Origin of the sequence: Photorhabdus australis DSM 17609, from assembly GCF_000711895.1 — a bacterium.
In the GTDB taxonomy this organism is placed as follows: Bacteria; Pseudomonadota; Gammaproteobacteria; order Enterobacterales; family Enterobacteriaceae; genus Photorhabdus; species Photorhabdus australis.
Genome location: NZ_JONO01000043.1, coordinates 1273 through 45454, shown reverse-complemented (window position 1 = coordinate 45454; position 44182 = coordinate 1273). Strand labels below are relative to the sequence as shown.

Below are 44182 nucleotides of genomic sequence, written 5' to 3'. Positions count from 1 at the left end.
TCTCGGGAAAGCAAACTGTCAGACCCCCCATTATCCGATTTCAGTTTACCTTGATTGAGGTAATCACTGATATGGCGGTCAACGGTGGTCTGATGGAGTCGCAATGCCTGGGCGATCATCACAGAACTCCACCCTTCAGAAGCCAGAAGGATGGCTTTTATTCTGTCTCGTACTTGACCATCGCGAGTGGTGTCGTGAAGACGTTCAAGTTTGATTTTTTGTTCTGATGTAATAAATATTTTCATAGCGAGGATAATGATCTCCATTTCGGATAAAATCAAGCATCTTCAATGATTACGGGTATATACCCAATAGATTTCAAGTTGCAATGCGGCGACAAGAGAACGCATCCCCAGGAGCATAGATAACTATGTGACTGGGGTAAGTGAACGCAGCCAACAAAACAGCAGCTTGAAAGATGAAGGGTATAGAGGTGATTTTTACAATAATACCATTATAAAAATATCGGGCAACGATTTTTTATTCTGCTATAATATCAGCTCTAGATTTATCACTAATGAAACTAAAATTTTATGTCATATTGCAGGAAAATATGATTAAAGTACCTGTAATACCTGTAAGAAACTATAAATCAATTCAGCTATTAAATTAATAATACTTCGCAAAAACAATGAATTTGGTCTTTACATTCTACAAGAACATCTTCAATATACATGGAACATTTTTTCAAACCATCCATTTAATTACTAAGTATTCTTTTCTATAGCCTCTTTAATTCATCCTCATTGATAATCTGTGCTTAATTACTATTAAACAATAAAAGTATCGATAATTTATTTGTTATCAATATTTCCTCATAATTAAAATCAGGAGATTATTATGGGTATCCAAGATTGGCATCCGGCAGATATTATTGCAGCCCTGCGCAAACAAGGAACAAATCTTTCAGCGGTTTCCCGCAAAGCAGGCCTGGCGTCATCTACACTGAGTAATGCATTACATCGCCCATGGCCAAAGGGAGAAGCCTTGATCGCTATCGAATTGGGTCTACATCCATCCGATATTTGGCCATCACGCTATAAGCCCGGTAAAGAAAATAAGTTTCTGATAAAAGGCATAGAATGCTGGTAGCATATTAATGTCTTATTTCAATGCAATACCACCATGGTATATAAAGAGATTATTATGTAGATATGACGTAAATGAAAAAGCCCCGGGAAATTACCCAGGGCTTAGGAATTTTGGCGGTGCGGACGGGACTCGAACCCGCGACCCCCGGCGTGACAGGCCGGTATTCTAACCGACTGAACTACCGCACCGCGCAGCGTTCTGGTTAAGAACGTGGTGAATATTACGAACCCAAATTCATTCCGTCAATATTTTTTATAACAAAGCGACGTGTTTGATCAACTTTTCACCCTAAAAGGTAATTTATCTGCGATTTTATTTTAACTCTGTCCAGAATTTGTACGCCACAAACAACTTCCACCTTTCTTTTCAACTAAATCCAGTCTGGATTCATGAGCCGCGAGTTCTTCATCTGTTGCGTAAATCACCTTTAACGCAGTTTGCGGACGAGTAATACGCTGTACGCCAGAAACATTAGCACGGCCAGACACATCACCTTCCATCGAAAATGCAAGAGCCGTCTGCCCGCCTGTCATTATTAGATAGACATCAGCCAATATCTCAGCATCAAGTAATGCCCCGTGCAGGGTTCTTTTAGAGTTGTCTATATCATAGCGATCACACAACGCATCGAGGTTGTTTCTTTTCCCCGGGAATAACTCTCTCGCGAGTTGTAAACTATCAGTAACTTTGCAGAAGTCAGCAGTTGGCGGAATATCACGGTTCAGTTTCCCAAACTCATAATCCATAAAGCCGATATCAAAGGAGGCGTTATGGATGATCAATTCAGCACCGCGAATAAATTCAATAAATTCATCTGCAATATCAGCAAACAGCGGCTTATCTTGCAAGAATTCATCACTTATTCCATGAACTTCAAACGCTTCAGGATCGACCAATCTGTCAGGTTTAACATAGATATGAAAATGGCGGCCAGTCAAACGACGGTTAATAACCTCTACAGCCCCAATTTCAATAATTTTGTGTCCTTCATAGTGAACACCTAATTTATTCATACCAGTGGTTTCGGTATCAAGGACAACTTGTCGTGTAATTGCAGTGCTCATAATGCCTTTTTATGTCAAACTTAAGGTTTTGGATGAATAAGAAGAGTCTACCAGAGATGAACAAGCAGGTAGAAATTTTCACCGACGGATCTTGTCTCGGAAATCCGGGGCCAGGTGGATACGGTGTTTTACTACGTTATCAACAACACGAAAGAACCCTCAGCCAGGGCTTTCATCGTACAACCAACAACAGGATGGAGCTGATGGCTGCCATTATTGGTCTGGAAACACTGACCCGACCCTGCAAAATTGTGTTAACCACGGACAGCCAATATGTACGTCAAGGTATCACAAAATGGATTCATAACTGGAAAAAGCGTGGCTGGCGTAAAACAGATAAATCCCCAGTCAGCAATATAGATTTGTGGCTGCGCCTTGACCAGGCAATTACCCGCCATGAAATTGACTGGCAATGGGTCAAAGGCCATGCCGGGCATCGTGAAAATGAACGTTGTGATGAATTAGCTCGCACTGCGGCAAACTCACCAACAGAAACCGACACTGGATATATCGAAAATACAGATTAACTGCGCTTTCGATAACATTTTGTTGCGCCAACCGCACTATTCAATTTGGGCTTTAGCAATGTGACTTTTATCTGGTTCAGAGTTAATGGCAACGTCCGTTTACGGGCAATAATCAGACTCACACAACCAAATACAGGCAAGTACCGATTAAAAAAGCCAGTTTCATTCCGCCAGGGTAATACCTGAAAATTTCCGCGATACAGTACTTCGTAATTCAGCAGACTTAACCAATCAAGTTGGCGCATCAGGGAAAACATATGGCTACAATAGGGCTGATAGCGCCATAATCCGGGCACTAATTTCCCTAAACCAAGCAGACTCAATGAATTGAAGCCACTAATGATCAACCAACCATCATCAATCATCACTCGATCAACTTCTCGTAACAGGCGATGAGGATCATCACTGTAGGCCAGCATATGGCTAAGCAAACAAGCATCAACAGATTTTTCTTCAAATGGCAGATGGTAAGGATCGGTAATCACCTGCATATTCTTCCCTTCCTTACCAACATTAATCTGATTAAAGATTGGACACTCTTTGCTATCAATTTCGGCACTCAAGTTACCTATTTTCAACAGATGGAAACCAAATATTTTCTGCCACCAGGGTTGTAATTTGCGTTCCAAAGCGGCACGGTAATACTCACCCCAAGGTAAATCAGCCCAAGAAGCCGGGGGACTCATATTCTGTATTGTATGTGCAGATTTCATGGCTTCTTTTTCCTTAATAAACTACTGTTAATAAGAGGCATACAATGAAGCTTATCAGCATTCCTGCCCTTGCAGATAATTACATTTGGTTACTCTGTGATGACAATAGACACTCTGTAATCGTCGATCCTGCGGAATCACAACCCGTTCTTGATACCTTAAAATCACACGACTGGATACCCGATGCAATTCTACTTACCCATCACCATCACGATCATGTTGGTGGCGTTCCAGGCATTCTTGAGCAGTTCCCTGAACTACCAGTATATGGCCCGGCGGAGACACAGACCAAAGGTGCTACAATGATAGTACGTGGTGGTAATAGCATCAATTTCGGTAATTTTTCTTTCCAGGTTATCGATGTTCCAGGGCATACTCTGGGACATATTGCTTTTTATCAAGCACCTTACCTCTTTTGTGGGGATACATTATTTTCCGGTGGCTGCGGACGTCTTTTTGAAGGAACAGCTGAGCAAATGTATACATCTATAGGAAAAATAGCTGAGCTACCTGATGACACACTCATCTGTTGCGCTCATGAATATACCGTTTCTAATATGAAGTTTGCTCACGCGATTTTGCCCAATCAAGCTATCAGCGAATATCAGCAAAAAGTAACCCAAATGAGGGAAAATAATCAACCAACAGTACCAACTACATTACAAATCGAAAAAAAAATCAATATTTTCCTAAAATGTGATGATATTGATTTACAAAGAAATATTGGCATTAAACCCAACTCCCAACCACTTTCTGCCATTTTCCGTCAACTCAGAATGAATAAAGACCAATTCTGATTTCGGTGGTTGCTATATCAAGCTAAGGTAAGTATTATTGCTCGTCTTTTAAGCAACCATAAAAACTAATCATGAAGACAAAAGCGATTCTGTTCGCATCTGTCTTGCTGGTTGGCTGTCAATCCGGGCCAGATTGGTCTACGGCAGCCGGACAACGGGCGCAGAATTCGTCTTCAACGAGTCTGAAAACAGGCAAGAAAGCAGCAACTGATGCTACCGGTCAGTTCGCTGCCCGCTGGAAGGATGGTGATCCTGTCAGTCAACAAGAACTGTGGGGATACATCCGTGATGAGTTGAAGATGAAGTTCCCTGATAATTACAGGGTTCGTGAACAACGAAATTACTACTTAAAACACAAGAGCTATCTCCACGATGTAACTTTACGGGCTGAACCGTATATGTACTGGATAGTCGGGCAGATCAAACAACGCGATATGCCGATGGAACTGGTGCTAGTACCCATAGTGGAGAGTGCTTTTAACCCGCATGCTACCTCACGCGCTAAAGCAGCAGGTCTGTGGCAGATCGTCCCGGATACTGGTCGCAACTACGGTCTGACTCAAGACAAATGGTACGATGCACGCCGAGATGTTGCCGCCTCAACAACCGCCGCATTGGACTTGTTGCAACGCCTAAATAAAATGTTCAATGGCGATTGGCTATTGACTATCGCTGCTTACAACAGCGGCGAAGGCCGTGTGATACGTGCAATGAAAGGAAATGCAGCAAAAGGCAAGCCGACAAATTTCTGGTCATTATCACTGCCAAGGGAAACTGCGATCTATGTGCCTAAGGTTCTGGCGCTTAGTGATGTTATCCGCAACAGCGATAAATATGGCGTTACGTTGCCAAAATCCAATCATCAACGCGCGCTTGCCCAAGTTGATGTTGGACAGCAAATCACACTGTCTCAAGCCGCAGAAATGGCAGGCATGTCCCTGACTTCTATTAAGGCATACAACCCCGGATATAAGCGAGGAGTAACATCGCCTAATGGCCCGCATTACATCATGCTGCCGAAGGCAAAAGTTGATCAATTTAAAAACTCACTGGCAGATGGAACCGTTTTAAACAATATTCGTCAGGCAGTTGCGAAAAACAACCTCCGCCTGAATAAACAAAGCCAATATAAAGTTCGTTCAGGTGATACCTTATCCGTAATTGCAAAACGGTTTAATATTTCCATCCGTGAATTGCAGCGGATGAATAACCTAAAGACTGCCAAGTTATTAAAAATCGGGCAGACATTGAGGGTAAATAACGACAACGCTATTATTTATCGCGTTCGTCAAGGCGATTCAGTGGCCAGTATTGCTAAACGTCACGGTATCAAGATCAAAGACTTAATAAGCTGGAACGATGACATAAAAATTACAGATGTAAAACCTGGAATTGAATTAACGCTTTATGTCGATGAATTTTCTGATGAAGCTTAAGATATTTTCCCAGGAAGATGGTTTAAAGGATGACAATAATAGATGGCCCTCTTTTGGGGCCATTGCCTTTATACCCGTTATCTTTCAAGTTGCTTCTTTGTTGGCTGCACTCACTATTATGATTCTACATTAGATAGAGTTATCACCCGATCTGCACAAGCAATGGTTGATGGACGATGTGCAATAATTATCCGAGTTATCGATAAAGCTGAAATCGCAGCATTAATAGAAGCTTCATTATCAATATCTAAGTGACTAGTTGCTTCATCCATGAATAAAATATTCGGGCGACGATAAAGAGCTCTGGCAATCAATAAACGCTGTTTCTGACCACCGGACAAACTCCCACCTAACTCACTTAACATTGTTTCATACTTCATAGGTAATTTAAGAATATCTTGATGGATATTGCTCAATATGGCACATTTCTCAACCCATATTTCATCTCTATTATCATCAAAACCAGAAATATTTTCAGAAATGCTACCAGCAAAAAGTTTATCTTCCTGTAAAACACAAGCAATATGTTTACGGTAATTATTTAGCCCAATATCCATGATATTGATATTATTAAAAAGAATCTCACCGTGAGCAGGTTCTATTAACCCTGCCATTAATTTCATCAATGTAGTTTTACCGATACCAGAAGGACCAACAATAGCAACACTCTCACCAGGTTCGAAGCAAAGATTGAGATTATTAATAATTGGCTCACCATATTCATCATATCGAAAAGTTAAGTTCCTGACCTCCAAAGATGATGCCTTTTCTGGTGCAACAATACGACGTGATTGTTTTTGCCCTTCTGTTTTAGATAAAGCAATATCGGAAATACGCTCGTTATGTAACGACAACATTCTGAATTGCAGAACAATGTTAATTAGATTAGCTGTCCTATCCGCAAACAATCCCCGATACGCATTAAATGCCACAAACATTCCTACCGTCATACTCTCATTAATCACTTGATTCGTTGCCAATCCAAGCACAGTAATTTGTTCTAAAGTGACGATTAACGCATTGACTTCAGCGAAAATCATATCAAATTTATTAAGACGAATTTGAGAGTTACTTGCTTCTATATTGAGATTTAACCATTGTTGTGAACGATGTTTGATAAGACCTAATACTTTCAATGTAGTAATCCCATACAATGTCTCCATTAAATGAGAATTTGACCGAGCATTTTTTACAATTTGTTCATGGGAAGCCTGTTGATAATATTCATAAGTCATTACCCTAAGTAATGTATAAATAAGTGTAAATCCCACCACAACCCATAATAACCAGCCACCATATAGTAACATCATTATAAAAACACCCGTTACCATGATGCTATCAATAACTCCTCTTACTAAGGTATCAGTAAACGTATCACGAATAACATCTAATGAATTAAAACGCGATTGAATATCTCCAAGTTTTCGTTTTTCAAAATAGACTAAAGGCAACCCCATTAAGTGATTAAATAAGCCATTTTTCCACTGTATTTCAATCAAAGCCCCCATAACAATAGAAAGCCAAGATCGAATTAAACTGGCAAAAGTCCTAAATAGTGTAAAAACAACAAGCCCAAGACAAATAAGAACCAATAGATCTTTATCCTTTGATAAAATCACATGGTCCATGACCAACTGTGTTCCAATAGGTAAAAGTATATTAACCAGCTCTACAATGATAGATAAGCTAATTAACTTTACCAAAAATGCCTTAATTCCTTGAACATTATTAAACAATTCTATAAGTTTTATCGGGTTTCGTATAGTTTTAACCTTAATTTTAAACTCATTATTAGGCCATAATTCAAGTGCCACTCCAGTAAAATGAGAGGCAACCTCTTTTAACCCGATAACTCTACGACCAAATTCTGGATCATGAATAATAAATCGTCCAAATCGAATACGGACTAATACTACAAAATGATTCATATCCCAATTTAAGATACAAGGCAATTTTAGATTATGTAATTCATCTAGCTCTAAACTTAGCGCTCGTGACTGCATTCCTAAATTACTAACTACTTCACCCAAACCTGAAATATTTCTCTCCATATTAGAAGAGCCAAAACGCTGCCGCAAAGAAGACAGCTCTATTTTAATACCAAAAGCATGCCCCACCATCGCAATACATGTTAAACCACTCTCTGAGTCTTCATTCTGAATGAATTGAGGAACCTTTTGTTTGAAGCCTAAATCTAATTTTTTGTAGATATCTTTTAACATATCTATTTCCCTATGTCCTGTTCCATAAGACTTGATTTAATGCCATAGAAAGGTGTAAACATCCATTGATACAAATAGCGTCTTTCCAAAAATACCGTAGTTTGCGCACGCATGTTGCTACTAATTTCCATAGAACTGCCTTGATAGATAAAACGATTTTCATCAAGTGTTGCAGTGACTTTATAATATGATTGATTAGTCATCGTATTTGATATAATAGGAGAATTACTGTAGCTTTTTAGTTCCTGATATGAAGCGGCCACATTAGAAATTGAAATAATATGTCCACCAAACTGGCCGAATTTTTCATAAGGAAAGGCATCATAGCGTATATTAACTCGATCCCCAATTTTAACATAGGGAATACTGTTATTTGGTAACCAGAATACTAAATAATAAAGTCGATCTTTTCCTGGACTAAGTTGTGCTAAGCTATCACCTATGTTAATCATTTGTCCCGGCGTCACACTTAAGGATTCCACCAATCCATCATAAGGGGCCGTGACTAACATAGCTTCATTCAGATCAATATTAGCTAGTTTTATTTCCAATTCTGAGCGTTGATATTGATATTCAGATATTCTGTTATCAAATTCAACAGATGTGGTAATCATATCACTCTTTAATTTTTCTACCTGAAGTTGCGCTTGTATTTTTTGGCTATAAACATTTTGATATATACCTTGTTGCTGATAGAAAAGAGATTTCTGATTTGCTAATTGATCTTTATTAATAAGCCCTTTATGCAGATATTTTGTGTAGGAATTGGAATATTTTTCCATGGTAACCAACCCTTCCTGGGCATCTCTAAGCAAATTTTCTACCGTAGAAATCACCCTTAGATATTCATCAATTTGCAGTTGAATATTTTTAAGTGTTTGGTTTTTGTCTTCCTCTATTTTGGCAATAATTTTCTCAGTCAACATAATTTGACGATTTATCGATGAACGAGATTTTATGCTAACATTGCCAGAATCACTAACTTTACTGGAATCAATTTTATAAAGTTTTGTTCCCCTGGATACAAAATCACCTGGCTTAACATATTGCTCTGTAACTATTCCCTGTGTTGTAGAAAATAAAGCTATCGTTTTAGGGGAAGTAATCACCTCTCCTATCACATTAATGCGCCTAGTATAACTACCGAAAAATATCAAAAAAATTATGGATAACGCGATAACGGTAGAGAAGAAAAATACTAATGGAGCAGGAATGACAGAAATAATGTGGGCTTTACCAAGCCATGAGCTTTTATGATTTCTAACGGAATTATTACAAGGAGTAATATTGTTTTTCATATAGTTAATCCATGTTAATCGGTTAGTCGTCAGTAATAGTCAAGATCCTCTGATGTTCAGCATAGTGCAATTAACCATATAAATATTATGCGTATTATAACTACACCTTTTCACAAAAAAATCAATCGTTTTTGGAATTGGTTTGATATAACTGGGGCCAATTAAGAAGTAGAGATGAAAATACGTTAAAGGCTAAACTATTTTATACGTTTCATAATTTCCCTGAATTCAGTAAATTTTTGTGAAGCAAGGCACATTTTAAAAAATAACCATTGCATTCACAAAAAAAGCGCGTATTTATAATAACCATAATATTTATAAGGTTTATCTGGGTTTAGTACTAGATATTTTAGACCTACAGTTTATATTTATATATACCCAATAGATTTCAAATTGCAGCGCGGCGGCAAGTGAACGCATCCCCAGAAGCATAGATAACTATGTGACTGGGGTAAGTGAAAGCAGCCAACAAAGCAGCAACTTGAAGGATGAAGGGTATAAATATGCCCGAATGACTCCAGCAGTACGTCAAGAAATATAACATGGTCGAACGAGCATAAATGAACTGATAATATTCAGTACGGCATCAACCCGAAAACCATCGAAAAGTGGAAAGAATATCCATTTACCCATGATGCACCGATGGGGCCATAACAATGTATATGTAGCCTGAGGGACAGATCATGAATTTTATCAATGTAATAAAGCCGACACATGTTTGTAATTTATCTTGTACTTATTGCTACAATGAAGATATCCGAAAGCCAATTATGACAGAAGAGACACTGTCCAGAGTTATCTTCGAAACTTTTTCTTACACAAATCATTTAGGATGTTTTTCCGGTGTTGAATTTATATGGCATGGTGGTGAACCATTAATACCAGGCATAAAATTCTACGAAAACGTTTTACGGTTACAAGAAAAATATTCAAATGGAATTTCATATATCAATTCCATACAAACGAACGGAACACTTCTAACGAATAAATGGGTTAATTTTCTCTCAAATAATGACTTTCTTGTCAGTCTTTCTATTGACGGCCCCAAAGAACTACATGACGCAAACAGAATAGACAAAAAAGGAAATGGCAGTTTTGATCGTGTGATGTCTGGCATAAGAAAATTAAACCAGGCAAACCAGAGATTTGGCAGTGTACTTGTGATTAATAAACAAAACAAAGCACATGTTGAAAATATATATGATTTTATGGTATCAGAAAAAATAGCATTCAATGTTATACCAATGACAAAGTCCGGTAGTGCTGTATGCTCTTATGAAGATTTAGGTTTAGAAGCAGACGAATATTATGAGCCCTGGATTAAGTTATACGATTTATGGTTTGATGCTGAAGATGATAGATATACTTATATCTCTGATTTCGTCAGGAAAACACAAGCTATAATGGCAGGGAGGGCAGCTGACTGCATTGGTATGTCACAATGTGGTAATGCAAACTGTTCCACAGATCCCCTTGGTGATATTTACCCTTGTGCCAGCTTATCAGGTCATCCAAATCTGATATATGGCAATATCAATAAAAGCTCACTTTTAGAAATAATGAACTCTAGCGTTGCTAAAGAATACAGGACAAGAAAACCAACTAAATACTGTAACGCATGCAAATGGCAACATGTTTGCCATGGCGGATGTCAAGCAAGATCATATAAATTCTTTTCGGGTAATTATCATGAAAGAGATTATTATTGCCCTAGTTTGTATAAAATATATGAACATATTGAGAAGAAACTTGCCACTAAAGGTATAAAGGCAAGAGCGCCCTATCCTAATCACATGGATGACGGATTAGGTGGGACACCAGCTTATATAAAGTCATATATAAGCAATAAGCACCATCCTATAGAAATAACTTTATTGTAAATAGGAGAATATAAATGAAAAAGCTTAGCAAACCTAGCCAAAATAAAACCTGGAACAAAGCGCTTATAGATTGTGTCGGAAAGAAATCAAATTCACTACAAGGAAAACCTATTCGTTCTAATAAAGTTGAAAAACTTGTGCAATCAGCAACTATTCCTTCATGGAATAGCAACGTACACTCATATAGATTTTAATTCCTGGTAATACAACAAGAGCCTATTAAATACAATAGGCTCTTTATGACTTTGTCTAAAGATAACCACTTCAGAGATATATAATCATCCCAATTAAATATACCCAATAGATTTCAAATTGCAGGGCGGCGGCAAGTGAACGCAGCCAACAAAGCAGCAACTTGAAAGATGAAGGGTATAAACATGATTTATGCTCATTATTTCTGGCATCAAATAGAGGGAGGCATTACCGGAAAAATACTCTAAATTAACTGTGCCTGAGAATTCAAACAACAAGTCTTAGGAAAAATTCTGATAATACCTCAGGCACTTTATTCTTAAACAAATTTTAGATCACAGTACAGTATCTGTTACGCATTGGATAAAAGGTTTTACCTCTTCACTTCTTTTCTTATCTAAAGGCTTTTTTGTTTCATCGGAAACATCAAACTTTCCTTTAAATTTTCCATCTGCATTAGCTGTTTTCTTATCTGACTTTCCAACAATACTAATTGTGTACAAATGCCCTTTGGGCAGCAAATCAGTACATTTACTCAAGGCACCTTTTTCTTTCGCATGAATTTCATTATTCACATCATTTACTGATGTTTCTGCAAAAGAAAACGGAATGTAAGCCAAACCAAGCAATAAAGCATATGATAAAAGTTTCATCTCTTTTCCTTACTTACTAAATTAATATAACAATTAACAGTACTAACTCACACTAACCAACTAATCTTTCTTAAACTCCAGTATATCTCCAGGTTGACACTCCAAATATTGACATATAGCATTTAAAGTAGAGAATCTAATTCCCTTAATCTTTCCTGTCTTTAATAAAGACAGATTCTGTTCGGTAATTCCTATTAATAATGCGAGATCTTTAGATTTAACCTTCCTCTTTGCCATCATTACATCTAAAGTAATATGAATTGACACAGTGTACCCCTATATAATACTCTGATTTTCAGCGTATATATCACAGGCTTGATAAAGAATACGAGAAATTATGGCCAGGCAAGCTGACATAAAAAAAGCGACAAAATGGCCGGTGGTTAGACTAAACGATATAAAATGACTTCCCGCTGACGCATTCATTGTTAGCCATAACGTTAACAAAGGCTCACATAGAATATCTAAAATACTCCAGGCAATCACTCCCCAGGCAGCAAATCCTAAATGCTTTGCTGTTTTCCGTGAAAAATAATCCCCCTGACCATAACGCCTAAATAGTTGGTGTAACGCCCACAAGCTAAATATTAATGATGACAACGGGATACTTGTTATGAAAATTCCACCGGTAAGCTGCCACCAATTGAAAGAATACATATCAAAGTTAGGTAATATTCTCCCAGTGAGAGAATATCCAAGCCCATACTTCTCCAGGATCAATTCTGGTTTCAGCCAACTAAAGGTGTTAATGATAATAGCTACCGTGATGACTAGCAGAGAAAATTTAGACATTATTAAGCTAAGGCTAGTCATTCGATCCAGTTTTGAAGAATTTGTCATACTTACTCCCATCATCAAACATGATCACACTATAGCCTAAAATTACCCTAAAACAATACTTTATTATCGCAAAACGATAATAATTTCACACCTGGGATTAGGAGAATCAAGTAACAGATTGTTTTTTAAGCACCTTTGGGAAAATAAAAATGGACAGATAAAGTAGGCGAACAATTTTTTCCTGCAGGCAAAAGATGCTTCCCCGGGCATGTGGATTCATTATCTGGAATAAACGCTTGTTAGGATAAATACTAAATACATCCGCTATCAAAATATCAATTCACTAAATAATTCAGATTGTCAGTATTACTGTCTATTATGACAACAAGATGCAGATGAAAATCATTATCATAAATAAAAAACGATGAGTTAAATATGTAGTTACACCAGGTAAAAACAATTTCGTCAGCAGATAGCAATTAGATAAATCTTTTATTAAAAAAGAGAATAATTTGTAATAGAATGAAAAAAATGAATTATTTCTTCAACACAGAATAATTATGAAAAAAAACTTCAAATTGAAGAATATTAAATCAATTATCATTCTAATCATAACCATTCTATAAGCTCTCTACTGTAAGAGATAATTATATTAATCTCTTACAACGTTTGAACTAAAAACCTGAGTCTGAATTTATATATCTATAAAATAACCATTATTAAACAAGAAATTAAATAAAACAGATCGTTTATTATCTTCCTTAACATCGATAATTACAGTAAAACCAATTCCAATTCTGGAAAAATTTCATCTATGAATTATGATATTTATCAAAACATAACAGAATGATTTATATGATTTTTTAATAAAAATATATTTCTATTAAAAAAATATATTATTTTTTTATTGCAGCCATTTGCTTTTTAATTCTTTCTATGTCATATATTAATTACACAGATAAGAGACATTAATTATGTAAATGTGATGTAATTTTCACTTATAGCTATGATAAATAATTATATATTATCTCTTTTCTAAAAAACGACCAATATCGAGTGAGGATAAGTTTACTTTTGGAATCCACAATGGGCCAAAGGGGGTGATTAATATTCTATAAATATGAAAAAATAGCATTTTGACACCAGTAAATTCACGCCTCAATTTTCAAAATAAGAAGATTGAAGAAATTATTTACGAATTTCATCTAAATTAATCGTCTTTTTACTACATTATCGCAGGACCATAATCATGACAACACCATCAACAATGCGATCTACCATTAAACTACCACCAATGCCATCAGAAATAATTGCTGCAAAAACTTATAAATCAGCAAACATAGTACGCTCCCGTTTAGAAGGAGACAACCTTGTTTTTATTGATGACGATGGCTTTAACCAGGCTATTCGACATGGTTTTTTCCTCCTGGAAGTTCCACCATATATAGATTTTGAATATGGTGATCGATTTGCATACCACTTCTTTGAACCCGCTACAGAGGGAGAACTTCGTCCCTATACGGGCTTCAAATCATGTACTTTTTCCAACGGTTACGAAGGTTATTTCGATAGAGAATATGCTCAATGGGAAAATCTCTATCTCGAACAAGCACACTGGAACTTAATTCCAACCGAGATTGCCACACTTGGTCATCGCATGGCACATATAGGTACATGTATATTACGTGCCGTGCTAAATCATGTTGGCATTCCCCGCCGAGACTGGGAATTAATTACCGGTGGTCTTTCAGAAGGGAAAGGCCACCTGATGTTGGGGTTTAATCACTACCGATCAGATAAAGCTGCCCAAGGCTCCAAATTTCATCGAGACATAGGATGGATAACAATCTTAAGAACGACTGAACGTGGGCTGTTAGCTTATATAGATGATGAACTTTTGGCTATCGATCCTGTTCCTGGCTACCTAATCATTAACTTTGGTAGTTCAATCGAAGTGTTAACAGAAAATTTAACGAAAAATGTTCGGGCCAATATACATGGCGTCGTTCGCACAGAACGAAATGGACAGCGGGATAGAATGTCCTATGTGATGCTTTTAGACAATGCCCCGACGAGTAATATCTATAAATATGGTCCCAACGGTCCAATCAAGATTCAATCGGTCAAAGAATTTACTGTTCAAGAAATTAGCCGGACGTATGATAATAATGATACTTTATAAATCTAAAGCATCGTATTATGAATATAAATGATAGATAGATATAAACAGGAATTCACCAAACTATAAAACCGCAAACTTCCGATATTATTAATAGATTTAATCATATAGTAAAATATGGTTTATTCTGGCAATCGCAACCTGTTTGCAACAAACCTTTCGCTAAAACTGAGAGATATAGAACCGTGCAGACAGGTTTTTCTACCCACTTTTAATTGACCCTCACTGTGGTAAAATATCAACGAGCATGTTTATTCTTAATAAACATGAAAAGAATCTAACCCTTGAAATAATCTTTAAATAAATTAGACACATACAGCCCTATCACAACACTTCGTTTTTCAGTAAAAGGTAGACGTATGGCAAGGCTGTTACCCCATTTTACTACCTGCATGATTATTACCTCTAAATATACACTTTTATTGTATATGCACTCACTGGCCCTCAGTAAAACCATGTCATGATGTGGATTTACGATTCATTAAAATAACCACAATTATGGTTGAAAAAATACCTATAAATGTTGTAAAGAAAACGATGCTTGCGGAAAAAAAATAAGATATTGTGGAACCTATCAAAGGGCCAACAAACATGGAAAAACCAACAGAAATTGACGTTAAACCAAATATTTTAGCCGAGTTATCATTAGTTGCGAATTTCTGCATATAAATGGTAACAATAATATTATTCATAGACGATCCTATTCCTATTATTACCATTGCTAAAAACATAAGAAATAAATTGATTTCATCAGGAAATAAATCGTTAAATTGATTTGTTATTCCTATTAAAAGATACCCCAACCCCCACAAAAAGAATGAAGATAACATAATATTTAAAGATATGTTAATTTTATATTTTCCAAATACTAAACCAATTAAAACACCTGAAACACCTGAAAGACACATAGCAAAACTATAATGGCTTCCATTGAATCCCTGCTCCATAAAGCTAAGAGCTATTAGGCTATCTGATAAATAGCCAAAACAAGTTAAAGTAGAAATAACAATAAATGAAAACAATATTTTATTATCTTTCATCATATTAAAGTAATTAATTAGTGATATTTTGTTTTTTTTGCGATTAACATTGATCAACGGTTCTGAAACAAAAATATATAAGATTGCTGAAATAAAATAAAGCATTGATATTAAAATAAGAATCTGTTTTGTTGAATAATAGATAAGAATAAAACCTAAAAATAACGGGGCCAACATTTTGTATATTTGAAATGAAACCTGCCAATAACTAAAGTTTTTTTCAAATTTGTTGGCTGATATATTTTTTAATATTAAAAAATTAGAAGGTCCTAAAAATAAACGCAGGATGTTTTTAATGAAAGAATAAAGAATATATATATTAATGTCATCAATGTTGTATTGAAAAGTGGTAATAAAACCGCAAAGTAACGAAATGATAATAATGTACTTTTTTGGTTTTATATTTTCATCCACAAATGATGAAACATAGGGCGTTAGAAATAGTAACGATACAGCATATGAAATTGTATATAAAGATGAGTATATCGCTCCACCATTCCAGTGATATGTGATTAATGTGAATGATATTATCATCTCCAAATACAAAGTGAAAGAGTTTCCTGAAGAGGCTAATATTAATTTACGAAATTCTTTATCCATTATTTTCCTCCAACTAAAATAGCCTCATTAAATATAGCGATTGCAGTGATTACATTTTTTTTGGCATTTCCACTTGAATAATATCCACTATTAATTTAATTACTGCATCTTTAGTTAAGGTATCAGTATCAATAATTTTCCAGGTATCATCATAAAATGTCTGGTATTGATTAAGAACGTGTTTTTGATATTCTATAAAACCATATTTTTCATTTGTCTCTAATTTTCCAGATTCACTAGGTTTTAATATTTTTTTTCTTTTTTCAGCAATTCCTGGAGGGACATCAAGATATATCACCATGTCTGGTTTTGTGTTTATCGACAGAACCGACTTACTTAATTTTGCTAATTCCGTAGATTTAAGTAAGAATCTTGCTAAATATTTATAATACCAACTATCACATATAATAATTTTACCTTGCAATAAACAAGGTTGAATAACTAAACTATCTAAAACAGCAAACCATGATGCTATCAATAAAATCCAATGCCGGTCACCAAGTTCACCCAATGGCGCTGAAATGTCATAATCCCAATTCTATTAATTAGGGGATGAACTCATTAAACCATTATCATAATTTAATTTTTCATCATCAGTTAGCGGTCTAAATGCCTGTGCTGTTATCACATTCATTATATACTCCTATAGGATTTTTTTTAAAAAATATACCAAATCAAAATTTAATTCAGCATAGTAATAATAACAGCTTTTTTTTATTTCAGTTAAGTAACAGTTAAATGTTTGTGAATTACATCACAACTAAAAATATAACCCGTTGAAAAAACTCAAATTATTTATTGCTTTTTGTGATAAAAAGTGTATCAAGCTTGGTATGCTTTCCAATAAGTTAATTTTACGTAATTATCTGAATTTATTGTTATTATTTTTTCGGTCATCTATTCAATGCGGTGTTCATTATGTAAGATTCTGTCATTTATTAAAGAATTCTTGATGGCCAAAATACACGTTTTTATTATCCTTTCAGGTCACCGTATTCTTCGTTGGTGTAACCGTAATTCATGTTGTCATCCACGCTTTCCCTCCTACAGTAACCTTCGGAACAACAGCATTTGCTACTCAGGAACTTGAGCAGGTATACGATGATGATAATGACGCTTTGTAGATATTTTCTGCATAATAAATTGGTGTTATAACGCAGATTTGAGCTGACAGATACCTTTATATCAGTGTCTGTCAGGTTAAATCGGCAGGTGAACCTCGATCCCTCTCTGGCTCACCAAATCTTTAGATATACCCTTCATCTTTCAAGCTGCTGCTTTGCTGGCTGCGTTCACTTACCCCAGTCACATAGTTATCTATGCTCCCGAAGATTCGCTCCCTTGCCGTCGCGGTCCATCTTGAAATCTATTGGGTATATATGAGAATGGATTTTGAATAACCAAGCTGTCTTCCAACATCTGCCCGTGATTCATGTCTTCACTATAGAGCGCCCGACAACCTGCGATGACCGCAGCCGCCACAATACAAGAATCGTAGAATGACAAGTGATAACGCTCTGCAATGAACCTAGCCCGGTCATGAACTTTAACCGTAAGAGGCACGATTTTGCAAAAACTACGTACAATATCGAGGAACTCCGCTATCTCTGCCCAACTCATCTTAAGTTTACGCACACGCACGTGCGCCACTTCATTGAGCACCTGCACACTGATGATCGGATTCGCCTTCAGCAGCGCTTCGGCACTATCGGCCCTGGCCACATCCTGGGACAGCAGGTACAACACCACATTGCTGTCGATGAAACCGCAAGACTTAGCCCCTGTCATTCGCTTCATCTCTGCTGAACCTGAAATCTGCCAGCAACTTACTGCGGAATGTCCGAAGACGCTCCAACAACACCTCAGATCCAGGCTTCTTGCATACCGCAAAGGTACGCGGATCATCCACTACAATCTCAATATCATCACCTTCACGCAATTCCAGAATTTCAAAATTAAACTTTCAGTTACAACCAGAAGAACCAGGCAAATAGAGAAATGATAATGATACAAGCAATATTCAAAACCATCCCCACTCTTACCATTTCAGTCTGTTTGATATGACCGGAGCCGAAAACAATCGCATTAGGCGGTGTGGCAACCGGCAACATAAAAGCACAAGACGCACCGAAACCAATAATCAGTGTCAATGTCACCACCGGCATACCCAATGCTTCCGCAACTGTTGCAAATACTGGCACCAGCAAAGCTGCACTTGCTGTATTACTGGTAAATTCAGTCAGGAAGATAATAAACGCAGCTACAGCAACAATGATCACAAACCAATGGCTTGCGCCGAAAGTAGCGGCCATACCATTCGCCATAATTTCACTGGCACCTGAGTTTTTCAGAATAGCACTTAAAGTCAGGCCACCACCGAACAGCATCAATACGCCCCACTCAGTGTTATTCTGAATCTGAGACCAACTTGCAACACCTGTTACACCAATCAGAATAGCGGCACCAATCGCGATAATAGTATCCAGATCTTTCACACCACCCAGAGCGGAGCTAATCGCAGTACTCGATATCCAGCAGAACACTGCGGACAAAAAAATCAGCATGGTCATCAAACGCTTGCCAGTCCAATCTGGTTTTTCCAGCTTCATGTCGAATTTATGATTCAAATTAGGGCGCAACATCAAATACATGATACCCACCATCATCGGCATCAAAATAACAACCAGAGGAATACCAAATTTCATCCAATTAAAAAAATCGATGCCCAGTTGAGCCGCCGCAATCGCATTTGGTGGACTACCGACCAACGTACCTAAACCACCAATACTTGCACTATAAGCAACACCCAGCAATACAAATACAAAGGTATGGCGTTCAGTACGTACATCTAAGTTAGACAAGATCCCCAATACCAATGGCAGCATCATCGCGGCAGTCGCTGTGTTACTGATCCACATGGAAAGGCCAGCAGTAACGCCAAACAACAACATCACCGCTACAGACAAACGTCCACGGGCAATCATCAGCAAGCGATTAGCGATCAGTCTATCTAGCCCTTGTATATGGAGTGCCGTTGCCAGTGCAAAGCCACCAAAAAACAGAAAGATGATGGGATTAGCAAAAGATTTCAACGCATCTCCCGTATTCATCAATCCCATGCCAACCGCCAGAATGGGAATACATAACGCAGTAATCGTGACGTGAATAGCCTCCGTCAGCCACAACACCCCAACAAATACCATCAGTGCCAAACCCGCATTGGCTTTTTCATTAAACGGTAAGGTATTAAGTAGAAGAAACAGTAAAACAATATCAACAGCCAGAATAATTAAACCTTTTTTATTAGAAAAATTTGGCTTCATAGCTGGTGTTAAAGATTCAGAAGCATCCATGGTGACTCCATTAGCGCCGGTGATATCTCATTCACCATTGCTACAATTGTTAAAAAAATACAAGGCGTGTGAATATAAGGAGTCTGCCTCAGGAAGAAAATGCAGTTATTTGAATTTTGGGATCTAAAGCGTAGGAATGGAGTCAATTAAATCATAAGAGACGTAATTTTATACAAATTTTTGTTGTTACATCACATTATTACATCTTTATAGGTATAGGAAATCGCTACGTTTTATGCAGTCTTTCAGGTACAAAAACCGATGAGTTTTACTTCTCTTCAAGCTGATAAAAAAACCATTAAAAAACGAGGGAGTATTTTAGTATTAACAATAGCCCCGCTATATTCACGTTTTTAAAATCTGGTATTAATTAGGGCGATTTTTTTAACCCTAAAAAATAGCATTTCCAGAGACTATTGTTTGAAACCCATAAATATAATTACCTATTGAGGCGTAGAAGTGATACCCTCACATGAAAGTTATTACTGTTTTATAGTTTTATCATAACGGGTGGAAATTATGAAAGATAATACTATGAGTTTCTCTGTAAACAAAGATCTGGATGTTCATTCAAAAAGTTTTGAAGCCTTTATATCATACATGGAAAACAGCAACGATTTTTGGGTTATAAAAGATAACGAATCTCGATTCGTCTATGCTAATGATATTATGCTTTATTACAGTGGCCTGCCTAAGGGTTTTAACATAGAAGGAAGGCTTGATAGTGAATGTCCGGCACCGTGGTCTGAGTTTGAAGATATTATACAAGCTAATGATAAAAACGTAATGACTAGTCAAAAAACTATTCCGGTACTAAATACTTTCACCTATGGCGGGAGACAAAAAATAATCCAACCATTTCTACTCGATGTTACCCCCTTAATGAAGGAGGGAAAATGCATTGGGGTTGTAGCACACGGTAGAAAACTTGAAGTTTATTCCATGTATCATCTTGAAAATAACAAACATCCTGACTCATTGACTCTTGGCACACCAACTGATTTATTTACTGACAGAGAGTTCGATATCGTATTTTTTGCGTTGCAATCACTCAGTGCCAAAGATATAGCTAGAAAATTAGGTATTTCATATAGAACGGTACAAAGCAGGCTACAATTTATTTATCAGAAAATAGGGATAAATTCATTAAGTCAGTTAAAAGAGTATTGCCGGGGTAAGGGATATGATAACTACGCGCCTACCCGATTTATTAATCCTAATCCTTATATACCTCTGGCATAATAATGCGCAACATTGTTATTGTCACTATATCATTAGGATTCTGCTAAAAGCAGAATCCTATCCCTCATTAATTTAACCCTATTTTTTATATAGAAGATTTTATCTCGCTATATTCACGTTTTTAAAATCTGGTATTAATGGGGGCGATTTTTTTAATCCTAAAAAAAGGTTTTTCCAGAGACTATTGTTTGAAGTCCATAAATATAATTACCTATTGAGGCGTAGAAGTGATACCCTCACATGACAGTTATTACTGTTTTATAGTTTTATCGTAACGGGTGGAAATTATGAAAGATAATACTATGAGTTTCTCTGTAAACAAAGATCTGGATGTTCATTCAAAAAGTTTTGAAGCCTTCGTATCGTACATGGAGAACTGTAATGAATTTTGGTATATAAAAGATAAGGAGTCGAGATTTATCTATATGAATGATTATGGACTTCATCATAGCGGACTACCCAAAGGATTTAATGTTGAAGGTAAGCTTGATAGTGAGTGTCCGGTTTATACCCGTCATCTTTCAAGTTGCTTCTTTGTTGGCTGCGCTCACTCACCCCGGTCACATAGTTATCTATGCTCCCGGGGATTCGCTCCCTTGCCGTCGCGATGCATCTTGAAATCCATAGGGTATATTGGTCTGAGATTGCTGATATCATTCAATCTAATGACCGTAGAGTGATGGAAGAAAAAAAAGTCATTCCTACTTTGATTACATTTATGTATGGAGGTAGGGATAAAATTATTCAACCATTTATGGCGCATGTCACGCCTTTAATAAAAGATGGAGAGTCGATTGGCGTAGTAGGCAGAGCCAGAAAGCTAGAAATTTTTTCAATGTATCATATGGAAATGAATAACTCCCCTGAATCATTATCATTTGGCAACCCAGCTGAGATTTTTACAGATAGAGAGTTCGATATCGTATTTTTTGTGTTGCAATCACTCAGTGCCAAAGATATAGCTAAAAAATTAGGTATTTCATATCGAACGGTACAAAGTCGGTTACAATTTATTTATCAGAAAATAGGGATAAATTCATTAAGTCAGTTAAAAGAATATTGCCGGGGTAAGGGATATGATAACTACGCGCCTACCCGATTTATTAATCCTAATCCTTATATACCTCTGGCATAAATGCACAACAATATGTCATAAGGGTTCTGCCGAGTAGAACCCTTAAAGAGTTGACGTTTATTTTAATTTATATCTGCTTGGCCATATTTCGCAAGGCTCACAATTCAAAGCGGTAGCAATAAGTTGTTCACCTTTAGGCCACGAGCGATGCAATGCATTACTTAGCGTGGATGATGCAAGTCCTGCTTCTCTTGAAACCTCTGATAACGATGTGCCTCGTTTTCTAAGTCCCGCAATGATATCAGCAGGGTGCCAATCGTCTTTTACAATCATTCTTTCGTCTCCTTTCAGTTTGGTTGTTCAAGGTACTATTTAGATTAATATTTTTATATTGTTACAGTTTTTATTTTCCCTGAGTCCGCACTGATGCGGGATACTAAAAAATAGCTGTACTAAAACGTTAAACCCCGCTAAGTACAGCCAAATATTTTCCGAATGGAAAAACGATTAAAAGGTCATAAATGAACTTTAATTGCTCAGAAATGCTCTTTTATAGATACTGGAATATGCAGAAAGTTTAGTTATTTCTGGAAATGTTGGAAATCGCATTAAATACGTTAATGAATGTCTTAAAAAAAACATATTTATCAAAATATTTAAGGAGGGTTTTACCCCTCCTATACTTAATTACTGGCTCGATTAAGCCTGGCCTTTCACTTCTTTCAGGCCCCTGAAAGGTGCACGGTTACCCAGCGCTTCTTCAATACGGATCAGTTGGTTATATTTAGCAACGCGATCAGAACGGCTCATAGAACCTGTTTTGATTTGGCCCGCAGCTGTACCGACTGCCAGATCAGCGATAGTCGCATCTTCAGTTTCACCGGAACGGTGAGAGATCACTGCGGTATAACCCGCTTCTTTTGCCATTTTGATAGCAGCCAGCGTTTCAGTCAAAGAACCGATCTGGTTGAATTTGATCAAAATGGAGTTAGCAATGCCTTTCTCGATACCTTCTTTCAGGATCTTAGTGTTGGTAACGAATAAGTCGTCACCCACCAACTGAATTTTTTCACCCAACACTTTGGTTTGGTAAGCGAAACCATCCCAGTCAGATTCATTCAGGCCATCTTCGATAGAAACGATTGGATATTCTCTGGTCAACGCTTCCAGGTAATGCGTAAACTCCTGAGAAGTGAAGGTTTTTCCCTCACCTTTCAATTCATAGTTACCTGTTTCTGAGTTGTAGAATTCAGAAGCCGCACAATCCATAGCCAAAGTGATATCTTTGCCCAGTACATAGCCTGCTCGTTCTACCGCTTCTTTGATAGCAGCCAGAGCAGCAGCATTAGACTCCAGGTTAGGAGCATAACCACCTTCGTCACCTACAGCCGTGCTCATGCCTTTTGCTTTCAGAACCTTAGCCAGGTTGTGGAACACTTCAGACCCCATACGAACCGCTTCTTTCAGCGTTCTTGCGCCAATCGGCTGAATCATGAATTCCTGGATATCAACGTTATTATCCGCGTGTTCACCACCGTTAATGATGTTCATCATCGGTAGCGGCATAGAGAATTTACCCGGGGTACCATTCAGTTCTGCAATGTGCTCGTACAATGGTATACCTTTAGCGGCAGCAGCAGCTTTAGCGTTAGCCAGAGAAACCGCCAGAATCGCGTTAGCACCGAATTTAGATTTGTTTTCAGTACCGTCCAGATCGATCATGATTCTGTCGATGTTAGCCTGATCTTTTGCATCCTGGCCGATAACTGCCTGTGCAATCAGTCCATTTACTGCATCAACAGCTTTCAGTACACCTTTCCCCATAAAACGGGTTTTATCACCATCACGCAGTTCCAACGCTTCACGGGAACCGGTAGATGCACCAGATGGTGCAGCCGCTAAACCAACAAAGCCCCCTTCCAGATGCACTTCTGCTTCTACGGTTGGATTACCGCGGGAGTCAATGATTTCACGACCGATCACTTTAACGATTTTGGACATTAGGTTTTCCTCAGTACAAGTTATATTTCAAGTAAGTGGCAGAACATTTCAGACTGCCACTTACTGCACATCTTATTTGAGCTGGCCTTTCTGATATTTACCGGCGGCTTTTACAAAACCGGCAAACAACGGATGACCGTCACGAGGAGTAGAAGTAAATTCTGGATGGAACTGACAAGCCACGAACCAGGGATGATCGGGTATCTCAATAATTTCCACCAATTTATTATCTACTGAACGACCTGCTACCCGCAGACCAGCATCTTCAATGCGTTTCAGCAGCAAATTATTAACTTCATAACGATGACGATGGCGTTCAATGATCGTATCCGCACCATACAAGGTACGAACCAGGCTATCTTTTATCAGGTGACACGGCTGACCACCCACACGCATCGTTCCACCGAGATCACTCTCTTCGCTACGCACTTCTAAATTACCGTCCTCATCACGCCATTCGGTGATAAGGCCAACAACCGGGAATCGGCAATCAGGTTCGAATTCTGTTGAGCTGGCTTTTTCCATACCTGCAACATGGCGCGAGAACTCGATTAATGCGACTTGCATTCCGAGACAAATCCCCAAATAAGGAATTTTGTTTTCACGGGCATAACGGGCTGTCATGATTTTGCCTTCCACACCACGACCACCGAAGCCACCTGGAACCAGAATCGCATCCAAACCTTTTAATAATTCGATACCACGGGTTTCAACATCCTGCGAATCAATCAGCTTAATGTTAACAGTCAAACGATTTTTTAATCCGCCGTGCTTTAACGCTTCGATCACGGATTTATAAGCATCAGGCAGTTCAACATACTTACCAACCATCCCGATAGTCACTTCACCGGAAGGATTCGCTTCTTCATAAATGACCTGCTCCCATTCGGACAGATTTGCTTCCGGGCAATCGAGGCTGAATCGTTTACAAATATAATCATCTAATCCTTGAGATTTCAATAGCCCTGGGATTTTATAAATGGAATCAACATCTTTCAGAGAGACAACCGCTTTTTCCGGCACATTACAGAAAAGCGCGATTTTTGCCCGTTCATTAGCAGGGATGACACGATCTGACCGGCAAATCAGAATATCTGGCTGGATACCAATAGAAAGAAGCTCTTTTACAGAATGTTGAGTTGGCTTGGTTTTTACTTCTCCAGCCGCTGCCAGATAAGGAACCAATGTCAGGTGCAAATATAAAGTATGTTCACGACCAACTTCTACCGCCATCTGACGAATAGCTTCAAGGAATGGCAAGGATTCAATATCACCGACAGTACCACCGACTTCTACCAGCACCACATCATGACCTTCACCACCGCTGATGATGCGATCTTTAATTTCATTGGTGATGTGAGGAATAACTTGAACGGTCGCACCCAAATAATCGCCCCGGCGCTCTTTACGCAGAACTTCGGAATAGATCCGGCCCGTAGTGAAGTTATTGCGACGCGTCATTTTAGTGCGAATGAAACGCTCGTAGTGACCTAAATCGAGATCAGTTTCAGCGCCGTCTTCAGTAACGAAAACTTCCCCATGCTGGATTGGACTCATTGTCCCCGGATCAACGTTGATGTATGGGTCCAGTTTCATAATAGTGACATTGAGTCCACGGGCTTCGAGTATAGCCGCTAAAGAGGCTGCGGCAATGCCTTTCCCCAGAGAGGATACGACCCCGCCGGTCACAAAAATATAATTAGTTTTCATGCTGAACCTGAAAGTTTAGGTTTAAAGATGATGGATATAACAGGACGGGAAAGCAGTATACCCTAACCTTAAATACGCTACAAATAATCTGCGCATAAATATACCCGTTATCTTTCAAGTTGCCTCTTTTTTGGCTGCACTCACCCCGGTCACATAGTTTGCTATGCTCCCGGGGATTCGCTCCCTTACCGTCGCGATACATCTTGAAATCCATAGGGTATAAATAAGGTTATTTTCCCTTTCACCGCATTTCCAATGTAGACATGAGTACATACACAAACTTCATTTTTCATGAAGCCAATCGTTATTGGTTCTTTTCAACGTCGAATGATTTTATTGCCTTAATTGATTAAAAAACAGTATGATTGCTTTCATCGTGATCGTTTCGTCTGAATTTAACACAGATAGAAGACCCAATATAGGTAATAGTAGCTTATGAGTTAAGGGGTGATGCCATGATTATACTGACTCAGGAACAATTCGATAAAATCATTGATATAGAGGACGATACTTATATTGAAAAAATCAGGCAATGCATTTTGTCAGAACATGCCGACTTGGTTGTGCATGAGGATGAGAAAAATTTGCATAAGCGACTTAAAGAAGCCTATCGGTATTTAATCGAAGACTTGGGCTTTAAAGATAAAAAGCTGATTAACTCATACCTTTATTTAACAGCATTTAATCGTAACTTCCACGGTGTACCAGAAATCAAAAATGCCCTTGAAGCAGGGGAAAACCCGGAACAACAATACAAAGATATCTTGAGAATAATAGATAACTTGTTGAAAAGGAGAAATTAACATGCCTTTACCTCTGGTAGTTCCGGTCGCTCTGACTGCCGCTGAATATGCAGCATCAGCCCTTACGGGCATATTGGTTGGCGTTGGTGTTGGCCTCGGCGTTACGGAAATGACAAAAGACAAGGATGATGAAAAAGAGCAAGAGGAAGCCCGAACGGATGTGATCAGTACAACAAGGGAAGAATGCAAGGCTTGCCCCGCCATTGAGAAAGTGAGTCCCAGTTGGGAAAGCACCCGTTCATATTCACAGGTTACCCTTGATTATCAACTCCAGATAGCCAAAACCGTTTACAAACCGGACGCAAAACTCATACAAGTATGGGAATGTCTGGGGGTCAGTTTTGATGGCTGGCGACCAAAAGCCTGCCTGTTTCTGGAATCTAAAGCTAAGTATGATCAGTTTTTTAGGAATGGAAAGCCAATGGAATGGTGGACGGGAGATAACTCCATGATAAAGCAAGCTAGTAGACAACAAGAAGTATGTACCTCATTGAATAGCATTCCACGCTCCCACTGGCATTTTATGGAACCTATGAGTGCAACTTACTATTCGAAAGAATTCTCTGGGCATCCCAACGTTAAAGTATTTCACACCCCTTTAATTGGATAGACGAGGTAATAAATGGCTATTTTATCACTGGAAATAGAACTGTATTTTGACTGGAAAGAATCGTTGATTCCACAAATGGCACTCACTGATTTGTATAAGATAACGCAACAGATTGATCTATTCTTTGGATATCACAAGATTTGGTTTCTTCCCGGACACTCCCGTAAGCAGGCATTAGAACACACTGCCTTTGATGAACAAGGGGCAACGAAAAAGGTAATAGAGGCATTTGAGAATGACTATAAGGAAATACCACCTTTTATTGTCCAGAAAATCTGGGATGGTGAAATTGATGACCTTGCCTGTTCTATATCCTACAGAAACTACCGTAGTGACAGGTTAGGACAAACCAAAATAAGAATAGATCTCAATATTAACGAAAAAGATTTTCAGTTTTCACGGTTGATTGATTTTATTACCTTTTTAGTTCTCAGCCGTAATGCTCCCTACATTATGGTAGAAACTAACGGTTATACCTTGAAGAAAAATCAGGTATTCCCCGACAGGTTAAGTGCTGGGTGGATGATTTATTTACCCTTTGTTATAGATCCCGCATTATTACCAATGGCAGCTGAAATCTTGCCTATTACCAATGCTAAAGAACAATTGGGGACATTAATTATCACCAAACAAGGCATTTTTGACGGTGAAAATCAGGATGATATTGATAAAGCCAATGATATTGAAATTCAGTTATTGAATTTGGGATTACTGCCATTAATTACTGAGGTTTAACGGCAATTGCGTTGTTTTATGTTTTTACATTCGGACAACGCTATATTCTTACTAATCAGGATATTTTATTCCCCATGCTGTATTATTTTATTTCATAGGTGGTGAAGTTTAATCCCTGCAAAAAGCTGTCATCATGTGAGCTAAAAATAACAATTTTCTCTTCTGCAAGAGAAATCATCAATTCTATTAAAAATGTTATAGAATCTGAGTCAAGGCCATTTGTTGGTTCGTCAAAAATATAAACATCTGCATCCGTAATAAAAGCAGAGGTCAATAAGAATTTCTTTTTTGTGCCAAGTGACATTTGCCCATATTCAATACCAGAATATTTAGATATGCCAAAACCATTTAAATAGTAGTCTAATTGATGTCTTAGATTATTTTTCCTATAACGTTTGCATAGCTTTATCACATCCATCCCAGTAATAAAGTTATAAAAATCAATATTGTCTGAGACGTAAAAACCATGTTTCTGCAAACTAAATCGATATTTTTTCTCCTTTTTTATCAAGTTAACCATTCCTTTTTTAACCTTGTTCATACCCGCAATACTTGAAAGAAAAGTCGTTTTACCCACTCCATTAACTCCGGCAACACGGTTTAACCCAACATGAAAATTACAATTGCTTCCTGAAAGAATAGTCTTATCATTAATAACCACTTCCAATCCAACAACTTCAAGCATAAATAACCCCAAAAAAGTATGTAAAAGAGACAATAATACAAAGAATAATAAGTTTCGTATACTGAGTTCTCAATAAAGAAATAAATGAGAGAATAACTGAAAGAAAAACATAGGATATAAACATAATAACAGGAAATGATTTGACCACAAAAAAACAAAAAGCAGAAATTAAAATAGAAAATAAAAACAAAGAAACCAAATAATTATAAAGTGAAATTTTTCGCATAGACAAAAAATTGGATAAATATGAAAGGCGACTTATTTCAATATATGAGAGATTATAAAACAATAACATGCATATATAGATAACAACACTGAAATATATTAATAATATATAATCAGCTTTGGCTGGAATTTGAGAAAATGCACTTTCACATAATATATATAAAATCAGAACAGATAATAACATAATAAATGACGATATTTTATTTTTATGAAAATGATATCGTAGATTTACAATATAAGGTGATAAAAATAATCCTGATGAAAACAACTTCTTATTTTGATTAGTTGAGTAAAATGACACAGGATTTAAATATAATCTAAACGCTATTAATAAAATAGCCAATGTAAAAATAAAATTATACAATACTCCATTTCTCAATGATGCAGAAAAAATAAATAATGCAGCAACCAAAATAAAACATAATAAATTTAACTCAAACAAGCAAAATCCAATTACAGCAAAAGAAACAATCAAAAACAACACAGATGAAAAATAATATAAAGAATTAGCATTTCCAGAAAAAAAACCTAAAGAAAAGAAAATAATCATCGGGAAAGCACTATAAATGAAAAAAATGATACTACAAAGAAACAATGTTTTTTTATCTACCAAAGAAACAACGATTGAATTTTTTCTTGCCGTGGGAAAAAACCTTATATTAACCAAATAAAATAACACATAGATTATTAAGGATATGGAAGAGAAATAAAACGATTTGATGTAGTTCTCTGGAGTAACAATATTCGAAGACAAGATAATTAAGAACTCAATTACACCACTGGCTTTTGCCGGAAGTAATAAGAAACAAAGAAATATAATGACATTCTTGTTCCCGGACGCAAATTTTTTTATCCTGCCTTTATATTCCAATGCATCAGCCATTATTAAATTCATACAACCCTCTAAAACCAAAATCTAAACAACGTCCTTTGTGAGTCTTTCGGAAATTTCGTCCTGGAATGTAAATACAAATAATGACTATACCCTATGGATTTCAAGATGCGTCGCGACGGCAAGGGAGCGAATCCCCGGGAGCATAGCTAACTATGTGACCGGGGTGAGTGAGTGCAGCCAACAAAGAGGCAACTTGAAAGATGACGGGTATAAACACAATACATTGATTTTCCCTTAAACTCAATCGGTATTGATTTTCCTTTTGATGTATAAATATATTAATATCCATAAGCATTGAGTAAACCTCTTCCGTACATTTAAAATTATTGAGTAATGGTGAAAACGATATTCCAACTCTATCTTCTATTCTTGAAAATATTCTTTTTTGAAAAAACTTATCATTGGAAAAACGAGAAAGACATTCATCATTAAATAATAGAATAGCCAATTGAGAAATATTTAATTCTTTTTCAAACAAAGCTCAGGAAAATTTATTCAACATAAATTTTCCTCTAAAAAAATAAAAATTCCAGTTTTCAGACTATTATTTCCGATTACTGTTTCTTAACCTGCTGCCACATTTGTTCCATTTCTTCCAGTGTCGCCGTTTCCAACGTATGGCCTTTGCCCAGAATCAGCTTTTCCACTTCTCTGAAACGACTGCCAAACTTATTACATGCTTTCTGCAATGCAAGTTCAGGTTTGTACCCCAAATGACGTGACAAGTTCACAACGGCAAACAGTAAATCACCAATCTCTTCTTCCAGATGTTGTTCATCAACCACCGCCTGATGAGCTTCATCCATCACTTCGTCGATCTCTTCGTAAACTTTGTCCAGCACCGGCCCCAAAGTATCCCAGTCAAAACCAACCGCGGCACAACGTTTCTGTATTTTATACGCTTTCATCAACGCAGGCAGACTTGCCGGAATGTCATCAAGCACCGAATGGAGATCTTTTTGCGCTCTTTCCTGCGCCTTATGTTTTTCCCAACCACCGATAGCCACATCACCGCTGATATCCTGCTGATGACCGAAAATATGTGGATGGCGGCGCTCCAGTTTATCGCTAATCGCATCGCAGATATCATTAAAATCAAACAATTGTTGCTCTTTGCCCATTTCAGCATAGAACACCACCTGAAATAACAGATCGCCCAATTCCTCTTTTAGATCAGAAAAATCACCACGCTCAATGGCATCAATGACTTCATAAGTCTCTTCTAATGTATAAGGTGCGATAGTTTTAAATGTCTGTTGTTTGTCCCAGGGGCATCCCTGTTGAGGATGGCGCAACTGCGCCATAATCTCTAATAACCGTTTTATACCCGTCATCTTTCAAGTTGCCTCTTTGTTGGCAGATGATTTCATTTTTTATCCCAATTTCCCTGCGGTCAGTTGCCATGAAGACGTTTGGCTTCAATGACATCTGGTAACTGATTGATTTTCGTCAGTATCCGTGCCAGTACTTGCAGGTTATAAATCTCAATTTTCATATCAATGGTAGCAATCTGCTGTTTTACATCACTACGGCTGCTCACCCCAAGCACGTTGACCTTTTCATTCGCTAAAATCGTGGTGATATCACGCAGTAATCCACTGCGATCGTTCGCAACAACACGCACAATCAATGAGTAACCACTGGAATAATGTTCTCCCCAAACCGCATCCACTACCCTTTCAGGCGCATTTGCCTGCAATTCTGCCAGTTGTTCACAGTCAACCCAGTGGATCGATATTCCCCTCCCACGGGTAATAAAACCAACAATCTCATCCCCCGGAATTGGCTGACAGCAACGCGCTATGTGATGCATTAAATTACCCACACCTTCTACCACAATCCGCCCATTGTCTTTAGCAGAACTACGCTGTACATGAGGTTTACTTTCCAAATTACGAAGCGCTTCCCGATCTGCATCTTCTGCAGTCGTCTTATTAAATTTACTTTGCAAGAAGTTAATCAACTGGTTGATACGAATATCACCAACGCCAATTCCTGCCAAGACTTCATCAAGTGTGTGGACGTTATAACGGGCAATGAGTAGCTTTTCGGCTTCTTTTAGACTAATCCCCAAATGTGTCAGTTCGTTATCCAACATCTGACGCCCCGCAATGATGTTCTTATCTCGATCCTGTTTGCGGAACCAGTTATGGATTTTCGCCCGGCCACGGCTTGTCGTGACATATCCCAGGTTTGGGTTCAGCCAATCGCGGCTTGGGTTTGGCTGTTTTTGCGTGATGATGTCAATCTGATCGCCCATCTGCAACTGGTAGCTGAATGGCACAATACGGCCACCAATTTTTGCCCCGATACAACGATGCCCCACATCACTGTGAATATGGTAAGCAAAATCCAGTGGCGTAGAGCCCGCAGGCAGATCAATAACATCCCCTTTAGGCGTAAATACGTATACTCGATCATCAAACACCTGGCTGCGAACCTCATCCAGCATTTCGCCAGAATCTGCCATCTCTTCCTGCCATGCGATCAGTTTACGCAGCCATGCAATACGCCCTTCATATCCCGCACGATTAACCGCTGTTGCTCCCTCTTTATATTTCCAATGGGCAGCAATCCCTAATTCAGCATCTTCATGCATCTGACGGGTACGAATCTGAATTTCCAGTGTCTTACCACCCGGCCCAAGCACGACTGTATGGATAGACTGGTAACCATTGGGTTTTGGGTTGGCAACATAATCATCGAATTCATCCGGCAAATGGCGATAGTGAGTATGTACTATTCCCAGAGCCGCGTAACAATCCTGTAAACGTTCAACCACAATCCGCACCGCCCGAACATCAAACAGCTCATCAAATGCCAGTGATTTTTTTTGCATCTTGCGCCAGATGCTGTAGATATGTTTAGGACGCCCGTATATCTCAGTCGTTACGTTTTCTTTGAGCATATATTTACGTAATGTACTGACAAAGTGATCAATATACTGCTCACGATCAATTCGACGCTCATGCAATAGAGTGGCAATTTTTTTGTATTCATCAGGATGGAGATAACGGAAGCAGTAATCCTCAAGTTCCCATTTGAGTTGACCAATTCCCAGACGATTAGCTAATGGCGCATAAATATTGGAACACTCTTTAGCAACCAATACCCGTTCATCTTCAGCCGCTTCTTTGACTTCCCGCAGATGCGCAATCCGCTCCGCCAGTTTGATAACAACACAGCGAAAATCTTCCACCATGGCCAATAACATGCGACGGACATTATCAACCTGCACAGAGCAGGTTGAATCGTTATGAGTGGCTTTCAACTGACGAATAGCATCCATTTCCATGACGCCTTTCACCAGATTGGTAATCGCACCACCAAACGCTGCTGTGACCGTTTCCCCATCGAGTAATTTGGCATCAACCAATGGAAACAGTAACGCAGCGCGCATACTGTCATTGTCCATACTCAGCGTGGAAAGGATCTCGACCATTTCTACGCCACGCCATAATAGAAGTTCTGAATCAGGATGATTTTGCGCTTTTTCGTAACAATAACGCCAGGTCTCGGCTAATTTCTCACTCAATTGAGGATTCACGATACTTAAACTCGCGATCCAGTTATGTACTGCAAATTCTCCCGCAGGGGTTAAATGAGCACTTCTTATCGCAACCATAATCTCTCCTGACTACTTCATAGCAACTACCCGCCACAATCCATACGGCTAAATAGCGCCATTGACTCCAAATGACCTGTATGCGGAAACATATCCAACATCCGCACACTGATAATATGATAGCCAGCCTCAAGCAGCGTCTTACTGTCCCGCGCCAATGTTGTTGGATTACAAGAGACATAAACCACTTTTTCAGGGGCTAGCTTGACGATGTGTGACATTACTCCTGCTGCACCCGCACGCGCCGGATCTAATAAGACCTTGTTAAATCCCAGCTTCGCCCAAGGCTGCTGATGTATGTTAGCTTCCAAATTTTCATGATAGAAAGATATGTTATCCAAATTATTTAATCTGGCATTATATTGCCCATTAGCTACTAGCGTGGCAACCCCTTCCACTCCGACCACAGCCTGTACTTTCCGCGCAATAGGTAAGGTGAAATTCCCCATACCACAGAACAGGTCAAGGACTCTGTCATTGGGTTGTAAATCGAGCCACTCCATCGCCTGGGCTACCATTTGCTGATTGACCGTATCATTAACCTGAATAAAATCTCTGGGGCTAAACACCAGTTTCAATCCGTCTACCTGATACCAAGGTTCCTCCGGTCTATTAAGTGGCTCAAGTGTGGTCTCATTTGCCATCAGATAAACAGCGACATGATGTTGCACCGCAAACGTGCATAATTTCTCTTTATCTTCCCCTTTCAAGGGATCAAGGTGACGCAATATCATCAATGGCCCATTATTTGCCAGCACCAGCTCCACATGCCCCAACCGTTTGGCTGCTTTCAAATTACTCAGGCATTGAGATAATGGCAGCAATAACTGTTCCAATTCCGGCTGCAAAACCGGGCATCTTTTTACAGCAACAATTTCATTGGATTGATTTTGCCGAAAGCCCATCACCAGTTGACGTTGTTTCATTTGATACTGTAGGCCAAGTCTTGCCCGGCGCCGATAGCCATATTCAGGGCTGAGAATCACGGGTTTAGCGGAGACGGTGACACCGGTTTCCCGCCGGATAAGATGTTCCAGAACACTGGCTTTGCTTTCACGTTGCAAATCAGGCGCAACATGTTGTTGCTGACAACCACCACATACGCCAAAATGCGGACAACGGGGACTTACACGATATTGACTGTCAGAAAGACGCTTGATCAGCTTTGCTTTTGCAAACTGACGTTTCTCTTCGGTTAGTTGGACCTGTGCCTGTTCGCCGGGCAACAACCCAGCGACAAAAATGGTTTTACCTTGATGACGAGCCACGCCCTGTCCCTGAGCATCCAGATTATCCGCAGTGACTGTGATGATATGTCGATTGATTGTTCGGCGGTTAGGGGAATAAAATTGCACCATGATTCTTGGACTATGAGTTATTAACTACCTATCCCAACAGGGCTATACCCGTTATCTTTCAAGTTGCCTCTTTGTTGGCTGCGCTCACTGTTCATTCACAAGAACAGCCTGTAACAATGACGCCTATTGGGGTAGGCTCTAAACCCTTATTTTCCCATACATAGATGCCTATGACCAAATATAGTTTACTCATTCGAATGATGAGCCTGCTTTTAGTTCCAATTCTACTAATTGGCATGTTTCTCAGTGTATCGTTTATCTATTACCACTATAGTGAAATCAAAAACCAGATCGTCCGATCCGGAATCAGTATTATTGAACCTCTGACTATCGCCAGTGAAATTGGCATAAACCTGCATAACCGTGAACGTGTCAATTCATTGATAACCAGGCTTCACCGCAGAAATTCTGAGATAGTTCGAGCCATTGCTATCTTTAATGATGATAATCAACTATTTGATATATCAAACTATAAATACGATTCAACTCAACTACAAATCGCACCAAATACCCCACTTCCCACCACTCTGGCAAAAGTGGAGATCAAAAACAGCATTGTTTTACGTATGCCAATTATTTCAGAGCATCACTTATCCAAAAATCAACAGAATACAGATCCCCCCTCTCTGCATCCCATTGGTTATATCGCCATTGATCTTGACTTACGAGCCGCTCACTTACAGCGATATAAAGATATGGCTCTCTTTATATTAATCTTGATCATTTGCCTCGGCGGAGCATCATTATTTGCCTACTACTTGGTTCGTAAAATCACGAAACCTATCAGCGAAATAGTCCGTACTGTTGATAGAATTCGTCAGGGACAGTTAAACAGCCGTGTCAGCGGAAAGTATTTTGGTGAACTCAATACGCTGAAAAATGGCATTAATGCAATGGCAAAATCCCTTTCTAGCTATAAAGAAGAGATGCAACACGACATTGATCAAGCAACTTCCGATTTGCGGGAAACAATGGAACAGTTCGAAATTCAGAATGTTGAGCTGGCAATAGCGAAGAAACGCGCTCAAGAAGCCGCCAGAATAAAAACAGAATTTCTGGCCAATATGTCTCATGAATTACGTACACCACTGAATGGCGTCATTGGTTTTACCCGCCAAACCCTGAAAACATCCCTGACAATACAGCAAACTGAATATCTGTATATTATCGAACGTTCTGCCAATAACCTGTTGAATATTATCAATGACATATTGGATTTTTCACGACTCGAGGCTGATAAGTTAATACTAGAAAATATTCCATTTCTCCTACAAGAAACTATTGATGAGGTGATTGTTTTACTGACACCTGGCGCCCAAAATAAGAACATTCGGCTTACTCATAGTGTTGATCCGCAAATACCGAATTTAATCATAGGTGATCCTATGCGTCTCCAGCAAATATTAACCAACATTGTCGGTAATGCGATTAAATTCACTGAACAAGGTTCAGTAGAAATAAATATTAATTTGGCGCAACAACAACATCATAAAATCAATTTAACAATAACTGTCAGCGATACGGGTATCGGTATCAGCCCTGAACAGCAACCTCATCTGTTTCAGGCTTTTCATCAGGCAGATGCCAGTATCTCCCGCCGCTATGGTGGTACCGGCCTTGGTCTTGTGATTACCCAAAAACTGATCCGCGAAATGGGCGGAAATATCAGTTTTACCAGCGAAAAGGGCAAAGGTTCTGTTTTTCATTTTGATTTATGGCTGGAAAAAGATGATTTCATTCTGACCGGATCCGCTATGCCACAAAAATTACTTACCCATCCCTCTCGTTTACCAATAACAGCCATGGCCGTTGATGACAATCCAGCTAATCTCAAATTGATAGGCTCGTTACTAGAGGAAATCGGGGAAAAAACAGTTCTGTGCAGCAGTGGAGAAGAAGCTTTGCAAGCGGCAAATGATCACCACTTTGATGTCATTCTCATGGACATTCATATGCCGGGTATGGATGGCATCTGCACTTCTGAACGCATCCATCAGCTACCACAACACCGTAATACCCCGATCATTGCGGTCACCGCCTATACCTGTCGGCCTAAGGTTGATACAGCTCAGTCGCCATTTAAAGGTTTTTTGACCAAACCATTGGATGAACATCGTCTAAGAGCCATGCTAAGCCGGTATGTCAAAACGTTCGAGCCACAACATATTGACTGGCAATTAGCCCTGCAACAATCCGCAGGAAAAGAGCAGCTTGCGCTGGATATGCTGCAAATGCTGGTAGATTTATTGCCAGATATTAAAGCAATGACAGAGGCAGTTTTGTCAGGGGAAATGGTTGAAGACTACCCGCAACAGATCCATAAGCTGCACGGCAGTTGCTGTTACGGCGGCGTGCCTCGACTAAAAGCACTCTGCCAATTGATTGAACAACAATTACAAAAAGGTGTTTCATTCACGGATATAGAGCCTGAATTGCTGGAACTGGCAGATGAAATAGACAATGTCCTCACCGCTGCACAAAAAATATTGAACAACGGTTGAGGCATTAATTACGTACTGTGAATTTGCAGTATTCTTCATAGGCATAATTATCTGTCATGCCACTGATGTAATCCTGAATAAGACGAGCGCGGTAATAGAACTCTATCAGGTCTTCTTCCGATTCATCAGTGGTAATCATCCCTTTTACCGCTTCACTGTAAGCCAGACGATGTTTTGTGGAAAGTTTGTGCAACAACCTGGTTTCAATAAAATACTTTTCGTGACAATCATTTTGGTTTAATTCCATAAAATGCTGACGGGGCATTTTCAATAATGGGTAGTAAAAATCCAATAGCCCATTAATAACTTTGTATCCTTGCAACTCTAGTTCTTCAATTTCTGGATGATTAAATACCCTTTTACAAGCAACGTTTTTCAGCGTTTTAAGTAACCGATGCTCTTCACTCTTATCTTCAAGCAATGCCTGATTAAATGTCCCTGCAAAAACCGCAGGTAAATGATCAATAAAACGACGGGCGGTATAAGGCACAAGCTTACCGGTAATATAAACCCTTAAATACATAAAGAATTGGTCTTGCTGGCTACGGCGTAATTCGTTACCAAGCGTTCTCTTATAAGCCTCGTTAATAGTCACCTCGAATAGATCCCCAGCCTGATGACCGCCACTTTCTTGCCACTCCTGTTTGAGATATTCCACCAGCATATCCACGCCAAAAATATCTTTTTCAACCGCGTCGTCCAGATCAGCAATACAATAAGAGATATCATCTGCAGCTTCCATAATATAAGTCAGTGGGAAGCGACAAAATTCCCCCATGTTAAGCTCACGACGTAATTCACGGACAAAATCCTCTTCCGACCAATAAAAACCTGGTTTTTTCATCAGGTAATCAAATTGATTCGGTTCTTCTTCAAGACGAAAAGCAGGCAGCGTATATTTTAGAATACAGCCAATTTGGGCATAAGTCAGATTGAGTTTTAGCAGGCTGTGGACCATACGGATCGCCTGAGCATTCCCTTCAAACTGACATAAATCTTTACGTAATTGACGACGGAAGCGATCTTTTTTCGCATCACCGCTCAAATGCAATGCCAATATTTCACATTGATCTTTTTGCCCCATATTTTCCGGGTCAAAATTAGGATTGAGCTTTCTGGCAAACCAATCTTTAATCGCAGCTTCACCAAAATGACCAAAAGGTGGATTACCAATATCGTGCATTAAACAGGCCATTTCAATCAGGCTTTCAAATGGCAACAGACGTTTATCCAACCCATAATGAACCAACAGATTACGCGATTTCAATTCATTGATAATGGTTTTCGAAATATAACGCCCAATTTGCTGCACTTCTAATGAATGAGTTAAACGACTGCGAACGGCAGCATTATGTTCCAACGGGAAAACCTGTGTTTTCTGTTGCAAACGGCGAATAGCCGCTGAATTGATTATCCGTCCGCGATCACTTTCAAACTGGCAAATAACTTGCTCTTCATTATTAGGATCAACATCATACTGACTGTATTTACGTTGATAATTAAGCTTCTGACTAAAGTCTATTCCAGACATTGATCCCCCTACTTGTGAGATAGTACTGTTTTACATCACAGATTATCTGATTGTTCCGTATTCGATGTTAAACTCAAGAACTGAATGATTTTATACCCTATGGATTTCAAGATGCATCGCGGCGGCAAGGGAGCAAATCCCCGGTCACATAGATAACTCTGTGACCGGGGTGAGTGAGTGCAGCCAACAAAGAAGCAACTTGAAAGACGACGGGTATATATGATTAATTAATCAACAGCGAGTATGACATAATGAAAGTAGGCGTGATAGGTGCTATGGAGCAAGAAGTGACTTTACTGCGTGATCAAATTGAAGATCGCCAGACATTGTCGCAAGGTGGCTGCGAAATCTATACCGGTAAACTCAACGGCGTGGAGATCGCACTGTTAAAATCGGGTATTGGTAAAGTTTCTGCTGCAATTGGTACGACTTTGCTGCTTGAACATTGTCATCCCGATGTGATTATTAATACGGGCTCAGCGGGTGGGCTTGATCCGCAATTGCAAATTGGTGACATCGTGGTATCCAGCGAAGTTCGCTATCACGATGCGGATGTCACTGCTTTTGGTTATGAGCCGGGGCAAATGGCGCAATGCCCTCCCGCTTTTGTGGCGGATAGCCAGCTAATCACATTAGCAGAAAAGTGTATTCATTCACTGAATCTGAATGCGATACGTGGGCTAATTTGCAGCGGTGATGCATTTATTAACGGTGCAGAGCCACTGGCACGTATTCGGGCTAATTTCCCACAAGTCACGGCGGTAGAAATGGAAGCCGCAGCGATAGGGCATGTTTGCCAACAATACAACACCCCGTTTGTTATTGTACGCGCTATCTCTGATGTGGCAGATAAAGAATCTCATCTCAGCTTTGATGAATTTCTTTCGGTGGCAGCCCGCCAATCCACATTAATGGTCAACGCAATGCTGATCGAATTGGGCAAAAATAAATAATAGATTATCAGCAGAATCACGCCCTGCGGCAATATCAAGGGCGTGTTTGCCAGCAGCACATTTAATATTTCAGAGAGTATGCCAAATGAGATGGATAAAAAGCCTAAGTTCAGTTTGGTTATCGCTTTTATTGTTTCTCAACGGTTTCAGTTATTCGCTGTATGCCAAGCCTCTGCGGGTAATTAGTTTATCCCCATCAACCACAGAATTAGCCTATGCCGCCGGGTTAGGTGACAATTTGATCGCGGCCAGTGCTTATTCTGATTATCCTCCTCAAGCCAATAAACTTGAACAAGTGGCTAACTGGCAGGGAATTAATCTGGAACGCATTGTCATCCTTAAACCCGATATCATTCTGGCATGGCGTGGAGGTAATCCCCAACGCCCACTGGAACAGCTCGCTTCTCTTGGTATTAAGATCTTTTATTCCGATCCAGAAACCACCGAACAAATAGCTCAGGATTTAGAACGACTGGCTGAATACAGCCCACACCCTGAACAGGCAAAAAAATCCGCGACTGAACTTCGCCTGCGCTTTGCCGCTCTGAAACAAAAATATGCCGCTATCACACCAAAACCGGTCTTTTTACAATTCGGCACTCATCCTCTGTTTACCGCTTCAGGACATACACTACAAAGTGAAGTGCTTTCCATCTGCGGTGGCAGAAATATCTTTGCTAACAGCCCTGTTCCCTGGCCACAGGTAAGTCGTGAGCAAGTGCTCACTCGAAAACCTGAGATGATTGTTATCAGCGGTGGGGAGGAGCAGATCAAATTAATTGAAAATTTTTGGCATCCACAATTACATGCCAAAGTGATTACATTAAATGAAGATTGGTTTCACCGCGCAGGACCGCGCATCATTCTGGCAGCCGAACAACTATGCCAGCAATTGAACGACAAAGGTTCTTGATAAGCAAAATCATTTAATCGGATTAAAAGAGACTCCCGTAATAGGTCATATCATTCAGACTCAATTACGGGAAACAAATAGCCAGAATCAGATACTGAAAGAAGAGCCACAACCACAAGTTGTCTTCGCATTAGGGTTGGTAACAATAAAACGAGAACCTTCCAGACCTTCGGTATAATCAACACAGCCGCCAACCAAATATTGCAAACTCATCGGATCAACCACCAGCTCAACACCTTGTTTCTCAATGGTCATATCCCCTTCATTGATCTGATCATCAAAAGTAAAACCATACTGGAATCCGCTGCAACCGCCACCCGTGATATAAACCCGTAAACGCAGGTTTGGATTTTCTTCATCCGAAACCAAGATTTTCACTTTGTTAGCGGCAGCATCGGTAAACTGTAAAGGTAACGCCATATCATTGCTCATCATTTTTTACTCCAAACCGGAACCCGGCAAAAATATTGAGAAGACCTCAAAATTCGCCGATTATTAATAACCCGAATTATCCAATACCTGATTGATTCGTTCAAGTTTTGTCATTATCGGTGCCCCCGAACCGCTAAAAAACTGTCACCTATACCCAATAGATTTCAAGTTGCAAGATGACGGGTATATAGTTAAACCATCCGTTAATCAATTAACAGTCAAGAGGAAAAAATATTGATTTATTATGATTATTAGTTACCTTGCTAAATGTTTATCAAAGGAACAATAGGGAGTTTTTATGCGAAAAATATTGCCACTTATGCTGGTTGTCACCCTGGCGGGATGTACAGCTCACAGCAGACAAGTTGACATTGACAATGACAATGACAATGACAATGATACCGCGAAAAAAATTAACGATATTATAGAAAATCAGGTAAAACCCGCCAATAAAGACAATCCGGGTGAAATAATAAAAAATGTCTCTTATAAGTTCCTGAACACGCCTTATGCTGCAAACAAACTGATCGGTTCTCCTGCAGAACCTGAAAAATTAGTCATAGATTTTAGCGGGCTGGACTGTTTTACTTTTCTTGACTACGTAGAATCTCTGAGAAAATCTAACGACCAAAATGATTTTATAGAAAAACTCATCCAGACAAGATATATCGATGGAAAAATTAATTTCTTGCAAAGAAAACATTTCTTTACCGACTGGTCAACCAGAAAGAAATTAAATGCCAAAGATGTAACAGATGAAATAAGTGCCTCTTACATAAAAATCACCAAAAATCTGAATATAAAGCCGGATGGTAGTGAATATATCCCCGGATTGGGCGTTATCAAAAGAGATATTAAATATATTCCAGGTGATAAGGTCAATGATTCCGTTATTAAGAACTTAAAAACAGGCGATTATATAGGAATATATACCCATCTTGCCGGACTGGATGTCACACATACCGGGATTTTTATTATGACAGATCATGGTCCAATGCTTAGGAATGCCTCCTCACTGGCTGCGAATAAAAAAGTTGTCGATTCGCCATTTCTTGAATATGTCAAGAATAAACCCGGAATTATCGTTCTAAGAGCATTATAATCCGGGGGCAAACGACAAACCCACTTAAAAATAGATTCAGGAGCCTTTCATGAGCCAATCCGACATCCTTTATTCTCAGGCAAAGCAACTTATTCCCGGCGGTGTCAACTCGCCGGTACGTGCGTTTAACGGTGTTGGCGGTACTCCGTTGTTTATCAAACATGCTGATGGCGCTTATCTCTATGATGTTGATGGTAAAGCCTATATCGATTATGTCGGCTCCTGGGGGCCAATGGTACTGGGACACAACCACAGCGCTATCCGTAATGCCGTTATCAAAGCCGCAGAACAAGGATTGAGTTTCGGTGCACCCACTGCTGCCGAAGTAGAAATGGCGCAGTTGGTGACTGAACTGGTACCATCAATGGATATGGTGCGCATGGTTAACTCAGGTACAGAGGCGACCATGAGTGCTATTCGTCTAGCTCGTGGCTATACCAACCGCGATAAAATCATCAAATTCGAAGGTTGTTATCATGGCCATGCAGATTGTCTGCTGGTGAAAGCCGGTTCTGGCGCCCTGACTATCGGCCAACCCAACTCGCCGGGGGTTCCAGTTGATTTCGTCAAACATACGCTAACCTGTACCTATAACGATTTGGACTCCGTGCGGGAAGTGTTTGAAAGATATCCTGAAGAGATCGCCTGTATTATTGTCGAACCTGTCGCCGGTAATATGAACTGCGTACTGCCACAACCAGAATTCCTACCCGGTCTGCGCGCGCTGTGTGATGAGTTCGGCGCTCTGTTGATTATTGATGAAGTGATGACAGGTTTCCGCGTCGCCCTCGCCGGCGCACAATCTTATTACGGTGTCGAACCCGATATAACTTGCCTTGGCAAAATCATTGGCGGCGGCATGCCCGTTGGCGCTTTCGGCGGACGTTATGAAGTGATGGAGAAACTAGCGCCAATTGGCCCTGTTTATCAGGCAGGAACCCTATCCGGCAACCCGATTGCAATGGCTGCCGGTCTTGCTTGTCTGAAAGAAGTTTCTCAACCCGGTGTACATCAACGTTTAACCGAGCTAACAGATAATCTGGCTACCGGCCTGACGAAAGCAGCAAAAGAGGCTGGCATTCCTTTGGTAATCAACCATGTTGGTGGGATGTTCGGTATTTTCTTTACTGATGCAGAAACCGTCACTTGCTATCAGGATGTGATGAATTGCGATATTGAGCGTTTTAAACATTTCTTCCACCTGATGCTTGATGAAGGAGTTTATTTAGCGCCTTCTGCATTTGAAGCGGGTTTTATGTCTATTGCTCATACTGATGAAGATATTCAGCGTACTGTTGATGCAGCTGCTCGCTGCTTTGCCCGACTGAAATAATTTCTTCGTTTTCAAATAATAGCGCCGTATTTTTACGGCGCTCATTCTTTCCATCCTTCGAATGGATCACAAGATTGTTCTTGCTGACACCACTCTTCTTTATTCAGAAAATCGTCGAGAATAGTTGTCCCCTTCAATGCCGCAAAAAATCCGGCCCAATCGTGTGGCTTACAGGACAGTATGACATCTCCTGTCTCAGGATTTTTTCGAATAAAATAACCAGAAAAAGTTTCAATGCAGTAAAAATCGCCATTAAACATGCATCTAGCATTTCTCCATCGTTTAAAAACTTCACTCATTATTTCACCACCGTAATTTTAGCGGTCAGGCTCATTTAATAACTATTTGAATCTTTTCGAGATAATTAGCGGACACATAATAGTGATTACGTGTCCATATTAATTAACTCTCTAAATCAAAGATCATGAATAATCAATGCAAAAATAAACTGTTACCTTATCGTCAAACATAACTTCTACAACGTGAAAAAGCCAGTCGTAATGCTGCACCCACTTCCTCAGGAGAACTATCCGCCGGGATTACGACATAATCAGATTCAGAAATACCATCTCCAGACCAGTCCTCCAATTTTTCATGGCTAGATGGTTGTATCGTTATCTCACCATC

General features: G+C 39.1%; 42 protein-coding genes, 1 tRNA gene and 1 pseudogene. 18 read left to right on the top strand and 26 right to left on the bottom strand.

Going from position 1 to position 44182, the window contains the following annotated elements:
- Positions 1 to 245: helix-turn-helix domain-containing protein (locus BO26_RS13275; protein WP_036772075.1), on the bottom strand; the 245-nt coding region annotated here is incomplete at its 3' end.
- Between the two features lie 127 nt (positions 246 to 372).
- Here BO26_RS13275 and BO26_RS24900 point away from each other — a divergent pair.
- Both BO26_RS24900 and BO26_RS13265 read left to right on the top strand, forming a co-directional pair.
- The gene (locus tag BO26_RS24900; protein ID WP_036772072.1) at positions 373 to 561 is read left to right on the top strand and encodes a hypothetical protein; all 189 of its coding nucleotides are present in this window, start codon (positions 373 to 375) and stop codon (positions 559 to 561) included.
- A 279-nt stretch (positions 562 to 840) separates the two neighbouring features.
- Positions 841 to 1092: a helix-turn-helix domain-containing protein gene (locus BO26_RS13265; RefSeq protein ID WP_012777049.1), complete on the top strand. Its 252-nt coding sequence runs from the start codon at positions 841 to 843 to the stop codon at positions 1090 to 1092.
- 111 nt (positions 1093 to 1203) lie between these two features.
- Here BO26_RS13265 and BO26_RS13260 read toward each other — a convergent pair.
- Positions 1204 to 1280, bottom strand: a tRNA-Asp gene (locus BO26_RS13260).
- A gap of 129 nt (positions 1281 to 1409) precedes the next feature.
- Complete coding sequence (dnaQ, locus tag BO26_RS13255) at positions 1410 to 2156, bottom strand: DNA polymerase III subunit epsilon (protein WP_036772067.1); 747 nt, start codon at positions 2154 to 2156, stop codon at positions 1410 to 1412.
- Positions 2157 to 2212: 56 nt separating this feature from the next.
- Between dnaQ and rnhA the strand changes: the two genes are divergently transcribed.
- Entirely contained in the window at positions 2213 to 2683 is a 471-nt protein-coding gene (gene rnhA / locus BO26_RS13250; protein WP_036772065.1) for a ribonuclease HI, read from the top strand.
- Here rnhA and BO26_RS13245 read toward each other — a convergent pair.
- Positions 2680 to 3396 (bottom strand): class I SAM-dependent methyltransferase, encoded by a 717-nt coding sequence (locus BO26_RS13245; RefSeq protein WP_036772064.1) that lies wholly within the window; start codon positions 3394 to 3396, stop codon positions 2680 to 2682. The genes rnhA and BO26_RS13245 overlap by 4 nt on opposite strands.
- 44 nt (positions 3397 to 3440) lie before the next feature.
- On the opposite strand from BO26_RS13245, the gene gloB reads away from it, so the two are divergent.
- A complete protein-coding gene (gene gloB, locus BO26_RS13240; protein ID WP_036772062.1) occupies positions 3441 to 4193 on the top strand; it encodes a hydroxyacylglutathione hydrolase in 753 nt (250 codons plus the stop codon).
- A gap of 71 nt (positions 4194 to 4264) precedes the next feature.
- Complete coding sequence (gene mltD / locus BO26_RS13235; protein ID WP_036772059.1) at positions 4265 to 5629, top strand: murein transglycosylase D; 1365 nt, start codon at positions 4265 to 4267, stop codon at positions 5627 to 5629.
- A 116-nt stretch (positions 5630 to 5745) separates the two neighbouring features.
- On the opposite strand, the gene BO26_RS13230 is transcribed toward mltD, so the two are convergent.
- Entirely contained in the window at positions 5746 to 7851 is a 2106-nt protein-coding gene (locus tag BO26_RS13230; RefSeq protein WP_036772058.1) for a peptidase domain-containing ABC transporter, read from the bottom strand.
- Between the two features lie 2 nt (positions 7852 to 7853).
- Positions 7854 to 9149: an HlyD family secretion protein gene (locus BO26_RS13225; RefSeq protein WP_036772056.1), complete on the bottom strand. Its 1296-nt coding sequence runs from the start codon at positions 9147 to 9149 to the stop codon at positions 7854 to 7856.
- A gap of 683 nt (positions 9150 to 9832) precedes the next feature.
- Here BO26_RS13225 and dynA point away from each other — a divergent pair.
- Positions 9833 to 11029: a dynobactin maturation radical SAM/SPASM protein DynA gene (dynA, locus tag BO26_RS13220; RefSeq protein WP_036772055.1), complete on the top strand. Its 1197-nt coding sequence runs from the start codon at positions 9833 to 9835 to the stop codon at positions 11027 to 11029.
- A 14-nt stretch (positions 11030 to 11043) separates the two neighbouring features.
- Positions 11044 to 11223, top strand: coding sequence for a dynobactin A family peptide antibiotic (dynB, locus tag BO26_RS13215; protein WP_036772053.1), 180 nt, complete (start codon positions 11044 to 11046; stop codon positions 11221 to 11223).
- 333 nt (positions 11224 to 11556) lie between these two features.
- Here the strand turns inward: dynB and BO26_RS24110 are convergent, their stop codons facing one another.
- From BO26_RS24110 to BO26_RS13200, 3 genes are read right to left on the bottom strand one after another with little or no spacing between them, the layout of a single operon-like run.
- On the bottom strand, positions 11557 to 11874 hold the full coding sequence (locus BO26_RS24110) for a hypothetical protein (protein ID WP_236637456.1): 318 nt from the start codon (positions 11872 to 11874) through the stop codon (positions 11557 to 11559).
- Positions 11875 to 11934: 60 nt separating this feature from the next.
- A complete protein-coding gene (locus BO26_RS13205) occupies positions 11935 to 12141 on the bottom strand; it encodes a helix-turn-helix domain-containing protein (protein WP_036772052.1) in 207 nt (68 codons plus the stop codon).
- A gap of 9 nt (positions 12142 to 12150) precedes the next feature.
- Positions 12151 to 12714, bottom strand: coding sequence for a DUF2975 domain-containing protein (locus BO26_RS13200; RefSeq protein ID WP_051690974.1), 564 nt, complete (start codon positions 12712 to 12714; stop codon positions 12151 to 12153).
- A gap of 1189 nt (positions 12715 to 13903) precedes the next feature.
- On the opposite strand from BO26_RS13200, the gene BO26_RS13195 reads away from it, so the two are divergent.
- The gene (locus tag BO26_RS13195; RefSeq protein ID WP_036772051.1) at positions 13904 to 14836 is read left to right on the top strand and encodes a 2OG-Fe(II) oxygenase family protein; all 933 of its coding nucleotides are present in this window, start codon (positions 13904 to 13906) and stop codon (positions 14834 to 14836) included.
- Positions 14837 to 15291: 455 nt separating this feature from the next.
- Here BO26_RS13195 and BO26_RS13190 read toward each other — a convergent pair whose 3' ends face one another.
- From BO26_RS13190 to BO26_RS13175, 4 genes are all read right to left on the bottom strand, one after another.
- Positions 15292 to 16473, bottom strand: a complete 1182-nt coding sequence (locus BO26_RS13190) for an MFS transporter (RefSeq protein ID WP_036772050.1) — start codon at positions 16471 to 16473, stop codon at positions 15292 to 15294.
- Between the two features lie 49 nt (positions 16474 to 16522).
- Positions 16523 to 16984 (bottom strand): dTMP kinase, encoded by a 462-nt coding sequence (locus BO26_RS13185; RefSeq protein ID WP_477707034.1) that lies wholly within the window; start codon positions 16982 to 16984, stop codon positions 16523 to 16525.
- 806 nt (positions 16985 to 17790) lie between these two features.
- Complete coding sequence (locus BO26_RS13180) at positions 17791 to 18270, bottom strand: PIN domain-containing protein (RefSeq protein WP_236637454.1); 480 nt, start codon at positions 18268 to 18270, stop codon at positions 17791 to 17793.
- 170 nt (positions 18271 to 18440) lie between these two features.
- Positions 18441 to 19826 carry a DASS family sodium-coupled anion symporter gene (locus BO26_RS13175; RefSeq protein ID WP_036772048.1) on the bottom strand — a complete coding sequence of 462 codons (1386 nt, stop codon included), beginning with the start codon at positions 19824 to 19826 and terminating at the stop codon, positions 18441 to 18443.
- A gap of 519 nt (positions 19827 to 20345) precedes the next feature.
- On the opposite strand from BO26_RS13175, the gene BO26_RS13170 reads away from it, so the two are divergent.
- Together BO26_RS13170 and BO26_RS24650 are read left to right on the top strand one after the other, a co-directional pair.
- A complete protein-coding gene (locus BO26_RS13170; protein WP_036772047.1) occupies positions 20346 to 21068 on the top strand; it encodes a helix-turn-helix transcriptional regulator in 723 nt (240 codons plus the stop codon).
- A gap of 287 nt (positions 21069 to 21355) precedes the next feature.
- Positions 21356 to 22203: pseudogene (locus BO26_RS24650) on the top strand (helix-turn-helix transcriptional regulator).
- A 57-nt stretch (positions 22204 to 22260) separates the two neighbouring features.
- On the opposite strand, the gene BO26_RS13155 reads toward BO26_RS24650, so the two are convergent.
- From BO26_RS13155 to pyrG, 3 genes are all read right to left on the bottom strand, one after another.
- On the bottom strand, positions 22261 to 22476 hold the full coding sequence (locus BO26_RS13155) for a helix-turn-helix domain-containing protein (protein WP_036772044.1): 216 nt from the start codon (positions 22474 to 22476) through the stop codon (positions 22261 to 22263).
- A 366-nt stretch (positions 22477 to 22842) separates the two neighbouring features.
- Positions 22843 to 24144, bottom strand: a complete 1302-nt coding sequence (gene eno / locus BO26_RS13150; protein ID WP_036772042.1) for a phosphopyruvate hydratase — start codon at positions 24142 to 24144, stop codon at positions 22843 to 22845.
- A gap of 72 nt (positions 24145 to 24216) precedes the next feature.
- Positions 24217 to 25854, bottom strand: coding sequence for a glutamine hydrolyzing CTP synthase (gene pyrG, locus BO26_RS13145; RefSeq protein ID WP_036772035.1), 1638 nt, complete (start codon positions 25852 to 25854; stop codon positions 24217 to 24219).
- Positions 25855 to 26309: 455 nt separating this feature from the next.
- Between pyrG and BO26_RS13140 the strand changes: the two genes are divergently transcribed.
- The 3 genes from BO26_RS13140 to BO26_RS13130 are packed head-to-tail and all read left to right on the top strand — an operon-like array spanning position 26310 to position 28002.
- Positions 26310 to 26657: a hypothetical protein gene (locus BO26_RS13140; RefSeq protein WP_036772033.1), complete on the top strand. Its 348-nt coding sequence runs from the start codon at positions 26310 to 26312 to the stop codon at positions 26655 to 26657.
- 1 nt (position 26658) lies between these two features.
- A complete protein-coding gene (locus tag BO26_RS13135; protein WP_036772032.1) occupies positions 26659 to 27267 on the top strand; it encodes a restriction endonuclease fold toxin 5 domain-containing protein in 609 nt (202 codons plus the stop codon).
- A gap of 12 nt (positions 27268 to 27279) precedes the next feature.
- On the top strand, positions 27280 to 28002 hold the full coding sequence (locus BO26_RS13130) for an Imm52 family immunity protein (protein ID WP_036772031.1): 723 nt from the start codon (positions 27280 to 27282) through the stop codon (positions 28000 to 28002).
- A gap of 82 nt (positions 28003 to 28084) precedes the next feature.
- Here the strand turns inward: BO26_RS13130 and BO26_RS13125 are convergent, their stop codons facing one another.
- From BO26_RS13125 to rlmD, 6 genes are all read right to left on the bottom strand, one after another.
- On the bottom strand, positions 28085 to 28687 hold the full coding sequence (locus BO26_RS13125) for an AAA family ATPase (protein WP_036772021.1): 603 nt from the start codon (positions 28685 to 28687) through the stop codon (positions 28085 to 28087).
- Positions 28680 to 29795 (bottom strand): hypothetical protein, encoded by a 1116-nt coding sequence (locus BO26_RS13120; protein WP_157835555.1) that lies wholly within the window; start codon positions 29793 to 29795, stop codon positions 28680 to 28682. The genes BO26_RS13125 and BO26_RS13120 overlap by 8 nt, the downstream gene beginning before the upstream one ends.
- A gap of 112 nt (positions 29796 to 29907) precedes the next feature.
- A complete protein-coding gene (locus BO26_RS24895) occupies positions 29908 to 30285 on the bottom strand; it encodes a hypothetical protein (RefSeq protein ID WP_072023259.1) in 378 nt (125 codons plus the stop codon).
- A 76-nt stretch (positions 30286 to 30361) separates the two neighbouring features.
- Positions 30362 to 31141: a nucleoside triphosphate pyrophosphohydrolase gene (mazG, locus tag BO26_RS13115; RefSeq protein ID WP_036772019.1), complete on the bottom strand. Its 780-nt coding sequence runs from the start codon at positions 31139 to 31141 to the stop codon at positions 30362 to 30364.
- A gap of 59 nt (positions 31142 to 31200) precedes the next feature.
- Positions 31201 to 33432: a GTP diphosphokinase gene (relA, locus tag BO26_RS13110; protein ID WP_036772016.1), complete on the bottom strand. Its 2232-nt coding sequence runs from the start codon at positions 33430 to 33432 to the stop codon at positions 31201 to 31203.
- 26 nt (positions 33433 to 33458) lie between these two features.
- Complete coding sequence (gene rlmD / locus BO26_RS13105) at positions 33459 to 34790, bottom strand: 23S rRNA (uracil(1939)-C(5))-methyltransferase RlmD (RefSeq protein ID WP_036772014.1); 1332 nt, start codon at positions 34788 to 34790, stop codon at positions 33459 to 33461.
- A 170-nt stretch (positions 34791 to 34960) separates the two neighbouring features.
- Between rlmD and BO26_RS13100 the strand changes: the two genes are divergently transcribed.
- On the top strand, positions 34961 to 37291 hold the full coding sequence (locus BO26_RS13100; RefSeq protein WP_036772081.1) for an ATP-binding protein: 2331 nt from the start codon (positions 34961 to 34963) through the stop codon (positions 37289 to 37291).
- 4 nt (positions 37292 to 37295) lie between these two features.
- On the opposite strand, the gene dgt is transcribed toward BO26_RS13100, so the two are convergent.
- Entirely contained in the window at positions 37296 to 38822 is a 1527-nt protein-coding gene (gene dgt / locus BO26_RS13095) for a dGTPase (RefSeq protein ID WP_036772011.1), read from the bottom strand.
- A 251-nt stretch (positions 38823 to 39073) separates the two neighbouring features.
- On the opposite strand from dgt, the gene mtnN reads away from it, so the two are divergent.
- Positions 39074 to 39775, top strand: a complete 702-nt coding sequence (mtnN, locus tag BO26_RS13090) for a 5'-methylthioadenosine/S-adenosylhomocysteine nucleosidase (RefSeq protein ID WP_036772010.1) — start codon at positions 39074 to 39076, stop codon at positions 39773 to 39775.
- A gap of 85 nt (positions 39776 to 39860) precedes the next feature.
- Complete coding sequence (gene btuF / locus BO26_RS13085) at positions 39861 to 40688, top strand: vitamin B12 ABC transporter substrate-binding protein BtuF (protein ID WP_072023258.1); 828 nt, start codon at positions 39861 to 39863, stop codon at positions 40686 to 40688.
- Between the two features lie 87 nt (positions 40689 to 40775).
- Here the strand turns inward: btuF and erpA are convergent, their stop codons facing one another.
- The gene (erpA, locus tag BO26_RS13080; protein ID WP_036772078.1) at positions 40776 to 41120 is read right to left on the bottom strand and encodes an iron-sulfur cluster insertion protein ErpA; all 345 of its coding nucleotides are present in this window, start codon (positions 41118 to 41120) and stop codon (positions 40776 to 40778) included.
- Between the two features lie 298 nt (positions 41121 to 41418).
- On the opposite strand from erpA, the gene BO26_RS13075 reads away from it, so the two are divergent.
- Positions 41419 to 42222, top strand: a complete 804-nt coding sequence (locus BO26_RS13075; RefSeq protein WP_036772009.1) for a DUF1460 domain-containing protein — start codon at positions 41419 to 41421, stop codon at positions 42220 to 42222.
- Between the two features lie 49 nt (positions 42223 to 42271).
- Complete coding sequence (gene hemL / locus BO26_RS13070) at positions 42272 to 43555, top strand: glutamate-1-semialdehyde 2,1-aminomutase (RefSeq protein WP_036772008.1); 1284 nt, start codon at positions 42272 to 42274, stop codon at positions 43553 to 43555.
- Between the two features lie 41 nt (positions 43556 to 43596).
- Here the strand turns inward: hemL and BO26_RS13065 are convergent, their stop codons facing one another.
- Positions 43597 to 43854: an AbrB/MazE/SpoVT family DNA-binding domain-containing protein gene (locus tag BO26_RS13065; protein WP_036772007.1), complete on the bottom strand. Its 258-nt coding sequence runs from the start codon at positions 43852 to 43854 to the stop codon at positions 43597 to 43599.
- Between the two features lie 163 nt (positions 43855 to 44017).
- Positions 44018 to 44182 (bottom strand): contact-dependent growth inhibition system immunity protein (locus BO26_RS13060; protein WP_236637457.1); only part of this gene is annotated, 165 nt, incomplete at its 5' end.

Bases quoted from the DNA above. Each gene is read 5' to 3' on its own strand.
- BO26_RS13265 (WP_012777049.1), top strand. From the start codon at position 841: ATGGGTATCCAAGATTGGCATCCGGCAGATATTATTGCAGCCCTGCGC.
- dnaQ (WP_036772067.1), bottom strand. From the start codon at position 2,156: ATGAGCACTGCAATTACACGACAAGTTGTCCTTGATACCGAAACCACT.
- rnhA (WP_036772065.1), top strand. From the start codon at position 2,213: ATGAACAAGCAGGTAGAAATTTTCACCGACGGATCTTGTCTCGGAAAT.
- BO26_RS13245 (WP_036772064.1), bottom strand. From the start codon at position 3,396: ATGAAATCTGCACATACAATACAGAATATGAGTCCCCCGGCTTCTTGG.
- gloB (WP_036772062.1), top strand. From the start codon at position 3,441: ATGAAGCTTATCAGCATTCCTGCCCTTGCAGATAATTACATTTGGTTA.
- mltD (WP_036772059.1), top strand. From the start codon at position 4,265: ATGAAGACAAAAGCGATTCTGTTCGCATCTGTCTTGCTGGTTGGCTGT.
- BO26_RS13230 (WP_036772058.1), bottom strand. From the start codon at position 7,851: ATGTTAAAAGATATCTACAAAAAATTAGATTTAGGCTTCAAACAAAAG.
- BO26_RS13225 (WP_036772056.1), bottom strand. From the start codon at position 9,149: ATGAAAAACAATATTACTCCTTGTAATAATTCCGTTAGAAATCATAAA.
- dynA (WP_036772055.1), top strand. From the start codon at position 9,833: ATGAATTTTATCAATGTAATAAAGCCGACACATGTTTGTAATTTATCT.
- dynB (WP_036772053.1), top strand. From the start codon at position 11,044: ATGAAAAAGCTTAGCAAACCTAGCCAAAATAAAACCTGGAACAAAGCG.
- BO26_RS24110 (WP_236637456.1), bottom strand. From the start codon at position 11,874: ATGAAACTTTTATCATATGCTTTATTGCTTGGTTTGGCTTACATTCCG.
- BO26_RS13200 (WP_051690974.1), bottom strand. From the start codon at position 12,714: ATGACAAATTCTTCAAAACTGGATCGAATGACTAGCCTTAGCTTAATA.
- BO26_RS13195 (WP_036772051.1), top strand. From the start codon at position 13,904: ATGACAACACCATCAACAATGCGATCTACCATTAAACTACCACCAATG.
- BO26_RS13190 (WP_036772050.1), bottom strand. From the start codon at position 16,473: ATGGATAAAGAATTTCGTAAATTAATATTAGCCTCTTCAGGAAACTCT.
- BO26_RS13180 (WP_236637454.1), bottom strand. From the start codon at position 18,270: ATGAAGCGAATGACAGGGGCTAAGTCTTGCGGTTTCATCGACAGCAAT.
- BO26_RS13175 (WP_036772048.1), bottom strand. From the start codon at position 19,826: ATGGATGCTTCTGAATCTTTAACACCAGCTATGAAGCCAAATTTTTCT.
- BO26_RS13170 (WP_036772047.1), top strand. From the start codon at position 20,346: ATGAAAGATAATACTATGAGTTTCTCTGTAAACAAAGATCTGGATGTT.
- BO26_RS13155 (WP_036772044.1), bottom strand. From the start codon at position 22,476: ATGATTGTAAAAGACGATTGGCACCCTGCTGATATCATTGCGGGACTT.
- eno (WP_036772042.1), bottom strand. From the start codon at position 24,144: ATGTCCAAAATCGTTAAAGTGATCGGTCGTGAAATCATTGACTCCCGC.
- pyrG (WP_036772035.1), bottom strand. From the start codon at position 25,854: ATGAAAACTAATTATATTTTTGTGACCGGCGGGGTCGTATCCTCTCTG.
- BO26_RS13140 (WP_036772033.1), top strand. From the start codon at position 26,310: ATGATTATACTGACTCAGGAACAATTCGATAAAATCATTGATATAGAG.
- BO26_RS13135 (WP_036772032.1), top strand. From the start codon at position 26,659: ATGCCTTTACCTCTGGTAGTTCCGGTCGCTCTGACTGCCGCTGAATAT.
- BO26_RS13130 (WP_036772031.1), top strand. From the start codon at position 27,280: ATGGCTATTTTATCACTGGAAATAGAACTGTATTTTGACTGGAAAGAA.
- BO26_RS13125 (WP_036772021.1), bottom strand. From the start codon at position 28,687: ATGCTTGAAGTTGTTGGATTGGAAGTGGTTATTAATGATAAGACTATT.
- BO26_RS13120 (WP_157835555.1), bottom strand. From the start codon at position 29,795: ATGGCTGATGCATTGGAATATAAAGGCAGGATAAAAAAATTTGCGTCC.
- mazG (WP_036772019.1), bottom strand. From the start codon at position 31,141: ATGACGGGTATAAAACGGTTATTAGAGATTATGGCGCAGTTGCGCCAT.
- relA (WP_036772016.1), bottom strand. From the start codon at position 33,432: ATGGTTGCGATAAGAAGTGCTCATTTAACCCCTGCGGGAGAATTTGCA.
- rlmD (WP_036772014.1), bottom strand. From the start codon at position 34,790: ATGGTGCAATTTTATTCCCCTAACCGCCGAACAATCAATCGACATATC.
- BO26_RS13100 (WP_036772081.1), top strand. From the start codon at position 34,961: ATGACCAAATATAGTTTACTCATTCGAATGATGAGCCTGCTTTTAGTT.
- dgt (WP_036772011.1), bottom strand. From the start codon at position 38,822: ATGTCTGGAATAGACTTTAGTCAGAAGCTTAATTATCAACGTAAATAC.
- mtnN (WP_036772010.1), top strand. From the start codon at position 39,074: ATGAAAGTAGGCGTGATAGGTGCTATGGAGCAAGAAGTGACTTTACTG.
- btuF (WP_072023258.1), top strand. From the start codon at position 39,861: ATGAGATGGATAAAAAGCCTAAGTTCAGTTTGGTTATCGCTTTTATTG.
- erpA (WP_036772078.1), bottom strand. From the start codon at position 41,120: ATGAGCAATGATATGGCGTTACCTTTACAGTTTACCGATGCTGCCGCT.
- BO26_RS13075 (WP_036772009.1), top strand. From the start codon at position 41,419: ATGCGAAAAATATTGCCACTTATGCTGGTTGTCACCCTGGCGGGATGT.
- hemL (WP_036772008.1), top strand. From the start codon at position 42,272: ATGAGCCAATCCGACATCCTTTATTCTCAGGCAAAGCAACTTATTCCC.
- BO26_RS13065 (WP_036772007.1), bottom strand. From the start codon at position 43,854: ATGAGTGAAGTTTTTAAACGATGGAGAAATGCTAGATGCATGTTTAAT.